At 65.6% G+C, this 57671-nt stretch carries 41 protein-coding genes and 1 pseudogene (2 of these 42 only partly in view); 20 read left to right on the forward strand and 22 right to left on the reverse strand.

Annotation, left to right across the window (positions count from 1 at the left end; translation table 11 throughout):
- The 3 genes from ACJMKX_RS13015 to ACJMKX_RS13025 form a co-directional block, all read right to left on the reverse strand.
- Window positions 1-34, reverse strand: the beginning of a protein-coding gene (locus ACJMKX_RS13015) for a hypothetical protein (protein ID WP_405226054.1). It extends 1736 nt beyond the left edge of the window; 34 of the gene's 1770 nt are visible here — the first part of the coding sequence; it begins with the start codon at window positions 32-34; its stop codon lies beyond the left edge, outside the window.
- Window positions 35-348: 314 nt separating this feature from the next.
- A complete protein-coding gene (gene fdhF, locus ACJMKX_RS13020) occupies window positions 349-3120 on the reverse strand; it encodes a formate dehydrogenase subunit alpha (RefSeq protein ID WP_405226057.1) in 2772 nt (923 codons plus the stop codon).
- Window positions 3117-4820 (reverse strand): NAD(P)H-dependent oxidoreductase subunit E, encoded by a 1704-nt coding sequence (locus ACJMKX_RS13025; RefSeq protein WP_405226060.1) that lies wholly within the window; start codon window positions 4818-4820, stop codon window positions 3117-3119. Before ACJMKX_RS13025 ends, fdhF begins: the two co-directional genes overlap by 4 nt.
- A 198-nt stretch (window positions 4821-5018) precedes the next feature.
- Here ACJMKX_RS13025 and ACJMKX_RS13030 point away from each other — a divergent pair, with 198 nt between their 5' ends.
- Complete coding sequence (locus ACJMKX_RS13030; RefSeq protein WP_405226063.1) at window positions 5019-6044, forward strand: D-alanine--D-alanine ligase family protein; 1026 nt, start codon at window positions 5019-5021, stop codon at window positions 6042-6044.
- A gap of 46 nt (window positions 6045-6090) precedes the next feature.
- Here ACJMKX_RS13030 and ACJMKX_RS13035 read toward each other — a convergent pair whose 3' ends face one another.
- The 3 genes from ACJMKX_RS13035 to pepN form a co-directional block, all read right to left on the reverse strand.
- Window positions 6091-8124: a CocE/NonD family hydrolase gene (locus ACJMKX_RS13035; RefSeq protein ID WP_405226066.1), complete on the reverse strand. Its 2034-nt coding sequence runs from the start codon at window positions 8122-8124 to the stop codon at window positions 6091-6093.
- A gap of 33 nt (window positions 8125-8157) precedes the next feature.
- Window positions 8158-9462 carry an ArgE/DapE family deacylase gene (locus tag ACJMKX_RS13040; RefSeq protein WP_405226069.1) on the reverse strand — a complete coding sequence of 435 codons (1305 nt, stop codon included), beginning with the start codon at window positions 9460-9462 and terminating at the stop codon, window positions 8158-8160.
- Window positions 9463-9551: 89 nt separating this feature from the next.
- Entirely contained in the window at window positions 9552-12161 is a 2610-nt protein-coding gene (gene pepN / locus ACJMKX_RS13045) for an aminopeptidase N (protein ID WP_405226072.1), read from the reverse strand.
- A gap of 46 nt (window positions 12162-12207) precedes the next feature.
- Between pepN and ACJMKX_RS13050 the strand changes: the two genes are divergently transcribed.
- Window positions 12208-12783: a GNAT family N-acetyltransferase gene (locus tag ACJMKX_RS13050; RefSeq protein WP_405226075.1), complete on the forward strand. Its 576-nt coding sequence runs from the start codon at window positions 12208-12210 to the stop codon at window positions 12781-12783.
- A 38-nt stretch (window positions 12784-12821) separates the two neighbouring features.
- Here ACJMKX_RS13050 and ACJMKX_RS13055 read toward each other — a convergent pair whose 3' ends face one another.
- Window positions 12822-14132 (reverse strand): ATP-grasp domain-containing protein, encoded by a 1311-nt coding sequence (locus ACJMKX_RS13055; protein ID WP_405226078.1) that lies wholly within the window; start codon window positions 14130-14132, stop codon window positions 12822-12824.
- A gap of 507 nt (window positions 14133-14639) precedes the next feature.
- On the opposite strand from ACJMKX_RS13055, the gene ACJMKX_RS13060 reads away from it, so the two are divergent.
- The gene (locus ACJMKX_RS13060) at window positions 14640-15605 is read left to right on the forward strand and encodes a universal stress protein (RefSeq protein WP_405226081.1); all 966 of its coding nucleotides are present in this window, start codon (window positions 14640-14642) and stop codon (window positions 15603-15605) included.
- 15 nt (window positions 15606-15620) lie between these two features.
- Here the strand turns inward: ACJMKX_RS13060 and ACJMKX_RS13065 are convergent, their stop codons facing one another.
- Together ACJMKX_RS13065 and ACJMKX_RS13070 are read right to left on the reverse strand one after the other, a co-directional pair.
- The gene (locus ACJMKX_RS13065; RefSeq protein ID WP_405226084.1) at window positions 15621-17339 is read right to left on the reverse strand and encodes a cation:proton antiporter; all 1719 of its coding nucleotides are present in this window, start codon (window positions 17337-17339) and stop codon (window positions 15621-15623) included.
- Window positions 17340-17435: 96 nt separating this feature from the next.
- Window positions 17436-17672 carry a hypothetical protein gene (locus ACJMKX_RS13070; RefSeq protein WP_405226087.1) on the reverse strand — a complete coding sequence of 79 codons (237 nt, stop codon included), beginning with the start codon at window positions 17670-17672 and terminating at the stop codon, window positions 17436-17438.
- Between the two features lie 196 nt (window positions 17673-17868).
- Between ACJMKX_RS13070 and ACJMKX_RS13075 the strand changes: the two genes are divergently transcribed.
- Both ACJMKX_RS13075 and ACJMKX_RS13080 read left to right on the forward strand, forming a co-directional pair.
- The gene (locus ACJMKX_RS13075) at window positions 17869-20649 is read left to right on the forward strand and encodes a TonB-dependent receptor (RefSeq protein ID WP_405226090.1); all 2781 of its coding nucleotides are present in this window, start codon (window positions 17869-17871) and stop codon (window positions 20647-20649) included.
- 11 nt (window positions 20650-20660) lie between these two features.
- Window positions 20661-22538, forward strand: coding sequence for a fibronectin type III domain-containing protein (locus ACJMKX_RS13080; RefSeq protein ID WP_405226093.1), 1878 nt, complete (start codon window positions 20661-20663; stop codon window positions 22536-22538).
- 15 nt (window positions 22539-22553) lie between these two features.
- Here ACJMKX_RS13080 and ACJMKX_RS13085 read toward each other — a convergent pair whose 3' ends face one another.
- Both ACJMKX_RS13085 and ACJMKX_RS13090 read right to left on the reverse strand, forming a co-directional pair.
- Complete coding sequence (locus tag ACJMKX_RS13085; protein WP_405226096.1) at window positions 22554-23798, reverse strand: acetamidase/formamidase family protein; 1245 nt, start codon at window positions 23796-23798, stop codon at window positions 22554-22556.
- Window positions 23799-23838: 40 nt separating this feature from the next.
- Window positions 23839-24546, reverse strand: coding sequence for a crotonase/enoyl-CoA hydratase family protein (locus tag ACJMKX_RS13090; protein WP_405226099.1), 708 nt, complete (start codon window positions 24544-24546; stop codon window positions 23839-23841).
- A 53-nt stretch (window positions 24547-24599) separates the two neighbouring features.
- Between ACJMKX_RS13090 and ACJMKX_RS13095 the strand changes: the two are divergent.
- Window positions 24600-24893, forward strand: a pseudogene (locus tag ACJMKX_RS13095) (amidohydrolase family protein); the annotation flags it as partial.
- A 297-nt stretch (window positions 24894-25190) separates the two neighbouring features.
- Here the strand turns inward: ACJMKX_RS13095 and ACJMKX_RS13100 are convergent.
- The 4 genes from ACJMKX_RS13100 to ACJMKX_RS13115 all read right to left on the reverse strand — a co-directional run bounded on the left by ACJMKX_RS13100 (window position 25191) and on the right by ACJMKX_RS13115 (window position 29714).
- A complete protein-coding gene (locus ACJMKX_RS13100; RefSeq protein ID WP_405226102.1) occupies window positions 25191-26576 on the reverse strand; it encodes a glutamine synthetase family protein in 1386 nt (461 codons plus the stop codon).
- Window position 26577: 1 nt separating this feature from the next.
- Complete coding sequence (locus ACJMKX_RS13105) at window positions 26578-27633, reverse strand: Gfo/Idh/MocA family protein (RefSeq protein ID WP_405226105.1); 1056 nt, start codon at window positions 27631-27633, stop codon at window positions 26578-26580.
- 31 nt (window positions 27634-27664) lie between these two features.
- Window positions 27665-28318 (reverse strand): dioxygenase family protein, encoded by a 654-nt coding sequence (locus tag ACJMKX_RS13110; protein WP_405226108.1) that lies wholly within the window; start codon window positions 28316-28318, stop codon window positions 27665-27667.
- A gap of 76 nt (window positions 28319-28394) precedes the next feature.
- The gene (locus ACJMKX_RS13115) at window positions 28395-29714 is read right to left on the reverse strand and encodes a condensation domain-containing protein (protein WP_405226110.1); all 1320 of its coding nucleotides are present in this window, start codon (window positions 29712-29714) and stop codon (window positions 28395-28397) included.
- A gap of 74 nt (window positions 29715-29788) precedes the next feature.
- Here ACJMKX_RS13115 and ACJMKX_RS13120 point away from each other — a divergent pair, with 74 nt between their 5' ends.
- Entirely contained in the window at window positions 29789-30787 is a 999-nt protein-coding gene (locus ACJMKX_RS13120) for an aldo/keto reductase (RefSeq protein ID WP_405226113.1), read from the forward strand.
- 9 nt (window positions 30788-30796) lie between these two features.
- Here ACJMKX_RS13120 and ACJMKX_RS13125 read toward each other — a convergent pair whose 3' ends face one another.
- The 3 genes from ACJMKX_RS13125 to ACJMKX_RS13135 are packed head-to-tail and all read right to left on the reverse strand — an operon-like array spanning window position 30797 to window position 32944.
- Window positions 30797-31747: an L-threonylcarbamoyladenylate synthase gene (locus ACJMKX_RS13125; RefSeq protein WP_405226116.1), complete on the reverse strand. Its 951-nt coding sequence runs from the start codon at window positions 31745-31747 to the stop codon at window positions 30797-30799.
- A 43-nt stretch (window positions 31748-31790) separates the two neighbouring features.
- Window positions 31791-32402 (reverse strand): YceI family protein, encoded by a 612-nt coding sequence (locus tag ACJMKX_RS13130; protein ID WP_405226654.1) that lies wholly within the window; start codon window positions 32400-32402, stop codon window positions 31791-31793.
- Window positions 32390-32944, reverse strand: a complete 555-nt coding sequence (locus tag ACJMKX_RS13135) for a cytochrome b (RefSeq protein ID WP_405226119.1) — start codon at window positions 32942-32944, stop codon at window positions 32390-32392. The genes ACJMKX_RS13130 and ACJMKX_RS13135 overlap by 13 nt, the downstream gene beginning before the upstream one ends.
- Before the next feature lie 131 nt (window positions 32945-33075).
- Here ACJMKX_RS13135 and yghU point away from each other — a divergent pair, with 131 nt between their 5' ends.
- Complete coding sequence (yghU, locus tag ACJMKX_RS13140) at window positions 33076-33948, forward strand: glutathione-dependent disulfide-bond oxidoreductase (protein WP_405226122.1); 873 nt, start codon at window positions 33076-33078, stop codon at window positions 33946-33948.
- A 74-nt stretch (window positions 33949-34022) separates the two neighbouring features.
- Here yghU and ACJMKX_RS13145 read toward each other — a convergent pair whose 3' ends face one another.
- Window positions 34023-35528, reverse strand: coding sequence for an alanine/glycine:cation symporter family protein (locus tag ACJMKX_RS13145; protein ID WP_405226125.1), 1506 nt, complete (start codon window positions 35526-35528; stop codon window positions 34023-34025).
- Between the two features lie 120 nt (window positions 35529-35648).
- Between ACJMKX_RS13145 and ACJMKX_RS13150 the strand changes: the two genes are divergently transcribed.
- Genes ACJMKX_RS13150 through arsB form a run of 4 tightly spaced genes read left to right on the forward strand, consistent with a single transcriptional unit; the run spans window position 35649 to window position 37957 of the window.
- Window positions 35649-36029 carry an ArsR/SmtB family transcription factor gene (locus ACJMKX_RS13150; RefSeq protein ID WP_405226128.1) on the forward strand — a complete coding sequence of 127 codons (381 nt, stop codon included), beginning with the start codon at window positions 35649-35651 and terminating at the stop codon, window positions 36027-36029.
- Window positions 36010-36432 (forward strand): ArsI/CadI family heavy metal resistance metalloenzyme, encoded by a 423-nt coding sequence (locus tag ACJMKX_RS13155; protein WP_405226131.1) that lies wholly within the window; start codon window positions 36010-36012, stop codon window positions 36430-36432. Before ACJMKX_RS13150 ends, ACJMKX_RS13155 begins: the two co-directional genes overlap by 20 nt.
- Window positions 36433-36440: 8 nt before the next feature.
- Entirely contained in the window at window positions 36441-36869 is a 429-nt protein-coding gene (locus ACJMKX_RS13160) for an arsenate reductase ArsC (RefSeq protein ID WP_405226134.1), read from the forward strand.
- A 38-nt stretch (window positions 36870-36907) separates the two neighbouring features.
- Complete coding sequence (gene arsB / locus ACJMKX_RS13165; protein WP_405226657.1) at window positions 36908-37957, forward strand: ACR3 family arsenite efflux transporter; 1050 nt, start codon at window positions 36908-36910, stop codon at window positions 37955-37957.
- A 29-nt stretch (window positions 37958-37986) separates the two neighbouring features.
- On the opposite strand, the gene ACJMKX_RS13170 is transcribed toward arsB, so the two are convergent.
- Window positions 37987-39450: an MFS transporter gene (locus ACJMKX_RS13170; RefSeq protein WP_405226136.1), complete on the reverse strand. Its 1464-nt coding sequence runs from the start codon at window positions 39448-39450 to the stop codon at window positions 37987-37989.
- A 168-nt stretch (window positions 39451-39618) separates the two neighbouring features.
- On the opposite strand from ACJMKX_RS13170, the gene ACJMKX_RS13175 reads away from it, so the two are divergent.
- The 8 genes from ACJMKX_RS13175 (at window position 39619) to ACJMKX_RS13210 (ending at window position 56465) form a co-directional block, all read left to right on the forward strand.
- Window positions 39619-41865, forward strand: coding sequence for a glycoside hydrolase family 3 N-terminal domain-containing protein (locus ACJMKX_RS13175; RefSeq protein ID WP_405226139.1), 2247 nt, complete (start codon window positions 39619-39621; stop codon window positions 41863-41865).
- 30 nt (window positions 41866-41895) lie between these two features.
- Window positions 41896-42765, forward strand: coding sequence for a LysR substrate-binding domain-containing protein (locus tag ACJMKX_RS13180; RefSeq protein ID WP_405226142.1), 870 nt, complete (start codon window positions 41896-41898; stop codon window positions 42763-42765).
- Between the two features lie 124 nt (window positions 42766-42889).
- A complete protein-coding gene (locus tag ACJMKX_RS13185) occupies window positions 42890-43126 on the forward strand; it encodes a hypothetical protein (protein WP_405226145.1) in 237 nt (78 codons plus the stop codon).
- 434 nt (window positions 43127-43560) lie between these two features.
- A complete protein-coding gene (locus ACJMKX_RS13190) occupies window positions 43561-46158 on the forward strand; it encodes a family 16 glycosylhydrolase (protein ID WP_405226148.1) in 2598 nt (865 codons plus the stop codon).
- A 160-nt stretch (window positions 46159-46318) separates the two neighbouring features.
- Window positions 46319-50665, forward strand: coding sequence for a carbohydrate binding domain-containing protein (locus tag ACJMKX_RS13195; RefSeq protein WP_405226151.1), 4347 nt, complete (start codon window positions 46319-46321; stop codon window positions 50663-50665).
- A gap of 59 nt (window positions 50666-50724) precedes the next feature.
- Complete coding sequence (locus ACJMKX_RS13200) at window positions 50725-53877, forward strand: glycoside hydrolase 5 family protein (protein ID WP_405226154.1); 3153 nt, start codon at window positions 50725-50727, stop codon at window positions 53875-53877.
- A 32-nt stretch (window positions 53878-53909) separates the two neighbouring features.
- Window positions 53910-54665: a hypothetical protein gene (locus ACJMKX_RS13205; RefSeq protein ID WP_405226156.1), complete on the forward strand. Its 756-nt coding sequence runs from the start codon at window positions 53910-53912 to the stop codon at window positions 54663-54665.
- An 81-nt stretch (window positions 54666-54746) separates the two neighbouring features.
- On the forward strand, window positions 54747-56465 hold the full coding sequence (locus tag ACJMKX_RS13210; protein ID WP_405226159.1) for a glycoside hydrolase family 2 TIM barrel-domain containing protein: 1719 nt from the start codon (window positions 54747-54749) through the stop codon (window positions 56463-56465).
- Between the two features lie 36 nt (window positions 56466-56501).
- Here the strand turns inward: ACJMKX_RS13210 and ACJMKX_RS13215 are convergent, their stop codons facing one another.
- Both ACJMKX_RS13215 and ACJMKX_RS13220 read right to left on the reverse strand, forming a co-directional pair.
- Complete coding sequence (locus ACJMKX_RS13215; protein WP_405226162.1) at window positions 56502-57563, reverse strand: LacI family DNA-binding transcriptional regulator; 1062 nt, start codon at window positions 57561-57563, stop codon at window positions 56502-56504.
- A gap of 17 nt (window positions 57564-57580) precedes the next feature.
- Window positions 57581-57671, reverse strand: the end of a protein-coding gene (locus ACJMKX_RS13220) for a glycosyl hydrolase family 17 protein (RefSeq protein ID WP_405226165.1). The gene runs 911 nt beyond the window's last position; 91 of the gene's 1002 nt are visible here — the last part of the coding sequence; its start codon lies beyond the right edge, outside the window; the stop codon is at window positions 57581-57583.

A 57671-nucleotide genomic window follows, 5' to 3' on the forward strand; every position in this document is an offset into this window, starting at 1 on the left:
TGGATGTTTGAATGAGGTTGCTGGCTGATTCCACAGGTTTTCGCTCAATTTTGGTACGTCGCCGGCGCGACAAATAACGCCTTCCGGCTCACCGGTCCGCGCGTGCAGCAGACAAAAGGAGGCCGTCGCCACACACGCATGCGGTGGCGAATTTGGAGGAGTCCAGGGACTATCCGAAGTTACCCGAAATTGCGTCCGGGTCAAAAAGGTTTTCCGAAGCGCCCGGCAACCCTTTGATTCGACGATCGTGCCAGCCGGACCCGGGTCGACCGGCGCAAAACCCGTGCGCACCGGACGGCAAATCCGCGCGCTCCACCCAGGAACGGCCGCCGCCGGCCGCGTCTCCGGTCAGCCGGTGCGTGCCGCCGAGGCCGTCTCCGCGCGCTCCATGCGTGCCGCGCAGAACTTGAACTCCGGTATCTTTCCGAACGGATCGAGGGCCGGGTTGGTGAGGGCATTGGCCGGTGCTTCCGCGTAGCAGAATGGCACGAAGACGATACCGGGCGGCACGGCCGGGTCCGCGCGGACGGTCAGCTCGATATGCCCGCGGCGGGTCTGTATGCGCACCCGGGCGCCCGGCTCCAGACCGTACCGCTGCAGTTCCGACGGCGATACGCTGGCGACGGCTTCCGGTTCGAGGGCATCGAGTATGTGTGAGCGGCGGGTCAGTGCACCCGTGTGCCAGTGCTCGAGCTGCCGACCGGTGGTCAGGATCAGTGGATATTCCTCGTCCGGCAGCTCATCGGGCGGCACCAGGTCGGTCGGCACGAGCCGTGCGCGGCCGCTGTCGGTGGGGAATCCGTCCTCGAACACCACCGCTTTGCCCGCTGCGTCCGGCGCTTCGCAGGGGTAGGTCACTGCGCTCTCCGCGGCGAGGCGTTGCCAGGAGATGTTATCCAGCGATCCCATGACCGACTGCATCTCGGCGTGAACCACGGCCGGCTCGCCGTAATTCCAGTCGAGGCCCAGGCGTCGACCCGTCTGCTCGATGATCCAGAGGTCCTGGCGTGCATCCCCGGGAGGCTCCAGCGCGCGGCGTCCCATCTGTATCTGGCGGTTGGTATTGGTGACCGTGCCGTCTTTTTCCGGCCATGCCGAAGCGGGCAGCACCACGTCGGCGTGGAAGGCGGTCTCGGTCAGGAACAGGTCCTGTACCACCAGGTGATCGAGCTTCGCCAGAGCCGTCCGCGCGTTATCGGTGTCCGGATCGGACATGGCCGGGTTCTCGCCCATGATGTACATGCCCCTGATACGGCCGGCCTTGATGGCGTGCATGATCTCGACCACCGTCAACCCGGCCGCGGCTTCCAGCGGCGTTCCCCAGACGTTCTGGAATCGCCGGCGGACGTCCTCGTCGTCGACCGGCTGGTAGTCCGGGTAGACCATGGGGATCAGGCCCGCGTCCGAGGCGCCCTGCACGTTGTTCTGGCCGCGCAGCGGATGGAGCCCCGTCCCGGGCCGACCGACGTGCCCGGTGATCATCGCGAGTGCGATCAGGCATCGCGCGTTGTCGGTGCCGTGCACATGCTGGGAGATGCCCATGCCCCAGAAGATGATGGCGCGCTCGGCCTGCGCGTAGGTGCGCGCGACGAGCCGGATTGTGTCGGCATCGATGCCGCACACGGAGGCCATCGACTCCGGAGTGAATCCCTCGAGATTGCGCCTTAGGTCTGCGAAGCCCTCTGTGTGTTTCTCGACGTAGGAGCGGTCGTAGAGTCCCTCTGTGACGATGACATTGAGCATGGCGTTCAGCAGTGCTACGTCGGTACCCGGCCGGAACTGCAGCATGTGCGTTGCATGACGCTTCAACGCCTGGCCGCGGGGATCCATGACGATCAGCGTCCGCTCTTTCGCCGCCTGCTTGAAGAAGGTGGCGGCGACCGGGTGGTTCTCGGTGGGGTTGGCGCCTGTCACCAGGATCACGTCGGCGTCGGCGCAGGCGGTGAACGGCGCGGTGACCGCCGCCGAGCCGATGCCCTCCATGAGTGCCGCAACCGACGAGGCATGGCACAGGCGGGTGCAGTGATCGACGTTGTTGGTGCCGAAGCCGGTGCGCACCAGTTTCTGGAACAGGTAGGCCTCCTCGTTAGAGCACTTCGCCGAACCGAAGCCGGCCAGCGCGTCGGCGCCCTCAATATCGCGGATGCGCGCGAAGCCGCCGGCCGCCCGATCGAGTGCTTCCTCCCAGGTGGCCGTGCGGAAATGCGTCCAGGGATCGGCCGGATCGACGTCGCAACCGGATGCCTTCGGTGCGTCGTCACGGCGAATCAACGGCTGGGTCAGCCGGTGCGGATGACTCACGTAATCGAAACCGAAGCGCCCTTTTACGCAGAGCCGGTTGGCGTTGGCCGGGCCGTCGCGTCCGCGCACCGCACGGATCTCGTTGTCCGCCACCCGGTAGGTGATCTGACAGCCGACGCCGCAATAGGGGCAGACGCTGTGTATCTCTCTCATTGGCTCGGCGCGGCCCACGCCGCGCTCGTCGACCAGCGCCGCCTCGACCAGCGCGCCCGTCGGGCACGCCTGCACGCATTCCCCGCAGGCCACGCAGGTGCTGTTGCCCATCGCATCGTCGAAATCGAACACGACCTTCGAGCCGGTACCGCGGTGGGCCATGCCGATGACGTCGTTGACCTGCACCTCCCGGCACGCCCGCACGCAGAGGGTGCAGTGGATGCAGGCATCGAGGCGTACGCGTATGGCGGGATGACTGGTGTCCGGCGCGGGCGTGCTGCGCTGCGGATAACGGCTCGACGTGACGTCCATCGATTCCGCCCAGTGCCAGAGACGCGATTCCGGGTCGGGCCCCACGTCCCGCGGCGGCTGGTCGGCCAGCAACAGCTCCAGCACCCCCGCACGCGCGGCACGGGCGCGGGGGCTGTCGGTCGAGACCTCCATGCCTTCTGTCGGCCGTCTCGCGCAGGAGGCGGCGAGCACTCGCTCCCCCTCGATCTCTACCATGCACAGACGGCAGTTACCGTCGGCCCGGTAGCCCGGCGCATCCGCATGGCACAGGTGAGGGATGACGGTGCCGTGGCGTTTCGCGACCGACCAGATGGTCTCGCTCTCGCGCGCCTCGACCGGCACCCCGTCCAGCGTGAAGCGGACCGGCGCGCTCATTCGAGTTCCTCGGGAAAATACTCGAGCACGCAGCGCAGGGGATTGGGTGCGGCCTGGCCCAGACCGCAGATGGACGCATCCGCCATGGTCTGCGCCAGCGCGCTGAGAAGCGGCTCGTCCCATACCGGCCGGCTCATGAGGGCGACGGCCTTCTCGGTGCCGACGCGGCACGGCGTGCACTGGCCACAGCTCTCGTCTTCGAAGAAGCGCATCAGATTCAGCGCAGCGTCCTTAACGCTGTCCTGGTCGGAGAGAACGATCACGGCATGCGAGCCGATGATCGCGCCGTGTTCCTCCAGGCGGCCGAAATCGAGCGGCAGGTAATCGAGCCGGGCCGGCAGGATGCCGCCCGATGCGCCGCCCGGCAGGTAGGCCTTGAGGGTGTGGCCCTCCTGCATGCCGCCGCAGTACTCGTCGATGAGTTCGCGTACGCTGATTCCTGCCGGCGCCTGCTTGACACCCGGTTCGCGCACCCGCCCCGATACGGAATAGCTGCGCAGCCCGACACCGTCGTTACGTCCGTGGCCTGCGGCCCAGTCGCCGCCTTTCTCGAGGATGTCCCGCACCCAGTAAAGGGTCTCGACGTTCTGCACCAGCGTCGGTCGCCCGAACAGCCCGGTCTCCGCGACGTAGGGCGGGCGGAGTCTCGGCAGTCCGCGCTTGCCCTCGATGGACTCGATCATGGCGGACTCTTCGCCGCAGATATAGGCACCGGCGCCGCGACGCAGGTGCATGCACGTGTGGCGCACGAGTCCGGCGGATTCCAGCTTCGGCAGTTCGGCGAGCAGTATCGACCGTATCGCGGGGTACTCGTCCCGCAGGTAGATGTAGACGGCTTCCGCCTCGATCGCCCAGGCGGCGATCAATACGCCCTCGAGGAATCGCATCGGATCGCGCTCGAGATAGAACCGGTCCTTGAACGTGCCCGGCTCGCCTTCGTCGGCGTTGACGGCCATTAGCCGGGGTGCGGGCCGGGCGCGAACGATATGCCACTTGCGCGCAGTGGGAAAGCCGGCGCCACCGAGGCCGCGCAATTCGCCCCGCTCGAGTTCGGCGAGCACGGCGTCCCGCTCGAACCCGCCGTCCAGGCAGCGCTCAAGCGTCCGGAATCCGCCCGACTGCCGATAGGCCGTCAGGCCGATGTAATCCGGTATATCCGGCTCTGTGCGCCCGTTATGCGCCGCCTCGAGTGCCGTCGCCGCATCGGCGCGGTCGATCTGACGGCGGCCGACCACGGCCACGGGCGCATGATCGCAGCGCCCGACGCAAGGGGCACGAAGGATACGGACACCGGCCCCGGCCTCACGCTGCAGTGCCTCGCGCAGAGCGGATGCCCCCATGATCCGGCAGGTCAGGCTGTCGCAGACCCGGACGGTCACGGGAGGTGGCGGCTCCTCGCCGTCGCGCAGCACGTCGAAATGGGCGTAGAAGGTCGCCACCTCATAGACCTCGGCGAGCGGCAGGTTCATGTGCTCGGCCAGCGCGGCCAGGTGAGCGGGCGACAGGCAGCCGAACCGGTCCTGGATTCGGTGCAGGTACTCGATCAGGAGGTCGCGTCGCAGAGACTGCCCGTCCAGCAGCGCGCGGATTTCGGCCAGGGCATTCGCATCGACCTGACGTCCCCGTGGCGCATGCCGCGCCCGACCTCGCCCGGAACCGGGGTGATGCGGGCGCATGCTCCTCGAGTTGTCTGGGCGCATGAGAACTCTCAGGGACCGGTCGCAATCGGCACGTTCGGCTCCGGAGGACGCCGCGCGCCACTTTCCGGGCCCATCATAGCGCACACGCCCCGACGGCCACTACGTCGACTTGTTGGCTCACCGGGGTGCTGCAATGCCGGCCCGGTTCTGCCAAGCTGGCCAGCCAGTGAGCCAATATCCAGTGCACAGGCAACGACCATGACCCGGCAACCTGACCAGCTTGATATCGTGCTGTTGAGCGGTGATCCCGGCCTCCCCTACCAACACGGGATCGATGGCCGCTTCAGTGCGGACGACAGCGCTGCGGCGGAGCGGGCACTGGCGGCCGTGGACGGCCTCGACGGCTATGCCGCCAGGCATCTCTGCGACCACGAACGGATGATCGATCGCCTGCGGCAGGAGCCGCCGGATCTCGTCCTGAACTTCTGCGATACCGGGTATCGAAACCTCCAGGCCAACGAGCCCAACATCCCGGCCTTGCTGGAGCTGCTGGAGATCCCGTACACGGGCGCGGGAGCGGCAGCCATGCATTTGTGCGGCGACAAGGCGCTGGTACGGCTGGTCGCGGCCAGCAACGGTATCCCCGTGCCAAACGAGACCCTGGTGGACCTGCACGCGGATCCGCTGGTCCGCCCCGACCTGTACCCCGCCATCATCAAGCCCAACGGTGGCTGCGGGAGCATCGGCATAACCCGTGACGCCGTGGTGAACGATGCCATCGAGGCGGAAGCCTATCTGCGCTGGCTGGCCGACGAGACGGACTGGGGCCAGGCCCTGATCCAGGACTTCCTGACCGGTCCGGAGTACACGATCGGGTTGGTGGGCAATCCGGGTCAGGGCTTCACCGTACTGCCGGTACTGGAGATCGACTACAGCCGACTCGACCCATCCCTGCCGCCGATTCTCACCTACGGCTCGAAAGTGGATCCGGACTCGCCCTACTGGCAGACGCTGCAGTTCAAGCCGGCTGAACTCGACGAAGAGACCCATGCACGTCTGGTGGAGTACGGCACCTGGCTGTTCGAGCGGCTGGGTTTTCGCGATTACGCCCGGATCGATTTCCGCGCGGGTGCCGACGGCGTGCCGCGTTTGCTGGATCCCAATTTCAATCCCACCTGGAATGACGACGGCAAGATGGCGCTCATGGCGGGCTGGGCCGGCCATGATTATCCCGATCTGCTGCGTCTGATTCTGGAGGCTGCGAGGAGCCGCTGCGGATTGTAGAACGCGTGCGGGGCTGCGAATTAGTCTCCGTTCGGCCGCGTTCCGTTCATAGCAAACGACGCGGTATGGTCTCGTCCCATTCGCGCAGCGACACCCGCTCGCCGCCCTCGAAAGCCTCCAGGACCGCCTGCACGCGGAAATTCTCCACGTCCGCCGACAGGGCGGTGCGGCATTCGATGCGGATCCGCCAGTCGCCGCGCCGGAAGATCGTCTTCTGCTCCACCTCGGCCCGCGCGGTCAGCGGATCGTATGCGCCAATGCGGAAGGTTTTGCGCGCGGTATAGCCAACGGTCAGGTCGATGTCGTCGATGCGGGCCAGAGCCGCACCGCCGAAGTCGCCGCCGTCGGCGAAGGTCGTGTAGACGGTCTCTTCGTTCGTGAGATCGAGTTCGATCATGCGCTGACCCTCGGCCCACTCGAGTGGAGTGTGATCCGGACCGGGGCCGGCCTCAGGCGGCTCGAATGCCGGTAGCTCCACGTCTTCGGCCCGCGGCGGTCGCACCGGCAGTTCGAGCTCGCTGGAACCGGTGAACACCGTCAGCTCGACCGGTTCCGCAGCCGGCCAGATCATGGGCCAGTAGGTGGTAGAGACGGCCACCCGCAGGGTGTGACCCGGCATGAAGGAGTAGGCGATGTCATTGAGTCTGATCCGTACCCGGTATCGTTCGCCAGGCTCCAGTGGTTCCGGATGCTCGTGACTATTGCGATGCGTCAGGTTGAGGACACCGTAGCTGACGCGGCCGGACGCCCCGTCGGGCGCCACATCGTTCAGCCGTACAATGACGTAGGCGACAGGCCGGTCGACTGACAACTCCAGGGTGACGGCCGGGGAGCCGAATATCTCCAGCGTTTCGGACAGCGGATCGGAATCGAATACCAGGGACTTGCCGTCGTCGGGACGCTGGTCGAGTGGCGCGTCGCCGTCAGCGCCGAAACCGTAGAAGTCGCCGCCGCGCAGGCCGGTGGTCTGAGGCGAGACGAGCCGCATGCGATCCTCCGCATCCGGCTGCTCACCCAGTGAGAGCACGTTCAGATACCACTGACGTGGCGTGATCCGGGGCGAAGGCCAGCTCTCCTCCGCCACCCAGCGGCCGGGACGCAAGTCATGGAACGGCGCGGGCGGAACCCATTCCTCCATCCAGGCGCGTATCGGCGGCTCATCCATGATGCCGCTGTCCTCGCCCTTCAGCCAGCAGTCCCACCATCGCACGGCCTCCTGGAAGAAGCCGATGCGAGGTCCCGGCGTCGCGACGTGGGGAAATGCGTGCGGCCATGGCCCGATCAGGGCTTTCTTCGGCGCCTTCAGGCCGCTCATGAGCCGCGGAATGGCGTTGACGTAGCCGTCCGCCCAGCCGCCCACCGCATAGACGGCGCATTCGATGGCCTCAAAGTCCTCACACACCGACCCTTGCTTCCAGTAGTCGTCGCGGTGGGGGTGCTGCATCCATAGGGCGGGGAAGGGTCGGTTGTTCTCCAGGCGCTCCAGCCATTTGTCGCGCCATTCCTCGCCGCAGACCTCGGGGTCCGGCGGGCAGGCGTTCAGCGAGAAAAAGGCCGAGCCCCAGGTGAGGTTTTCGTTGAGCAGGCAACCGCCCTTGTAGTGGGCGTCGTCCGCGTAACGATCGTCGGTGGAGCACATGGTGATGATGGCCTTCAGCGCCGGCGGGCGTCGGGCCGCCACCTGCAGCGAATTGAAGCCGGACCAGGACAGTCCGATCATGCCGACGTTGCCACTGCACCAGGGCTGCTCCGTGATCCATTCGATGGCGTCGACGGCGTCGTCCTGCTCCTGGGTCAGGTATTCGTCGCGCAGGATGCCGTCGGAGTCTCCGGTGCCGCGCACGTCCAGCCGGATGCCGGCATAGCCGTGGCCGGCGAAGTAGTGATGCAGCGGCTCGTCGCGCAGGCGAGTGAAATCACGCTTGCGGTAGGGCATGTACTCGAGGATCGCCGGGACCGGCGCATCCTCTGCATCACTCGGCATCCAGATGCGTGCCGCCAGCCGCACGCCATCCCGCATGGGAATCCAGACGTTCTCGAAAACCTTGACGCCTTCAGGAAATTCCTCGACCACTTTCACAGTGTGGCGGTGCTCTCTGCTGCCGGCGGCATGTCAGCCTGCGGCCCTGACCTGCTTGTGTGCGCGCAATTCGTCCACGTGCATGTCGAGCAGCCGCTCCGTCGTCTTGACCAGGGTACGCGCCACCTTGCAGGTGGCCTCGAGGGAGACGGACTCGTTGGGCGCATGGGCCTGCTCGATCTCGCCCGGACCGTAGACGACCGTGGGCACATTGGCATGCCGGACCCAGCCCGACATATCGCAGCCATAGGGTGCGGCGGCTATCGGTGTGGTGGTGCGGAACTCCTCCTCGGCGGACTCGGCGAGCGCGGTCACCAGGGGGTGATCCCGTTTCGTTTCGGCGGAGCCGAAGCCCGACGCCAGTCGCCTTATTCTCGGCGGGTTCTGACTGAGCCAGGGATCGTCCTTGATGTGGTTCATGATGGCATCGTGGAAACGCGCCTCGGCCTCGTCGATGGTCTCGCCCAGGGCTACGCCGACGCGGACCTGCGCCTCCAGGGAATCCATGACGCTGGATGACCAGAGACCGCCGTGGATCGTGCCCACGTTGGTGGCGTAAGGCAGGGGATGGACCTTCATCAGCGGGTGTTCCACCGCTTCATTGAGCTTTCTCTCGTCTTCGCGCATGGCCTCGTAGATGGTCATGAAATGATCCAGGGCGCTCTCGCCCTGCAGTCGTTTGCTGGCGTGCGCTGACTTGCCGGGCACGTTGATCTTCAGTGACATGGCACCAGCGTGGGCGATGACCAGTTCCGGCACGCCATTGGCGCCGAGGGTCGGCTCCGGGATGATGCAGGCGTCGGCGTCCCAGCCGCCCCGTATGGCCGCGAGGGTGCCGAGGCCGCTGTCCTCCTCGGCCGGCACGGCGGCGAATATGATCCGGCCTGGGAAATTGCGGCCGCTCTCCGCGAAGGCCTCGAACACGGCCATGGCGGCGACCAGGCCCGCCTTCATGTCCGAAGCGCCGCAACCGTGGATGCGGTCGCCGCGGGCCACGCCGGAGAAGGGCTCGTCGTTCCAGTTTGCGTAGTCGCCGGGCGGTACCACGTCCACGTGTCCGGTCAGAAGCACCGAAGGACCCGGCTGCTCGCCGCGCAGTACGCCGACCACGACCGGCGCCCAGGCGCGCTCGACCTCGTGGCCAGGGTAGCGCGGGTCACGCTGCAGCGCAGCAATGCCGTCATTCCAATAGTCGATCTCGGCGTCGAACTGCTGCAGCCAGTTGGCGATGTGCGAGACCGCCGCGTCCTCCTCGCCTGTGACGGAGGGGATGCGGATGAGGGAAACCAGGTTGTCCCGGATACGGTCCTCGTCGACGAACGATGTGCGTCTGGCCATGTCGGCATTCTCCCGTTTGGCGGGTCTCGGGACCCAGGATCGCCATGTCAGTATCGGCCGGGGCGGTGAGCGGCTGCAAGCCGGCCATGTCAGCCGGTCAGCCCGGCAGCGGCGATCTCCGCGCTCATTTCGGACAGCTCCGGAGCCTCCGCAACCCGCGTCAGTTCGGCTCGCATGCGCTCGGCACGCTCTGGCGTCTGTCGTCGCCAGTCGACCAGATTACGAAGGAGTCCAGCGGCCAGCGCCGGGTTGTCCCGGTCGATGGCGAGCACGCAGTCGGCCAGCAGCCGGTAACCGGCGCCGTCCTGGCGATGGAAATGGCGCAGATTCTCCGTGCAGAAGGTCTCCACCAGCGCGCGTACCCGGTTCGGCTGCTTCAGCGAGAAAACCGGGTCCTGCATCAGGCGCCGGACCCGCGTCAGCGCGTCCCCGTGCGTGGCACGGGCCTGCAGGGCAAGCCATTGATCCATGACCAGGGGCTCGTGTGCCCACTGCTCCCGGAACTCGGCAAGCCGGTCTTCGGCATCCGGGTCGTCGCTGTCGGCCAGCAGCGCCAGGGCCGCGAGGCGCTCGCTCATGCTTGCAGCCTCCCGCCATTGCCGTCGGCAGTGGGCGCGCGATTCGGCGTCACCGGTCGCGAACCAGTATGCCAGGCTGACGTCGCTGAGCCTGCGCGAGCCGGCCTGGCGGACGGTCGGTGGCCCGGCCTGGCTGCTGCCCGGCGGCTGGATTATTGTCCGCCAGGTCCCGATCAGCCGCTCGCCCAGCTTGTATTGCAGGGCTTGGCGGGCGCGGTGGATGACTTCGTAATCGGGTTGTCGTTCCAGCAGCGTCAACGCCCTCTCGCCCGGCAGCGTCAACAGACTGGCCGCCAGACCGGGATCGTCACCGGCCTGCGCCAGAATGGTGGAAAAGACCTCGAGCAGCGGCTCGGGCGCGTCCGGCTCGCCCGAGACGGCGGCCCGGATGTGTCTCCCGGTCAGCCGCAGGATCGCATCCCGGCGCACACAGGCGTCGTCGTCGAGGCCCGCCACCGTTGCGAGTTCGGCTTCCGTGTAGTCGTAAACGATGTGCACGGGGGCGGAAAAGCCGCGCAGCAGCGAGGGAACGGGGGGCTCTGCGATGTCCTGAAAGCGGAAGGTCTCCGTGCTGTTGCGCAACTCCAGCACCCGGGCATCGGCAGCTGGTGCGGCCTCGTCTTCCAGCCGCAGCGGCAGCCGTCGACCCTCGCAGCCCAGCAAGGCGAGGGCCAGGGGTATGTGCAACGGATCATCGGCGTGCGAAGATCCGGACTGACGCACGGTCAGCGTCGCGCAGGCCGATTCCGGATCATGCTCGAGAGTGATCTCGAGGCTCGGCGTGCCGGCCCGATCGTACCAGCGCGCGAACTGGTTCAGGTCCCGGCCCGACACCGCCTCCATGCAGGCCAGGAAGTCCTCGACCACGGCTGCGCTGCCGTCGTGGCGCTCGAAGAACCGGTCCGTGCCCCGCCGGAATGTCTCTTCACCGATCAGCAGGGCCAACATACGGATGACTTCGGCGCCCTTGCTGTAGACGGTATCGGTGTAGAAGTTGTCGATGCGTCGGTAGGCCGCAGGCCGCACCGGGTGAGCCAGCGGGCTGGCGTCCTCGGCGAACTGCCGCGTGCGCATTATTGCCACGTCCTCCAGCCGGCGCACCTCGCCCCAACCCTGGTCGGCGACGAACTGCTGCTCGCGGAAGACCGTAAAACCCTCTTTCAGCGCGAGCTGGAACCAGTCGCGGCAGGTCACCCGGTTGCCGCTCCAGTTGTGCAGGTATTCATGGGCGACCAGCGCCTCGATGTCGCGGTAGTCGCGGTCGGTGGCGGTCTCGGGGTCGGCCAGCACGTAGCGGTCGTTGAAGATATTCAGTCCTTTGTTCTCCATTGCGCCCATGGTGTAGGTGCTGACCGCCACCGCATTGAAGATGTCCAGGTCGTACTCGCGCCCGTAACGCGTCTCGTCCCAGACCATGGCGCGCCCGATCGTCTGCAGCGCATGGGCACAGCGGTCCCGATTGCCGGGCTCGACATAGATGTTGACGGTCACGCCGCGTGCCGACGCGGTCTCGAAGCGGTCGTTGCGGCTTTCCAGGTGGCCTGCCACCAGCGCGAACAGGTAGCTCGGCATGGGGTGCGGGTTGTGCCAGACCGCGCGGTGGCGGCCGTCCGGGAGGTCCTCGTGCTCCACCGGGTTACCATTGGCCAGCAGGACCGGATAGCGCTGTGTGTCGGCGAGCAGGGTGGTCGTGAACACGGCCAGCACGTCGGGTCGATCCGGGAAAAACGTGATGCGTCGGAATGCCTCGGGCTCGCATTGCGTGCACAGCATGCCGCCGGCGCAATACAGGCCCATCAGCTTCGTATTGCGGTCCGGGTGTATCACGACCGTCGTGGACAGTTCGAAACAATCGGGCACATCGGTGATCACCAGGCCGGCCGTGCTCTGTCTGAATGCGTCTGCCGTCAGAGGCTCTCCAGCCAGTGCGACGGATTCCAGGGTCAGATCCTCGCCATCGAGCCGCAGCGGTGCCGCGCGATCAGCGATATCCGGATTGCGCCGCAGGGACAGCGTGGCCGTGACCCGGGTCGCTGCAGCATCCAGCTCCAGTATCAGGTCGGCGCTATCCACGAGGAAGGCCGGTGGCGTGTAGTCATCTCGTCGGACGGGGCCGGTCATGGGAGCAGGATAACGGGCCGGCGCCGTGGAGGTATCATCCCCGGTCATGAGCCGATGTGACGACGATACGATCCACCCGCCGCAACCCGTCCTGCAGCGAGGCCGGGTCAGCTTGCGGCCGAGCACGCGGGCCGACTGCGACTTCGTTGTCTCCGTGGAGTCGCACCCGGAAAACGCCCGCTTCGTCGGCCAGTGGCCGCCCGAGTGCCATCTGGAATGCATGACCAGCGCCGACAGTCTTCACTGGATCGTGGCGTCCGGGAGCCACCCCATCGGTTACGCCGTGCTGGAGGATGCCGACGACCCGAATCGGAGCCTGTTGCTGCGGCGTATCGCCATCGCCGGCAAGGGGCGCGGACACGGCAGCGCGGCGCTGAGGCTGCTGGCGCGGTACTGCTTCGAGGTGCTGGGTTTTCACCGGCTCTGGCTCTATGTCGCCGTGGACAACAAACGGGCTTATCGCTGGTACCTGAAGCACGGCTTCGTCGAGGAGGGTATCGCAAGGGACTGCGAGCGGCGGGGCGAGCAGTACGTGTCGATGCACGTGCTTTCCATACTCGAGAGCGAGTACCGCAACACCCTGGGCCGGCCCCGCAGCCGGGCGCGCCCCGCTCGGCCCTGATCCCGGCGCATCTACAGGTTCAATGCCACGGTCCCGGCTCACACCAGGATGTTACCCCAGCTATTCGGCAGCACGTCCTCGAAGCGCAGATCCAGCACATCCATGACATTGCGGAACTTCACGTGCAACTCCTGCTGGTCCGCGGCGCCGATGAAAATGTCGCCGATCTCGAAGCTGTAGCTGTCCTGGCCACGCAGTTCGGAAAGCCGCATGCCTTCCTCCACGCCGATGTGAATCAACAGCTCGGGATAGATACGCTGCAGCGCGGCGATCTGTTCCCGGGACGGGGTATGGGTCACCACCGTATCCCCGAATACCCGTGGCATGAATTTGCCCGCCATCGGGAAGCGACCCTCGGGACGCGGGAAATCGGGCTTGCGGCCCAGCGCGACGTCAATCGCTACCTCGTGGTGTGACGACCCCGTCGCGATCTGGAATATCGGACAATGCGACTTGGAGATGCGTGGATTGATTTCCAGCAGCCAAATCCTGTCCTCGAACTCGTCCCAGAAGAACTCCATGTTGAAGGGCGTATGGTCCAGGCCGATGCGTTGGAGGATCGTGGCGGCATGCTGCTTCATGCGTTCCTGCACACCCTCCGGCAATTGCGATGGATACTGGTAGCTGAAGAAGCTGACCTGATTGGAAGTCCTGAGCGAATCGAGAATCGCGTAGACGGTGGTCTCGCCGTTGTAGACGTATCCTTCCAGCGTGCAGAGCCTGCCGCTGATGATGGCCTCGGCGATGCAGGTTGCACCATCGCCGCGATCCGGCAGCGCGTCCCGGTCGTGGCTGTATTGAAGTAGGTTGTTGAAGGGTTCCGAGAAGATCGAGATATTGTCCCGGATCGTCTGCATGGCTTCACGGTACTGATCTTCGTTCTCGATCCGGAAGCCCAGGTAGGAGGAGAACGAGACGCTCGGCTTCAGCCAGAACGGGTACTCCATGTCCAGGTCGGCCACGGGGTCGTCGCTGAATGGGTCGAGGCCCTGGTAGTCCGGTGTGCACTCGGGCAGTGCCTCTTCACCGGCGCGCCGGTTCCAGTACTTGTGCTCGCAATACAGCACGCTCTCCAGCGTGGGTGTCGGCAGGTCATGCTCGCGCCGGAGTATCGGCAACATTGAGGTCGTCGGAAAGTCCCAGTGCCCGATGATGCCGTCTACGGCCGGCGCTTCCTCCAGCGTCTTGCGCGCCTCCGCCATGATCTCGTCCATGGGGTAGGCAGGCGGCAGCACCATCGTGTCGTAGTCGACGAGTCCGTGGAACTCGTATTCGCTGGCGTTGCGGACCGTCTGCAATTCCTTCAGATTGAAGTCGTCAAGCCCGATCACGAAGATGTGCCTGGTCATGCTGCGCCTCCGGAATTCTGCCATTCGAGTCGTCTACTTTCTCTGTCAGCATATCAAGCGAGCTCTTTCCGGGTATTTCTGTCGCTGAATTCCATCCCCGAGACTTCAATCGCGGCGGGCCGCCTGATCCACAAAAAAAGGGTCAAAAGGCATTTCCGAAGCCTCCGGTAACCCCCCGCGCTGCATCGCGCTCGCAGGCCGCATCGGCGAATCCGTCCGGTGCACCATTCACGCGCAGCGCGCGTCACCCTGCAGGGAGTCCAGGCGTCATGGACTGACGGACAGCACAACGCGCGCTGTGACCGGTCCCGTGCCGTTCACGGGCTGCCGCCGCTGCCCCCGCCCGACTATTCCCTGTGGTCACCATCGCCCGAGACGGGCGGACCTGGCCGCTACACTGAGGCCGTCGTTTCGCCGTAATCGGGGCTGGTGACGGCCTCATATTGTCGCGATAATGACCCCCGTTGTGCGCCTCGGGCGCCATAATCGCAAGGCGGAAACCCTCTCATGCAACGCTTCCGGAACATCCTCTGTGTGGTGCAGGAGCCGTCGGATGCCGCGGCTCTCGAACGCGCCGTATCCCTTGCGGAGAACAACCAGTCCGCGCTGACCATTGCCCGGGTGATCCCCCGCCTCGCAACGGACCTGCGCCTGCCGGAGGGTGGCCCCACGTCAGAGGCACTGCGCGAGTGGACGAGAGCCGAACATCTGGAGTCGCTGGAGGCGATGGCTCGTCCTTACGGCGACAGGGTCGATCTTGCCCTGCGGCTGCTGGAGGGTACCGAGTTCCTGCAGATCATCCGCGCCGTGCTCGCTGACGGCTACGACCTGGTCATCAAGGCGGCGGCGGACCCGCCCTATCTGCGACGACTCTTCGGCGCCGACGACATGCATCTTCTGCGCAAGTGTCCGTGCCCGCTGTGGCTGACCCGGCCCGCAGAGAAGGCCGACTACGGCCGGATTCTCGCTGCGGTGGATTTCGACCCGGCGGAACCGCGGGAAGCTGCCACCGCAATCAACCGCACGATACTGGAACTGGCTGCGGCGCTGTCGGTCTCGGATTTTGCCGAGTTACATGTGGTCCATGCGTGGGACGCGCCGGCAGAGGATGTGATCCGGCGCTGGGCGGCCGTGCCTGACAGCGCGGCTACGGACTACGCGGAGGCGGAGAGGTCGGCCCACGCGAGCGGACTGGAGCACATCGGAGCTCAATTGAAGGAATGGCTGGGGGACGAGAGCTATGAGTACATCGCCCCTCGATACCATCTCGCGCGCGGCGCGGCGGTGACCGTGGTGCCGCAACTCGCCACGGAACTGGAAGCCGATCTGGTGGTGATGGGGACGGTGGCGCGTACCGGAATCTCGGGGCTCATCATCGGCAATACCGCCGAGTCGATCCTGGAGCAATTGCCCTGTGCCGTACTGGCCGTGAAAGGGCCGGGCTTCGTCTCGCCGGTGCGCCTGCCCGACTGATGACCGCCTGCGGCCTCACGGCAGGTTCTTGTCGCCGAGCTCGCCCTCGGGGATGGCCGTGCGCTCCCTCTGCTCGCTCCCCGTCAGCAGATCCACCGCCCGGTCGGCCGCATCCTGGAAAGGCTCCAGTACCAGATCGGCGCCGGCTTCTCTGAGCTCCTCGGAGTCCATCTGCTTGTGTGACGTAACGGCGATACGGCCCCTGAAGCCCGCGCTCCGGCTCACCTGCAGCAGTGTCTCCTGGACGTCCTCGTAACTGAGGCCCGTGGGTTGCACGGGCATCGTCGAGACCAGCCAGCCGGAGCGCTCGAGAGGCAGTGTGGCAAGAAACTCCGGATCGCTCGCATCGCCGTATTCCGCCTCGAGGCCCAGGGAGTGCCAGCGCCGCACGGCTACCGGGTTGAAGTCGACCCCCAGAACCGGGATACCCATGTTGTAGAGACGCATGCCGATTGCGGTGCCGAAACGGCCGAGACCGAAGATGATCACTTCGTACCGGCCCGTGCCATGTCCCTGACCCTCCGCGGGTTCGGCGGGGGTGTTCCTGCGCTCGAACATGCCGAGTGCCGGTTCGAATACGGCGTACAAATGGTGCGAGTAAGTGATCATGTAGGTGGATACGGCGATGGTCACCAGCCCCACGAGGGTGACCAGGCCGAGTGCATCGGATGCCACGTGGCCCAGCGAGACTCCCATGGCGATGAATATCAGCGAGAACTCGCTGATCTGCGCGACGGTGAGACCTGCGAGAAAACCGGTGCGTTTGCGATAGCCCATTCCGCCCATGATGGCCAGTACGATCAGTGGGTTGCCGACCAGCACGAAGAGCGAGAATATGACCGCCGCGAAGATATTCGAACCCAGCACCGACAGGTCGAGCGCAGAACCGAGGGCAATGAAGAAGAAGAGCAGCAGAAAGTCACGCAGCGGCGCGAGCCTGGCCGCAATGGTCTCGCGGTAGGGCGTGGAGGCGAGGGAGATACCCGCCAGCAGGCCGCCCACTTCCTTGCCGAGGCCGGCAAGGTCGCCGGCCGCGGCGAAAAGCGCCGCCTGCGCGATGGCGAATACGAGGAGCAGTTCCGGGGCCTGCGCCAGCTTCTCGATGAGCGGGTCGGCGATGTAGCGGACGAAGATCACGACCACCGCAACGAGCGCCAGGCTGGAGACGAGCACCCGTAGCACGGATGATCCGCCGTGTTCGCCGCCGCCCATCCCGATGGCCGACAGCGCGATCATTGCGAACACCACCACCAGATCCTGAACGATCAGGAAGCCGAGTGCGATCTGGCCGTGCAGCGAATCGATCTCGCGCTTGTCCGAGAGCAGCTTGACGATAATGATCGTGCTCGAGAACGTGAGCGCGACGGCGACATACAGGCTGGTGACCGCATCGAGGCCGAGCGCGAGCCCGATGAGGAAGCCGAACAGAGACGTGAACAGGACCTGGCCGAGGCCGGTCATCAGCGAGACCGTGCCGAGGGTCCTGATCAGTTTGATATCGAGCTTAATTCCGACCAGGAACAGCAGGACGGCGATGCCGAGCTGCGAGAGCAGTGTGATCTGGGGCTCCGAGCGGACGAGGTCCAGCACGGAAGGGCCCGCCAGCAGCCCGACGGCGATGAAGCTGACGATGAGCGGCTGGCGCAGCAGCAGGCCGATCGATCCGACCACCGCCGCGAGTACCAGCAAGGCGGCGATTTCCGTGAATGGCGACTGGTGGATGAGTTCGTACACTGGCACCCGCTCGTGTCAGGAATCCGCGCCAACCGATGATAGATGAGCGCCGGTCCCGGCGCGACGGCCTCGTGACCGGCTCAGGGGACGCCCGAGTCAGGCGTCCTTCTGCCGCTCGATCTCCGCCGCCAGGTCGATGCGCTCCAGCTCTTCGTCGATCGCGCCGATCCGCTGCTCGAGCGCAGCCTGCTCCGGCTGGCCCTCTGAGCCCTGTCCAGCCTCCGCGGAAGCGGCTCTGAGCGCAGCGAGTTCGCCCCGCAGCCGGCTGCGCTCCTCTGCGAGCTGATGCCGGCGGCCGGTCTGCGCCGGCGCTGTGTCGTCGTCGTCCTTCATAGGGCCCGTCGTCGGCATTCCCCTGACTGATGAACTGTCCTTGTCATACGAGCATACCGCAGCGAGATACGAACATCTCGCAGCGTCCCGAAACCTTCCCCTCACAGAACCGTCAAGAGCGCGCAATCTCCGGGTGCTCGAATAGCGCCGGTCAGACGCCCAGCCACTGCCGGGCCTCGAACAGGGACGCATAACAATGAACCATCGCCTCATCCGGAGCGTCGCAGTCGCCGCGCTCCTCGTACCGTTTGCGACGTCGGCCGGCGACCTCTCCGGCCGTGTTACCGACGAGAATACGGGCCGCTGGCTCGCCGGCGCCGCCGTCACCATCAATCCCGGCAACGAGCGCATCGTTGCCGATGGCAGCGGCCGCTTCCAGATCCGCGACCTGCCTGCCGGCGAGTACCGGGTGGAGATCCTCCAGACGGGTTACGATCCGGTCGCATTCACGGTCGGCGTGCCTGCCCAGGGCACCGTCACCCGCGACGTCGCAATGTCTTCCAGCATGGAAACGATCGTGGTCACGGGTTATCGTGCGGCCCTGAACGACGCCATCCAGGACAAGCGTTTCGCAGACGTTATCAAGGACTCGGTGACCTCCGACGACGTCGGCAAGCTCCCCGACCGAAACGCTGCGGAGGCCCTGCAGCGCATCCCCGGCGTCTCGATCACCATCGATCAGGGCGAGGGCCGTTACGTCACGCTACGTGGCATAGACCCTGGCCTCAACCTTGTGACCATCGACGGCGCCACCATCGGCGCGCCGGAGAGCGACCGGCGGATCGCCCTGGATACCATTCCCTCGAATGTGCTGTCGAAGCTGGAGGTGATAAAGACGGTCACACCGGACATGGACGGTAACGCCGTGGGCGGCTCGGTGAACCTGGTGACACCCAGCGCATTCGATCTGGCGCCCGGCGAGCGCATCAGCGTGTCCGCGGACTACGGCTATTACGATATGAGCGGCGAGAGCCCGTACGGCGCCAGTGCCAGCTGGGGTACGGTGTTCGGCGACGACGACCAGTTCGGGCTGCTCCTGAGTGCGAGCCACCTCTCCCGTGATTACGAGTCAGAGAACATCCAGGGCGGCAACATCTGGGAAGAAGAGGGCGACTTCTTCGTGCCCGAGGAACTGGTGTTGCGCGACTATACCCTGGAGCGTCTGCGCACCAGCGTCGTCGCCAACCTCGAGTGGCGCCCCAATGGCGATTCCCGGTTTTATTTCCGCAACATCTGGAATGAGTTCCAGGACACCGAGCAGCGCCTCGAGACGCTGTACGACTACCGCAACGGCGACCTGGTGGATCAGACGCCCAGCTCCGGCACCTTCACCGAGGGCGAAGGCGAGCGGGCCTCCAAGGACCGCCGCGAGAAGCAGTCCATCCTGAACAGCACCCTGGGCGGTGAGGTTTTCCTCGGTGCCTGGACAGTGGAAGGGTCCTACACCTTCGGCAAGGCCGAGCAGGACACGCCCTACGACGAAGAGTACGTCTTCGTGCTGGCCGATCCCCTGCCGATGACCTACGACACCTCCAGCTTTTTCTTCGACGTCGACGGCGGCGCCGCCTTCGACGATCCGGCCAACTCCGAATTCGACGAGGTGGAGTTCGCCAGCCAGATCGTGGAGGAAGACCTCAATGTCGTCCGGCTGGACCTGACCCGGGACCTGCAGTTCGCCGGCAATCCGGGATACATCAAGTTCGGCGCCAAGTTCACCGGGAGGGAGAAGACCAGTGATGAGAACGCACTGGTCTACGATGGTTTCGACGGCGATTTCCTGCTGTCAGACATCTTTCGTCCCGGCAAGTCCGGCTTCTATTGCGACGAGCGGTGTTACGACTTCGGCCCGGTGATCGACCACGGATCCGCGAACGCGTTTTTCAATGCCAACCGGGACCTGTTCGAACTCAGCGATGACGACAGCCGCGAGGCCAGCGCGGATGCCGACTTCACCGTGGAGGAGGACATCTCCGCCGCCTACGTAATGGCCTCGGCGGATATCGGCGGGCTCGCGCTGACCGGCGGCGTCCGCGTCGAGCGCACCGAGACCGAGTCCCGTGCCTTCGACATCCGTTTCGAGGACGGCGATCTCGCACCGGAACTGCCCCGGCGTACCGGCAGCAAGGACTACACCAACTGGCTGCCGGGCGTGCAGGCGCGCTGGGCCGTCAACGACGGTGTCGTGCTCCGCGCCGCGTGGACCAACACCATCGGCCGGGCCCCTTACGAGCAGCTGGCCCCTTTCCGCATCTTCGAGGCCGACCCGGACGGGCCCGATGCCTTCGAGGGCGAGGTGGAGGAAGGCAATCCGAACCTCGAGCCGCTGGAATCGATGAATCTCGATGCCTCCGCGGAATGGTATCTGGATTCCGGCGGTCTGCTGGCGGTGGGACTGTTCTACAAGGACATCGACAACCCGATCTTTACGCAGGTCACGACCCTGGAGGACCAGGAATTCGAAGGCCGGTTCTTCACCGAACTCGAGCGGAGCCGGCCGGAGAATGCCGACAGTGGCGAGATCCTCGGCGTCGAGCTGAACCTGCAGCAGCAGTTCACCGGCCTGCCGGCCCCGTTCGACGGCTTCGGCGTGTCGCTGAATTACACCTACACCGACAGCGAGGCGACCGTTTTCGGCCGGGACGACAAGGTGCCGTTCTTCCTGCAGTCCGAGAACGTGGGTAACGCCGCCGTCTTCTGGCAGAATGGCGGACTCGAGCTGCGTGCCGCGATCGCCTATCGCAGCCAGTACCTGGACGAGGTGGGCGAGGACGCCGACAGTGATCTGTACATCGACGACCGCACCCAGGTCGATCTCAAGGGCAGCTACGCTTTCGACAACGGCCTGAAGGTGTACCTGGAGTTGCTGAACGTCACCGACGAGCCGCTGCGCTTCCTGAGCGGCGGGCGCTCCGACCGGCTCGCCGAGAACGAGATCTACGGCTGGAACGCGATCGCCGGCATGCAGTACCGCTTCTGATTCTGCGGCCGATGGTCAGGGTCCTCCACGGGCTGCTCGCCGGCGTCCTGCTGGCCGCCACGGCGGTCCCGGCGCTCGCCGACCAGAGCCCCCTTCCGGCGGCGGAGCCGCGTTCCGCCGCGCGTCAGTCGCCCCATCATGATCTGGCGGGGACGGTGACGTCGATACGCGAGCGTATGGCGGCGGAGCTCGGCCCCGACGAGCGGGTGGACATTACCCCCGAGGCCGCAGCCGCCTTCCTGCAACCCGCGGAGCGGCGCGCGTTAGCCACCGGCTTCGTCCGCTTCGGCGTGGATCGGCCGGCGCGCATCTACGTGGCGTTCGAGGGCGAGCAGGGCGAGACGCCGTTCTGGCTGCCGGACCTGCGCTTCGGGCGGCGGGCGGACCTGGACTTCATCGTCGATGCCGAGGATGCCTACCACGTTTGGGACAAGACGGTACCCGCGGGCGAGGTCCGGCTCGGCATCCCGAGCCTCTCCGGCGAGATGAAGCCCTACCTGGTGTTCGCGGCGCCCGCGGACGACGGCCGGGCGGTGACCTTGACGCCCCTCGTGCCGGGAACCGACGTCATCTCCGCCCGGGCCGGTGCCCGGCCGTTCCTGGATGACGACGACTACCTCAATGCGTTGCCGCAGGTGCTCGACGGGCTGCCCGTACTGAGGAGCTACGAGAGCTGGGAGCTGATCTCGCGCCTGGTCGGCTGGTTCCGCCGGACGGAGTATCCCTCCTCGGCATCGCCGGACCAGTTGCTGCTCACCTGGCAGGGCGATCCCCGGCATTCGGCCACCATCCAGTGGCGTACCGACGTCAGCATCCAAAACAGTCTGTTGTGGGTCGCGGCGAAGGAGGACTTCTTCCAGGCGGGTTCCGCGGCGGGACGCCGGATCGATGCCTCGTTCCGCGAACTGGAGAGCTCCCGCATCGTCAACGACCCGGTCGTCCGGCTGCACCGCGTGCGACTGGACGACCTCGAACCCGGGACGGATTATCTCTATGCCGTCAGCGCGGACGGCGGCGAGACCTGGACCGACGTCCGGGAATTCCGTACGGCGGCCGAGTCCGAGCCTTACTCTTTCGTCTACATCGGCGATCCCCAGAACGGCCTCGACCAGTGGGGACAGCTGCTGCGCCAGGCAGAGTTTCGCTACCCCGAGGCGCGCTTCTACATGATCGCCGGCGACCTGGTGGACAAGGGAGCGGAGCGCGACAACTGGGACGAGTTCTTCCATGAGGGCTCGCCCGTATTCGACGAATCCGCCGTGGTGCCTGCCATTGGCAATCACGATAGTCACGGCGGCCACCCGACGCTGTATCTGCAGCAGTTCGCCCTGCCGGACAACGGCACGGAGAGGCTCGATCCGGGGCGCACCTATTATGTGGAATACCAGGACCTGCTGGTGGTGGTGATGGACTCCAATTACCAGCTGATCGAGCCGGAGCTGCAGGCCGACTGGCTCGACCGCGTGCTGGGCGGAAGCGACGCGCGCTGGAAAGTGGTGATCTATCACCACCCTTTCTATGCTTCACGCCCGGACCGCGATAACTACCCCCTGCGCGAGACCTGGGGGCCTATCTTCGACCGCCACCGGGTGGATATCGCTTTCCAGGGCCACGACCATGCCTACATGCGCACGGTGCCGATGCGCGGCCACCGGCCGGCCGCGGAAGGCGAGCACGGCACCATCTACCTGGTGGCCGTCTCCGGCACGAAGATGTACGAACAGGAACTGCCGGCGTTCGCCGCTTTCGGCGCCACCGATACGCGGACCTTCCAGTACATCGAGGTCGACCCCGCGGACGGCACGCTCGACTATCGGGCCATCGATACCGGCGGTCGGGTCATCGACACGTTTCGGCTGGAGAAGCCCCCGGCGGCCGCAGCGGACTGAGGCGAGCGCGAAGCGTCAGTCTCGTTCCACGAATATGTCCAGCGGCAATACCGCGGTCACACCGACGTTCGGCACGTCCACCAGCTGGCCGATACGCATGTCCACCGCGACGCTGGCGATCATGTACGCCTCTGCCCGATCATAGCCGTACTCCGCGACGATGTAGTCGATCATGGCGGCAAGCGCGTTTCGCGTCGCCAGATTGATATCGGCCGACAGATTGCTCAGGTCGGCGATCTTCGGCGACTGCAGATACGCGAGGTCCGCGGGCACGCTGCCTTTCTCTTTCAACGGGAAGCCGGTCACCGCGTAGAACCGCTCCGAGGGTATCCCGAGCACTCCTGCCGGCCCCTCGTAGTGCGGGCCGTGGGACAGGTCCGGCGGGTCGTCGACGATACGGGTGGTGACCGTCAGCCTGCCGCCCATCTCGATGGCCGTGCCCGACACTTCGCCGTCGCCCTGCGCGTAGTGGAAGTCGCCGACCGCAAGCCCGCAGCCGTCGACGAGGCACGGCAGATAGACGGTGGTGCCGGTCGTGATGTAGCGGATGTCCATGTTGCCGCCGTGTTCCCGCGGCGGGATGGTGCGCAGGCACTCCGACGGCTTCGCGCCGTCCGGCCCGCACACCGACGCAGGCGCGGCCTCGTCCGGGTCGGGGCCCATCACGGCGCCGCCGGACTCCAGCAGCTGGCTCTCCCGGGCCAGTGCATCGGCCAGCAGGGCCTCTCCGGGCAGCGTCGTCACGACGCCGGGAAAACTCGCGTTCGGGATACGCACGCCCGGCAGGGCGTCGCTGACCGCATAGTCCTCATTGATGCGCCAGACGATGAAGCGCTCGTCCGTCCCGAACTGGTCGCCTGCGAAGCCGAACGGTCCGGCCGTGGTCCAGCCGACGTCGTCGGGCTCGAGTGCCTCGATGGTCACCGCCAGCACGTCGCCGGCTTTGGCGCCTTCGATGAATACGGGTCCGGTCAGCGCATGGACGATGCCGACTCCTTCCCGCGGCATGCTCTTCGCACTAGAGGACTGATCCGGGTCCAGGGTGAGGTCGAAAGCATCGCGGCCATTGAACACGATACGCTCACCGGGCTCCGCGCTGGCAACCATCGGAATATCCGGATGCAGGCGGTTCATACACGCCGGATCGTCGGCGCAGGCCACGCTGCGATCGCCGACGACCACTTCGGCGGCGGCGTCCGTAACTGCCGCCAGGCTCGACAGCAGCACTATGGCAAGACAACTGAGAAGACCCGGTTTCATACGCATATTCCTTTGAAGTTGTTGTATCTGCGCTGCGGATTCAGGACGATGCCACCTGCACGCCGCCGGCTGCGAAATCCCGCTGCAATGCCAGTTCCAGGCGCTCCGCGAGCGGCTCGCGTACCCGCTGTTTGGTATTGCGATGCGCTTCCATGTTGAGGGTGGCGAGTGTTGCGGCCATGTCGGCGGCCCGGGGCGCGAGGTCGCCCGCCGGCACTGCCTCGTCCAGGAACCCGGCCTCCACGGCCCCCGCGGAGTCGTAGACCCTGGCCAGCCCCACAGCCTGGTCGAGGTGTACCTGCGCCAGTCTCGCGCGGGCGAGTTCCACGCCGAACCAGGGCAGCGTCATCCCGATGGCCACCTCGTTCAGACCGAGTTTGTAATCGCCTTCCGTGCCGATGCGGTAGTCGGCCGACAGGCAGAGCAGCGCGCCCATGGCGAGCGCATGTCCGCTGACAGCCAGAACGACCGGTGTCTCGAAGGTCAGCAGCCGGTTGGCGATCTCCGCGCCCTGGCGCAGCAGTCTCGCGGCATCCTCGCCGCCCTGACCCATCACCGAGAGATCGAAGCCCGCGCAGAACTTGCCCGGTCGGCCGGCGATGATCACGACCTTGCCGGCGGCCGCCGCCCGGTCGAGACCGGCGTTCAGGCTGTCGAGCATGTCGAAGGACAGGGCGTTGGCCTTGCCGTCGTCCATGGTCAGCAGGCAGTGGGTTTCGTGTTCGGTGACTTCGAGCAGTGCGGTCATGACTCTCTCCCGGTCGGTCCGGCGGCCAGTCTAGCCTTACCGCGCGCCAATGGGGAGATCGCGGCAAGGAATCGCTGCAGGAGGCCGTCCGGCGGCTGACCAGCCTGCCGGCGGAGAACCTGAAGCTCGCCGGGCGCGGCGCGCTGAAGGAACAGTACTACGCCGACGTCGTGGTCTTCGATCCGGCGACCATCCAGGATCACGCGATCTTCGCCGAACCCCACCAGTACTCCATCGGCGTCGATCACGTGATCGTCAACGGGGTGCCCGTGCTGCTGGACGGAGAGCATACGGGAGCCACCCCCGGCCGCTTCGTGAAGGGACCGGGCTACGTGGCTCCCGACTGACGGCGGACTCGGGGCGGCCTGTGCGGCCTCAGTGATGATGCTGGCGATGAGCCAGATAGCAGGTCACGGCGATAGCCGCGCAGAGAATCGCGAGTGAGGCCGCGTTGAGAGCGAAATAGACGTCCACATAGTTCATGGCTTACCTCCCGCACCACCTGAGTGCCTGCAGGGCCGGCGCCGTCTTCAGGAGAATCGGGCTTACCGGCGTACAAAGATATTGGACCGCGAAAGGCATGTCGGATTCCGTGAGTTTCATCACAGGGCGGCGGTGGTGAGACCGGTTTTTCGTCGCGGCGCTCACACGTTCAGCAGCAGATGCTCCCGCTCCCACGGGCTGATCTCGCGGTGGAACTGCCGCATTTCGGCGCGTTTGACCGCTTCGAAGACCATGCAGAACTGCTCGCCCAGCACTTCGTGTATCTCGGTGGCCGCTGCGAAGCGGGACAGTGCCTCGTCGAGGGTGGTGGGGATCGGCCAGGCGTCCTCGTCCGGCTCCCCGGGCTCGGGCGGGCCGGGTTCGGCGGAGTGCAGCATGCCCAGATAGCCGCAGGCGAGCCCGACGGCGATCGCCAGGTACGGGTTCGCGTCGACGCCGACCACGCGATTCTCCATGCGGCGATTGTCGGGGCTCGAGTTCGGCACGCGCAGGCCGGTGGCCCGGTTGTCGAAGCCCCAGGCGAAATTGGTGGGTGCGCTGGATTCCTCGTCGTGGAAGCGCCGGTAGCTGTTCACGTACGGTGCCATCAGCGGCATGGCCTGCGGCAGGTAGTGCTGGCTGCCGCCGATGAAGTGCCGAAACAGCTCGCTTTCGCTGCCGTCGGGCCGACTGAACAGGTTGTGGGCTTCTCCGTGCCCTCCGGCGGTATCCAGGACGCTCTGGTGCACGTGCATCGCAGAGCCCGGCTCGTCGCGCATGGGTTTGGCCATGAAGGTGGCGAACATGTCGTGATTGAGGGCGGCCTCGCGGATGATGCGTTTGAAGTAGAACACCTGGTCGGCGAGTAGCAGCGGCTCGCCATGGGTGAGGTTGATCTCCACCTGGCCGGCGCCGTCCTCCTGGATCACGGTGTCGATGGCGAGCCCCGCGTCCTCGGCGAAGCGGTAGATGGTGTCGATGACCGGACCGTAGTCGTCCACCGCCGACATGGAATAGGACTGCCGGCTGGTGCGCCGTCGGCCGGTGCGGCCGAGCGGCGCCTCGATGGGTTCGTTCGGGTCCGTGTTTGGCTTGATCAGGTAGAACTCGAGCTCCGGCGCCACCACCGGCGCCCAGCCCCGGTCGGCATAGTGCTGCACTACATTCTTCAGCACCTGCCGCGGCGCAATACCGGCCGGCACGCCGTCGCGGGTGTACAGATCGTGGATGATCTGCAGCGTCGGCTCCTTCGCCCACGGTACGGCCCTTGCCGTCGACATGTCCGGTCGCAGCATCAGGTCCCCTTCCGCCCACTGGTTGTCGATGTCCATCTCGACGTCCAGCCCCGAGATCGTCTGGTAGAAAATGGAGACCGGCAGGTAGGTCACGTACTCGGGACTGAACTTCTTGGCGGGCATGGCCTTGCCGCGCGACATGCCGGCGAGGTCCGGCACGATGCACTCCACCTCGTCGATGTCGCGGCCGCTGCGGTAGTCCTTGAACGCCTCGGGGAGCGCATCCCGCCAGTCAGCCTCTCGATCGCTCATCTCATGGTTCCTGTTGTGAGCCTTTGACAGGGTCGAAGCCTACACGAACCGCGTCGAGCAATGCCTGCGTCCGTTCGGCGGCGTGCATGCGCTGCTCCCGCAGCGTCGGGTCGCGGGCGTCGGCGGCGAAGTTCCGGAACATGAGCGCAGAGCCGGATTGCGGCGAGTCCACGCGGACCGCGGTCCCGGCGTCTTCGCGGGCGCGATTGCCATTGGCCCAATAGCGATAACTCGCCGTGCCGCCTTCCTCCTCGCCGACGAAGTTCTCCATGTGGATCCGTCCACGGCTGCCCGACAGTGTCAGGTCGATCGAGACCGTATCGGCGTCGAAGCCGCAGCGCCACGTGGAGACCGTGTCGTTGTCGAAGGCGATCGAGCCTTCGCCGGCGACGATGACGCCGGTCGGCTCGTCGTGCCGGAGCCGGGTGCTGACGGAGCGCACGGCGCTGTCCGGGGCCAGGTATTCCAGCGCAGCGCGCATGTTGTACCAGCCGAGATCGCCGAGCGCCCCCAGGGGCTCCAGGGCCGGGTCGTAGCGGATGTCATCGCGGTCCGTCAGGCCGATCAGGAAAGACGAGTCCAGCAATCGTGGCCAATCCTTCATCCCCTCCAGGTGCGCCTGAATATGCGCCGTCCGCGGATGATGGACGAAGTGAGTCGCATCCATGAAGGCCACGCCGTTTCCGCGGCACGCGGCCGTGATCCGCTGCAGCGAGGGCAGGCTCGCGAACGGCTTCTCGCCGAGTACGTGCTTGCCCGCTGCGCCGGCGGCCACGCAGATCTCCTCGCGCAGGGCTGTGGGTGTGGCGACGTAGACGGCGTCGACGCCGTCCCAGGCGAGCATCCGTTGCCAGGAATCGAATGCCTCGTCGGCGCCGTGTGCCCTGGCGAACGCCGAGGCAGTCTCCATGCGTCGGCTGGCGACGGCGGCGAGCTCTGCCGACGGCGACCTATTGACCACGTCGGCCATCCAGCCGGCGATATTGCCGGTGCCGACAAAACCCCAGCGCAGCGGCGGCGGATTCGCGGGCGGCTTGCGAGACGGTATCCGTGTCATTCCGGTACCGGCCGCAGCGAACGTCGTGCCTTCAAACGACCCGTGCCAGCACTACGGGGAAGTGGCCGCTGGGAATGTCCGTCGACTCGTCGAACTCCACCACGAGCAGATCCCGGTCCCCGGCCGGCACGCTCTGCAGCAGCCGGTCCTTCTCGTTGAGCGCCTCGCCGGCGAAGTACATCTGCGTGGTGAGTTCGTGATAGCCGCGCCGCGAGACCCGGAAGTGAATGTGCGGTGGCCGGGTCCAGTTGCCGCCCACCTTGTAGGCGCCGGGCTTTATGGTTCTGAACGCGTAGCGGCCCTCGGCGTCCGACCTGATCATCGCCCAGCCCTGGAAGCCGGGGTCCACCGGAGCGGTGGCCGGGTCGGCCTCGTGGTGATAGCGGCCCCAGGTATTGGCCTGCCAGACGTCCACGAGTGCGCCCGCAATCGGCTGACCGTCCTCGTCCAGCACCTGCCCGGTCACCCGGATCACCTGTCCCTCCGCCATCCGATCCCGGCCCTCGATCAGAGTCAGGTCCGCGTCCTTGTCCGCCTGCTGGTGCGTCGGGTAGAAGGGACCCTCGGGGTTGGCGGGCGTCACGGCCCGCATACCTGCCCCGATGGTGGGGCCGGCGGCACCGGCGGCCAGGCCGACCCCGGCGGTCAGCAGCGCGCGGCGGCTCAGTTTCTTTCTCTCGCTCATTCGGCACTCCCCAGTCGCGATGAATCGCGCAGGTATTCGTAATTCTCCACCGGCCGGCTGGCGTTAGCCAGCGTCTCTAGTGTCGGGCATCGAGCAGGATCGCGCGATAGCGTCCGGCGAATTCGCCCGCTGCCGCCGCATCGAACACCGCTTTGCGGTAGCGCAGCGTCAGGGTCATGCGGTCCTCCAGCGAAACGGCGCCCACCGAAACGCCCATCGGCATGTGGGCCGGCGGCGAGAAGTAGATGGCGTGGACGCGGCCGGCATCTCCCATCACCGGCGCCGCCGCCAGGCGACCCAGGTTCGACAGCCAGCTCGTCTGCACGTGTCTCCTGCCGACGGTCGGCGCGATCTCCCGCAGGCGGGCCTTCAAGACGGCCGGCAGGAATCGCGGGATGGACAGGACGTCTATCAGGGTGCCGGCCGCTCCCGCCTCCTTGAGCCGCAACGTCTGCCGGCAGACGGCGCCCACCGCCGAATCGAAGTCCCTCTGGTCAGTCTCGTCGAGGATGACGTTTACGTACGAGGAGAAGTTGGAGACCACCTCGTACCACCATTCCCGCGGCCGCAGGTTCACAGGCATCATCACCGAGATCTTGCCGGTCCGGCCGCCGGTCTCCCGATTCCAGGCCCGGATCGTGAGGGCGAGCCCGGCCAGCAGCATGTCGTTGACCGTCGCCGGTTGCCGGCGGCCAGCGAGGAAGCGCGCCGTCTCTTCCGCGGTGAACGGCAGCAGATGTACGCCGTAGCCGGGCGCATCGTCCGGATCGCCCGGCGGCGCGCCATGGCCGTTGATGCGCACGGGCGCCGTCGTCGAGCGCAGCAGGTACTCGGCGAACAGCCCGAGCCGTTCCAGGCGCTGGCGCAGGCTGTGCGTCGCCGCCAGCGATCCGAGGTCGCGTACGGCGAGAGGGTCGATGTCGGGTACCGGATCTTCCTCCCCGGCGTAATGGCGCACGATGGACGTCATGATCCGGAATGCGGAGAGGCCGTCCGCCACGGCGTGATTCAGGTTGATTATCAGGCGGTCGCCGTCCGGCGCGCGGGCCAGCAGCAGACGGAAGCCGGGCGAGACGTCGAGCGGCACGCTGGTGCTCAGCAATTCCGCTCGCAGCTCGGCGAGATCCTGCTCGGTGTCGGCCTGCCGGACGCGCAGCGGCTCGATGTCCGACTGCTCGCCGATCTCCCAGCTGTAGCTCACCGACCCGGCGTGATAGGGCCGCAGGCGGGCCCGAGCGAGCGGATGGCGCCGCTGTGCATGCCCGATCGCCGCCAACAGGCACTCCTCGTCGATACGGCTCTTCAGCTGCAGCTCGAGGTGGATGCTCCAGGGGTCCTGAGGGCGCTCGATATTCAGGAACGCGGCATCAAGGAGATTCAGTTCGGTTGTTATCATCCACGGCGTACCATCATGTAGCGGGATCATAACCGCTGCACCCCGCAATCGCTTCCGCAACAGAAGGTCTGAGCATGTCGATAACGAACAGGCGACTCGGAAAGCACGGCGTCCTGGTCAGCAACCTCTGCCTGGGCACGATGAATTTCGGCTGGCACACCACGGAGGAGGACAGCTTCCGCATCATGGACCGGGCGCTGGAGCTCGGCATCAACTTCTTCGATACGGCGGACGTCTACGGCTGGGCGGTGGAGAACGGCCACACCGAGGAGATCATCGGCCGCTGGCTCGCGCAGGGCGGCGGACGTCGGGATGCGATCGTGCTGGCCACCAAGGTCTACAACCCGGTGGACCGGAAGGCGAACTTGCCGGAAGTGAACAGCGACGGCTCGAGCCTCAGCGCCTACAAGATCCGCAAGCACTGCGAGGGCAGCCTCAGGCGCCTGCAGACCGAGCACATCGACCTCTATCAGATGCACCACATCGACCGCGACTGCCCCTGGGACGAGATCTGGCAGAGCTTCGACGCGCTGGTGGGACAGGGCAAGGTGGTCTATGTCGGTTCCAGCAACTTCGCGGGCTGGGACATCGCAACAGCCTGTCAGGAGGCCTCGCGGCGCGGCTTCATGGGCCTGGTGAGCGAGCAGAGCACCTATCATCTGGACAACCGCATGGTGGAGCTGGAAGTCATTCCCGCCTGCCGCCACTACGGCCTCGGGCTGATACCGTGGAGCCCCCTCGGTGGCGGACTGCTCGGCGGCGCGCTGGAAAAGCACGACGCCGGCCGGCGCACCGACGAGAACTTCGCGAAGTACATCGAGAAGAAGCGCGGTCAGCTCGAGCAGTACGAGGGGCTCTGCCGCGACATCGGCCACCCGCCCGGCGAGGTGGCTATCGCGTGGCTGCTGCACAACCCGGTGGTGAGCGCGCCCATCATCGGGCCGAGGACCATGGAGCAGCTGGAGAGCGCCGTGCGCGCAGCCTCCATCGAACTGGACCGGGAGACACTGGACAGGCTGGACGAGATTTTCCCCGGACCCGGAGGCGAGGCACCGGCGGCCTACGCCTGGTGAGCGCCGTGCTCAGCGCCGTGGCGCGGCCGCCCTTCCCAGCCGGTCGTTGATGGCCTCGCCGAGGCCCTCGGCGGGTATCGGCATCACGGCGATGGTGTTCGCGCCCTCGGCATCCAGTTCCCGCAGCATGCGGTAGAGGTTGGCCGCCGCCTCCACGGTATCTCCGGCCGGCGAGAGATTGAGGGCCTCCGGCGGAGCGTTCGGCCCGAAGCCCAGCAGCACCTCGCCGTCCCGCGCCTCGGCCGCCTCGCGCCGGATGGCGGCCTTCGGGGCATAGTGGGAGGCCAGCTGGCCGGGCGCGGTGACCGACTCCCCGGCAGGTTCCGCCACGGGCCCTGCGATCGATTCGATGCGCTCGCGCTCGATGGCGCCCGGACGCAGCAGCCGCGGCGGCTCGCCGGGCAGCAGCGAGACGATGGTGGATTCGATACCGGCGCTGCAGGGTCCGCCGTCCAGCACCAGTGCCACGCCGTCGCCGAGTTCGCGGGCGACGTCCTCCGGCCGGGTGGGACTCAGCCGGCCGGACGGATTCGCCGAAGGCGCCGAGACCGGTCCGCCGAACGCCTCCAGCAGCGCCTGCGCCAGCGGATGGCCCGGCACCCGCAGGGCGATGGTGCCGAGCCCGGCGCGGGCAAGGTCGCAGGTGCGCCCGGTCGCGGCCGCCGGCACCACCAGTGTCAGCGGGCCCGGCCAGAACGCCTCCGCCAGCGCGAGCGCACGCTCGTCCAGCTCGCCTTCCCGGGCGGCGAGTTCGGCGGAGGCGACATGAGAGATGAGCGGGTTGAAGCGGGGCCGGCCCTTGGCGGCGAAAATCCGGGCTACGGCCGCGGGATTGGCCGCATCGCCGGCCAGCCCGTACACCGTCTCGGTGGGCATGCCGACCAGGCCGCCGTCACGAAGCGCCTGAGCCGCCCGCTCCACGGCTGCTGGGCCTCGGACGATGGGGGCTGACTGGCTCATCGGCGGGAAACTCGGCGCTTGCGCACGGTGCGTTGGCGGAATTCTAGCCTGCCGGTGGTTCCTGCTGCGCGCTCAGCGTGACCTCGAACTCCACGACGACCTCGCTGCGCACGAATTCGGGGTCCGCGAACTCGCCGGTGCCCACGTCGAAACGCTGCCGGTCGATACGGGTGCCGCCGGCCATCGTGAAGCGGCCCCGGGCGATGATCGCCTCGCCGTCGGGGGTGAGTTCGTAGCGTATCGACTGTGGCGCGGTGATGCCTTTCAAGGAGAGTTCGCCGTCGGCGACATATTCCCGGCCGTCACGGCGCACCGCGGTACTCTCCCAGGCCGCCGTCGGGTGCCGCTCCACGGCGAAGAAATCAGGGCCTTTCAATGTCTCGTCCCGGTCCCGGTTGTCGCTGTCGGCAGATGCGAGAGCGACCGTCACACGGATCTCGTGGTCTTCCGGTGCCTCCCCGGCCTGGCAGTAGCGCACCGAGAACTCGCCGAATCGGCCTGTAAATCCCGTGTCTTCGACGGCGCCCGAGAAAGTGAGCTCGCCGGAAGACGCGTCGCCGGTGTAGCAGCGAGCGTCACCTCCGGCTGCTTCTGATACCGGTATGGCCAGGGCAACCAGGAAGACGAGTGCTGCGCGGAGCGCTAGTTTCGGAATGGCAGCATCCTCCTCAACACGTCGTCGCGCAGCAGGAAGTGGTGACGCAGGGCGGCACCGGCGTGCACGGCGGTCACCGCCAGGAGTGCCTGGCCGAGGAACTCGTGGGCGTCCTCGAACACGTCCTCCAGATCCTCGTCGCTCGGAGCGAGGTCCGGGATATCGATCAGCCCGAAAAACTCCGCGCCGTAACCCGCCGCCGAGGTATAGGCCCAGCCGGTGAGAGGTATCGCCAGGATGAGCGCATACAGCGTCCAGTGGGAGGCGCTGACCGCGATCCGCTCCCAGCGCGCCATCGTCGGCGGATCGTCCGGCGTCCTGCTGAGCAGCCGCCAGACGAGCCGCAGGACGGCGAGCGCCAGTATGGTCATGCCGATCGACTTGTGCTGGTTTACCAGCGCGAATTCCAGGCGGACGGAATCCGCCTCGTCGATGCGCCAGGCCCAGACGAATTGCGCCAGGACGCCCGCGACGACCAGCCAGTGCAGGAGCTGGGCGACGAGGCCCCACGCCGTCGCGGTGTTGCGCAGTGGAACTCGCATGGCAGGCACTCTACCGCAGGGCGGCTCGGCACGGTACACCGCGCCGGACGCGTCCGGCGCGCGCCGCCGGCTTCCGGCCGGCAGCGCGGATTGCTACTCTGACGCGTCTTCCCAGGCAGTATCGAGGCACCATGTCGGACTCAGAGACCTACACGCCACCCCGCGTCTGGACGTGGGACCAGGAAAACGGCGGCCGATTCGCCAAGATCAACCGGCCCGTCGCCGGCCCCACCCACGACAAGGCGCTGCCGGTCGGCGAGCACCCGCTGCAGCTCTACTCGCTGGCGACGCCGAACGGCGTAAAAGTCACGGTCATGCTGGAGGAACTGCTGGCGGCCGGCCACAGCGGCGCCGAGTACGACGCCTGGCTGATCCGCATCGACGAGGGGCAGCAGTTCGGCAGCGGCTTCGTCGCCGTGAACCCCAACTCGAAGATCCCGGCCATGATGGATCACGGCACGTCGCCGCCGACCCGGGTCTTCGAGTCCGCCGCGATTCTGCTCTACCTGGCGGAGAAGTTCGGCGCTTTCGTGCCGTCGGATCACCACCGGCGGGCGGAGTGTCTGAACTGGCTGTTCTGGCAGGCGGGCAGCGCGCCGTTCCTGGGCGGCGGATTCGGCCACTTCTATGCCTATGCCCCCGAGAAGTACGAATACCCCATTAACCGCTACACGATGGAGGTGAAGCGCCAGCTGGACGTGCTCAACCGCCGACTCGCGGACAACCGCTATCTCGCCGGCGAGGAATACAGTATCGCCGACATGGCGGTCTGGCCGTGGTACGGCGCGCTGGCGGCGGGCAAGCTCTACGAGGCGGGCGAGTTCCTGGACGTGCAGTCGTACGAGCACGTGCAGCGCTGGACCACGGAGATCTACGAGCGCGAGCCGGTGAAGCGCGGACGCATCGTGAATCGGGCGTGGGGCGACCCGGCGTCCCAGCTGCACGAGCGCCACAGTGCGGAAGACTTCGAGACCCGCACCCAGGACAAGATCGGCGATTCCTGAATACGTCAGGGCCGAGACCGTGAACCCGGCCGCCGAGCCGGATATTCGCGTCATCCCGGTGACGCCGCTGCAGCTTACCGGCCGGCGTTCCCGGCCTTGCGCAGCCGTTCCCGCCAGAACTCCGCATTACGGATGCCGAGCTTTTCCGGGTCGAAGGTGTAGCGCTCGACCCCGGCCCGGCGTTGGCGTTCGTAGTCCCACAGGGCGGTCATGGCCGGATGTGCCCGGAAGAACAGGATCAGGATGGCGACGATGTTCAGCCACGCCATCAGCCCCACGCCGATCTCGCCGAGCCCCCAGGCCAGGCTGGCCGTGCGCACGGCGCCGTAGAAGACCGAGGCCATCAGGATCAGTTTGAGGATGGTGAGCTCGTAGGGGATGCGGAAAAAACGGCGCAGATAGGCCACGTTGGTCTCCGCGATGTAGTAGTAGGCCAGTAGCGTCGTGAAGGCGAAGAAGAACAGCGCGATCGCCACGAAGGGCTTGCCGAATCCCGGCAGCGCACTCTCCACCGCCAGCTGGGTGAACGTGGGGGTATTCGGGTCGATGCCGGCGTCCACGAAGTGGAAGCCGGCCAGCGGCGTGCCGTTGCCGTCGACGACGTTGTAGGAGTTGGTGATCAGGATCATGAACGCGGTGGCCGTGCAGACGAACAGGGTGTCCACATACACGGAGAATGCCTGCACGAGGCCCTGCTGGGCCGGGTGGTCCACCTCGGAAGCGGCGGCCGCATGGGGACCCGTGCCCTGGCCCGCCTCGTTGGAAAAGATGCCGCGCTTGACGCCCCAGAAGACCGCGCCGCCGGTGACGGCCTCGATGGTAAAGGCATGCTCGACGATGAGGCCGACGATGCCCGGCAGAGCCGACGCGTTCATGATCACGATTCCCACCGCGGTCACGATGTAACCCAGGGCCATGAACGGCACGACCACCTGGGTAAAGTGGGCGATGCGCTTGACGCCGCCGAAGATGATGAAGCCGAGCACGGAGACCACGGCGACGGCAGCGCCGAGCTTCGCGTAACTGACGGTGCCGAGGCCGGTCGTGAGTTCGGCGCCATTGCCGAAGGCCAGTTCCACGGCGTTGCCGATGGCGTTCGACTGGACGCCGGGCAGCAGCATGCCGGTGGCGATGATGGTGGTGACCGCGAACACCCAGGCATAGGACTTGAGCCCCATCGCCTTCTCGATATAGAAGGCCGGCCCGCCGCGGTACTCGCCCTCTTCCTCTTCCTTGTAGATCTGGCCGAGCGCGGACTCGATGTAGGCCGTGGCCGCACCGAGGAAGGCGACGATCCACATCCAGAGCACCGCCCCGGGTCCGCCGAAGCCGATGGCCGCGGCTACACCGGCGATGTTGCCCGTGCCAACGCGGCCCGACAGGGAGACGGTGAGCGCCTGGAAGGAGGAGATGCCCCGTTTCGACTCACTACCGGCGAACAGCAGCCGGATCATCTCGCCGAACAGACGCACCTGGACGAAACGGGTGAGCACCGAGAACAGCAGGCCTGCGCCCAGGCACAGGTAGACGAGTGGCGCACTCCAGACGAATCCGTTGATCGCATCGACGATCTGCTGCATGCCGGGCTCCGGGGTCCTGCGGGCGAAGGCGGGATTCTATCCTGCCCGGCCACGGGCTTGCCCGGCCGGCAGGCCGTATCGGCATTGACAATCCTCTTATATGTCGATTATTCTCGACATATGGAAATAACAGCCGCTACGCGCTCGCTCGCCGCTCTCGCCCAGGACAGCCGGCTGTCCACCTTTCGCCTGCTGGTGCGGGCGGGTGGTGAGGGGATGCCGGCCGGGGCCATTGCTCAGGCGCTCGACATCCCCCACAACACGCTGTCCACCCACCTCGCCACCCTGACGAACGCCGGTCTGATCCGCCCGCGGCGGGAAGGACGCAGCATCATTTACAGCGTCAATTTCGACGGTACCCGGGCGCTGCTCGGCTTCCTGCTCGAGGACTGCTGCCAGGGCGCGCCGGAGGTCTGCACCCCGGTCCTGGACAGCGTGCTGGCAGATTGCTGCAGCCCTCTGCCTGAAGGAGAAACCACTCATGAAACGCCTGCACGTTAACCTCAGCGTCGAGGATCTCGATGCCTCCGTCCGCTTCTACTCGCTCCTGTTCGCCGCCGAGCCGAGTGTGCTGAAGGCCGACTATGCCCGCTGGATGCTGGAAGACCCGCGGGTGAACTTCGCCATCAGCACCCGCCAGCCCGGTCGGGGTGTGAACCATCTGGGCATCCAGGCCGAGGACGACGGTGAACTCGAGGAAGTGTTCGGACGCCTGCAGGAGGCGGGCGGGCCCGTGCTGGATGAAGGCGATACCACCTGCTGCTACGCCCGCTCCACCAAGCAATGGATTACCGACCCGCAGGGCGTGGCCTGGGAGACGTTCCTGACCCGGGGCGAGTCCGCGGTCTACGGTCATGACCATCCGGTGCGTGCGGAGGAATCCGCATCGCGCCCCTGTTGCTGAGGCCCGCCATGTCCGGTTCCGACGCAGCGAAACGGGTGCTCGTCCTCTGCACCGGCAACTCCTGCCGTTCGATCATGGCGGAGGCGCTCGTGAATTCTCTCGGCCAGGGCCGCTATGCGGCCTCCAGCGCCGGCAGTCAGCCGGCCGGCTACGTGCATCCGGAGGCGCTGGAGACGCTGCGCCGCCACGGCATCGACCCGGGCGAGCCGCGCAGCGAATCCTGGGATGCCTATGCCGACCAGCCATTCGACTACGTGATCACGGTTTGCGACTCGGCTGCGGCCGAGTCCTGCCCCGCTTTCCCGGGCGGGTACACGAAGCTGCACTGGAGCACGCCGGATCCGGCGAAGGCGGAAGGCACCGACGCCGAGATCGAGGCCGCCTTCGAACAGGCCTACACGATGCTGAAACACCGCATCGAGCAGGAGCTGCCATGAGCGCCGACACGCCGAAGGCATCGTCCGGTACTCCGCCCATGGGCCTCTTCGAGCGCTGGCTGTCCGTCTGGGTGGGCCTCGGTATCGTCGCCGGCGTGATGCTGGGTGCCGTCTTCCCGGGGCTGTTCCGCGCCGTCGCGGCGCTCGAGTATGCCAGCGTGAACCTGGTCGTCGCCGTCTTCATCTGGCTGATGATCTATCCGATGATGGTGAACGTCGACTTCGCCTCCCTGAAGGATGTCGGCCGGCGACCGAAGGGGCTCTGCGTCACCCTGGTCGTCAACTGGCTGGTGAAGCCGTTCACCATGGCGGCGCTGGGCGTACTGTTCTTCGAGTATCTCTTCGCCGGCCTGGTGGAGCCGGAGACGGCGCGGGAGTACATCGCCGGCATGATCCTGCTGGGGGTCGCCCCGTGCACGGCGATGGTGTTCGTCTGGAGTCAGCTCGTCCGGGGGGATGCCAACTACACCCTGGTGCAGGTGTCCATCAACGACATCATCATGGTGTTCGCCTTCGCGCCGCTCGCCGCGTTCCTGCTCGGCATCACCGACGTGGTGGTTCCGTGGGAGACGCTGCTGCTCTCGGTGGTGCTCTACGTGGTGACGCCGCTTGCGGCCGGCTACCTGACGCGCCGCGCCCTGGACGGCCACGACGACCCGGAGCGGGTCGCCGCCTTCACCGCGAAGGTGAAGCCGTTCTCCATCATGGGGCTTGTCGCCACCGTTGTGCTGCTGTTCGGTTTCCAGGCGGAGACCCTGCTCGCCCGGCCGGACGTGATCGTCCTCATCGCCATCCCGCTGCTGGTGCAGAGCTACGGGATATTCGCCATTGCCTACGGCTGGGCCTGGGCCTGGCGCATCCCCTTCGAGACCGCCGCGCCGGCCGCGCTCATCGGCACGTCGAACTTCTTCGAACTCGCGGTGGCCGTCGCCATCAGTCTGTTCGGCCTCCAGTCCGGGGCGGCGCTGGCCACTGTAGTCGGTGTCCTGGTGGAAGTGCCCGTGATGCTGTCGCTGGTCGCCATCGCCAATCGTACGCGGCACCATTTCGCGAGCGCAGCGGAGGCGGCTGGTCCCGTGTCCGGCTGAGCCCTCGGTCGCCGCTCAACGCCAGTCGATCAGACGGCCCCTCGCCGTGCCTCGAGCTGCATGCGCACCTCGTGCGCCTTCTCCTCGGTGATGGAGTAGCTCGCGATCATCCAGATCGCTATCGCCGACGTGGCCGCCGGGATGAACGCGTCGCAGAGCCGCATGAGATAGATGGCGCGATCGGTCTGGTTACCCCCCAGCTCGACGTCGAATCCCGTGGCATTCAGCAGGAAGCCGCTCGCGGCGAGTGCTGCCGCCATGCCCAGCTTGACGACCCACCAGAAGATGGAGCCGTACATACCCTCACGCCGCTGGTGCGTATTGATCTCGTCCGCATCGACCACATCGCAGATCATGGCCGGCATCAGGGTGAATAATCCGCCGAGACCGAACGCCATCAACGGCGCGGGCAACAGCACCAGCCAGGGTACCTCCGGGTTGTAGCAGACCCACTTCAGCGCATAGCCCACCATCGATATGCCGATGGCCACGAAGAACGCCCGCCGTTTGCCGACCTGCGTGCCCAGCCAGGTAACGAATATGATCACCACGAAGGTCGAGACTGCGCCGAGGGAGCCGGCGTAACCGGCGTATTTCGATCCGAGTTCCGTGTCGCCGCCGAACACGTAGTAGATGATGACGTAGAACTGGAAGGACGCGATCAGCATGAAGCCGTTGAACACAAGGAAGGTGGCGATACACAGCTTCACGAACGGCTTGAATTTCAGCGCCAGCCCGAAGCCGCGGAAGAAGTCGAGCATGCTGTATACGAACCCGCTCGCCACCTCCTTCACTTCACCGGCGAGCACGCCACTGTCATCGTCGGCCGGGACGGCTTCCTTGAAGCGCTCTCGCAGGAAGATGGCCGGCAGGATGCCGATGCAGGCGACGAAGATCGCGATGACGATCGCCAGCCCGGCCGCGCCCTGCGCCATGTCGTCGAACCACGCCTCGTTCTGCATGATCCAGAGGAACCAGGGCGCGACGACATAGGCAAGCTGGCCGATGAAGTTCTGCACGCCCATCAGCCTGGTGCGCTCGTGGTAGTCGGGCGTGAGTTCGTAACCGAGCGCCACCCACGGCGTGGCGAATATCGTGTAGGCGAGGTAGAAGATCAGCGAGCCGCTGAGGAAGTACCAGAAATAGAAGGCATCGCTCTTGCCCTCCGGCAGCTGCCAGAGGATCGCGTAGATGATCGCGACGGCTATCGCGCCCACGAAGATATACGGACGGCGGCGTCCCCATTTCGACCTCGTGTGGTCCGAGATGTAGCCCATCAGCGGGTCGGTGATCGCGTCCGTCAGCCGGGGCAGGGCACCGAGCAGCCCCACGAGGGCCGGATTCATGCCGAGGCCGAGGTTGAGTACGATGATCATGCCGCCGATGGCGCCGGCCAGCAGGTTATTGACGAATGCGCCGAGCCCGTAGACGAGCTTCAGCGGGAACGGGATGCGATCCCGCGGTGCAGTCTCGTAATGTGCGGCTTCGTTCATTATTCTTCGTGTGCCCCCCCGACAGCACAAAGCCAGGCTGAATATGCTGCGTCAAATTGACAGCGCTGTCAAACAACATCGATAATTGCTCGATGCTTGTTCGATAATCGGCCCGGGGCATGGGCCCGCAAATCGTGTCCGTTCAGCAGGCTCCTGCGAGGTTTTCCGATGACGAGCTTCAAGGCCAGCCCGGTCCAGGCTGCCGACCCGATCGGCCGGCGCGTCGGCGCCCTGCTGGCGGAAATGACGCTGGACGAGAAGATCGGCCAGATGAGTCAGATCAACGGCGGCGAGAGCTACATCCACGATTACCTCGCCGACGGCCTGCGCGCAGGGCGCGTCGGCTCCGTGCTGAACGAGGTGGACGTCGACACGGTGAACGAGCTGCAGCGGATCGCCGTCGAGGAGAGCCGACTCGGCATCCCGCTGCTGATCGGAAGGGACGTGATCCACGGCTTCCGCACCATCTTCCCGATCCCGCTGGGCCAGGCGGCGAGCTGGAACCCCGAGCTCGCGGCCGAGTGCGCGGCCATCGCGGCCCGGGAGGCTGCCGCCGCCGGGATCAACTGGACGTTCGCCCCGATGATCGACATCGCACGGGACGCGCGCTGGGGCCGTATCGCGGAGAGCCTCGGTGAGGATCCGCTGCTCGCGAGCACGCTCGGTGCTGCCATGGTCCGTGGCTACCAGGGTGATGAAGAGGGCACCGGACAGGCAGCCGGGTTGTCGGACGCGGGGACGATCGCCGCCTGCGCGAAACACTTCGCCGGCTATGGCGCCGCCGAGAGCGGCCGCGACTACGCCACCGCCAACGTCCCCGAGAACGAGTTGCGCAACGTCCACCTGCGCCCGTTCCACGCTGCGGTGGACGCCGGCGTGGCCACCCTGATGACGTCGTTCAGCGAGATCGACGGCGTGCCGGCCACCGCCAGCGAGTTCCTGCTGGAGACCGTGCTGCGCGGCGAGTGGGGCTTCGAGGGCCTGGTGGTCAGCGACTGGGACTCTGTCCGGCAGCTCAGCATCCACGGCCTGACCGCGGACGACCGGGGCTCCGCCTTCGAGGCGGCCCGGGCCGGGGTCGACATGGAGATGCATGGCGATGCCTACCTCTGCCATCTGACGCAGCTGGTCGAGGAGGGCGAGATCGCCCTGGCAAGGATCGATGCGGCGGTCGCGCGGATACTGACGCTCAAGTTCCGGCTCGGCCTGTTCGAGAACCCGTACACCGATCCCGGTGCATTCCCGCCGGCAGCGGACGAGGAGGCGCTGGCCACCGCCAGGCGGGCGGCCTTGCAGAGCGCGGTCCTGTTGCAGAACGACCGCCAGGCACTGCCACTGTCGATGGAGACCGCACGCACGCTCGCGGTGATCGGCCCCCTCGCCGATGCGCCCCGGGACCAGATGGGGACCTGGGTATTCGACGGTGACCCGGGCCTCAGCGTCACGCCGCTGCAGGCCATCCGCGAACACGCGGGCGAGGAGATAGACGTCCGTTATCTGCCGGCGATGGACACCTCGCGCAGCCGCGACACGGCCGCCTTCGACGAGGCCGCGGCGCTGGCCGCCGACGCCGATGCCGTGCTGCTGTTCCTGGGCGAGGAGGCCATTCTGTCGGGCGAGGCGCATTCCCGGGCGGACATCGGCCTGCCCGGGGCCCAGGCGGAGCTGGTAGCCCGGGTGCGCGAGGCAGGCACACCGGTGATCGCGGTGATTCTCGCCGGCCGGCCGCTGACGCTGTCCGATGTGGTGGACCGGGTCGACGCGATCCTGTACGCGTGGCACCCTGGCACGATGGCCGGCCCGGCCCTGACGGATCTCCTGTTCGGCGTCGAATCGCCGTGCGGCAAGCTGCCGGCCACCTTTCCGCGCATGGTCGGGCAGGTGCCGATCTACTACAACCACAAGAACACCGGCAAGCCACCCTCGCCCGACACCGTCGTCCACATCGACGACATCGACCCGAGCGCGCCCCAGCTCTCGCTCGGCATGACCGCCTTCCACCTGGACGCCGGCTACACGCCGCTGTTCCCGTTCGGGCACGGGCTGTCCTATACGACCTTCGACTACGAGAACATCCGTACCGACGTCGCCGAATTCGCCCCGGGCGGTTCGGTCACCGTCAGCGCCGACGTCACCAACACGGGTGACCGGCCGGCCGTGGAGGTGGCCCAGCTCTACGTCCGCGACCTCGTCGGCAACGTCACCCGGCCGGTCCGGGAGCTGAAGGGGTTCCGCCGCCTGCGGCTGGAACCCGGAGAGCGGACGAGCGTCTCCTTCGTCCTCGGGGCGGAGGATCTCGCCTTCTACGGCCGGGACATGCGGCTCAGGACCGAGCCGGGCGAATTCCATGCCTGGATCGGCGGCAGCTCGGCCACCGAATTGCAGACCGTCTTCCGCCTCGTCGGAAGCGTCTGACGACCTGTGGCCAGTCGCTCCAGTATCTCGTTGCGCGGTTTGCGGACCTTCTGTGTCGCGGCCAGGCACGAGAGCTTCCGCAATGCCGCCGACGAGCTCTCCATCACGGCGTCGGCCGTCAGCCACCAGATAAAGAGCCTGGAACAGGAACTGGGTGAGCAGCTCTTCGAGCGTAGCGCCCGCGAACTGCGCCTGACGAAGACCGGCCGCTCGCTGTACGAGGAGACCTGGCCGCTGATCGAGCAGCTGGACGCAGTGGTCGCGGCCTACAGGAAAGACACGCGGCGCCCCTCGATCCGCATGTCGGTGCAGCCGTTCTTCGCCAGCGAGTATTTCGTGCCCCGGCTGAGCGAGTTCACCGCAGAGCACCCGGATATCGACATCGAGGTGGGTACCAGCGACGAGACGGCCGAGACCCATCCCACGGACGCCGACTTGTCGATCCGCCTGTTCCGCTCGCCGCCTGCGAGCGTCAGATCCGACCTGTTGATGCCACTGCGTCTGGTCGTGGCAGGCTCGCCGGAATTCCGCAACAAGCTGGTGATGGATGGCAAGCGCGTCACCAGCGACTTTCCCCTGATCGTGCACGAGACCCACCCTACCGCCTGGGAGCGCTGGTCGCGGGCCAGCGGCATATCGCTGCCGAAGGGCAGCAAGGTCACGCGGCTGGATTCGATGATCGCCGTCGTGCGCGCCTGCGAGCGCGGCATCGGTGCGGCGCTGGTGCCGGTGCCGATCGCCGATCTCTGGTTCAAGTACGGCAGCATCGTTCGGCTGTTCGAGCCGGAACTCGTCGAGGAGGTCAGCTACTACCTCATCAGCCGATACGAGGACGCCGACGATCCGGCGATCGGCCTCCTAAGGCACTGGATTCTCGAGAATTTCACTGAGGTTAGCTGATTTTTTCTCAACCCTGGCGTGAGTTTTCTTCGTTTGTGAACGCACCTCCACGGCCCTATCTTGTGTGCGTCGGCCGAGCAAGCCGGCAGATCGCAAGAAGCACATTCGCTATGGAGAGTAAGACATGCGTTTCAATGCCAACCGAACCCGTGACCCGTTCCGGTTCAGCCTGAGAGGCAGGGCGGCGATCAACCCGTACGTCATCGTGCCCACCGTGCCCGACCACAAGATCAACGAGGCCTGGGACGCCCGACTGCAGCGGACCGCGCCTTTGGCAGTCCCGGACGAGCAGACGGGTTCGACGCGCGGGCTTGAAGACCTCCTCGCCCGCTACTTCGCGCCCGGGCGCCAGGCCGCCTAGCACCGGAGTTCCCCTCTGCGCCGCAGCCGGCGAGGCCTACCTCGCCGGCTGACCTTGCCCCGCGACGCCGGATAGCCGGCGACGGCAAACTCTTATGTCGGCCCGTCCGGCAGAGACGTGTGCGCCCGCCAAATTGACAACGCTGTCAATCTTTGATAATCCTGTCACCCGAAAATGACGATATGACGACATCCCCGTTCTGCGGGGACGATTTTCGGGGGAGCTATGAGATCTGGTAACGACGTGCTGCCGCACGTTGCGCTGTCGCCGGCAGCGCTTTCGTCTCTGTACGCATCGATTGGCAATGGGCGCGCCGCGCTCTCGCGCCAGGTCGCACCGCGGATCTGTCCGGTCCCGAATCCCGAGACGCGGGTCAGCGTCACCCAACACATCAGCCTCAAGCCTTCGGGCTTTCCGACTTTGAGGGAGAACCTATGATGCCCGGCCCGCGAGGATTGCCACGCTTTGTCGCCGCTCTGGCCACCCTGGTGGCGCTGTCTGCCTGTACCCAGGAAGACCGCGATCAACCGCTGCAGCAGGTCGAGCCGATCGACATCCCGGCGGCCGACACGACCACCGAGACCAACTTCAACATCGACAACCCGACGTTGGAGACCCCGGAGACCTTCCCCGTAAACGACGGCGATCTCCTGACGCTTGTCTGGAGCGACGAGTTCAACGGCACCCAGCTCGATCCGGAGACCTGGTTCTTCGAGTCCGGAGATGGGTCGGATTTCGTCGGTGACGGCGGCATCACCGGTCTGCCGTCGGGCTGGGGCAACAACGAGTTGCAGTGGTACCTGCCGGACAATGCACAGCTCGAGAACGGTGTCCTGAAAATTACCGCGCGGCGCGAGACCGTGGGAGATTTCGGTTACACATCCGCGCGGATCACCACCCGCGACCGCTTCGCATTCAAATACGGCCGCATCGAGGCGAGCATAAAGTTCCCGTCGGGCCAGGGTCTGTGGCCCGCGTTCTGGATGCTGTCCCAGGACAGCCCGTACGGCAGCTGGGCAGCCACTGGCGAGATCGACATCGTCGAAGCTGCCAACCTGGACGGCCAGCCCGGCCCCGGCGGCGTCGGCGGCGGCAACAACATCTTCGGTACCATCCATTATGGCGGCGAGTTCCCGGCCAACGAGTTCTCGAGCGTCGATTACACGCCGTCGGAAGACGTGACCGGCCGCTTCAACACCTATGCCCTCGAGTGGGACGAGTTCGAGATTCGCTGGTATTTCAATGGCGTGCTGTACGCCGTGCAGAATTCCTGGTTCTCGACGGCAGCGCCCTATCCGGCCCCCTTCGATCAGCCGTTCCATATCCTCCTGAACCTGGCTGTTGGCGGCGACCTCCCCGGTCCGCCGAATGGCTCGACGCCCTTCCCGGCCACGATGGAGGTCGACTGGGTCCGCGTGTATTCGGGTGAGGAGGTCGAGGTGGAACCGGCGGATCCGGGGATCATCCCGGAGGTCGTGATCAGCGCGGCCGACGGGGCGGCACCGGACCTGACACCGACATTCGAAACCTTCGGTTCGGGGAGCACTTTCACCGAGAACTTTGCCGGGGATAATTCCTACGCCAACGTGGTACAGGTCACGGTTGGAGCCGGCTACGGAGCCGGTACGCTCGCCCAGCTCGGCCTGACCGGTTTGACGCCCGGTTTCGCGACCGGGTACGGCGAGTTCGTGTTCAAGGTCAAGGGTCTCGACGAGGACAACACCGTCGTCGCGAAGCTGGAAGAGCCTTTCCCCGGGACGTCGGTTCCCATCCAGATCGACCTGACTGCTCCTCCCGCCGATGTCACGGTGACCGATCTCGGCGATGGGTGGTCGCAGGTGGTGATTCAGGTGGCTGCCTTCGGCGATGTCTCCACCTTCGAGCAGATTGTCTTCGAGACGCTGGTAGGGGCGTATGCCGAAGGTCACCGGTTCTACCTGGCGGACATCGGCTTCAACGTTGACGGCGGCGGTGGCGGCGGCGGTGGCGGCGGCACAGGTCTGGGCATCTTCTCCGAGACGAATACCGCAACGACAGTCACCATTACCAATATCGTGTCTGCAGGTAACTCGGTAGATATCGATACCGCCAGCACAGCGGTAACACCTTTCGATGGATCTGTGTCGCTGGCGCTGACCTATTCGGACAACAGCCAGAACAACGGTTTCGGTGGTGCGGTCTTCGAGTTCGAGGATATCGATGTCTCGGCTTACGACACACTGAAGTTCAGCATCGATACGTCGGCTTTCGCGGGGTTCGCGAATCTGACGGTCCAGTTCGAGCCGCCTGGCGGCGGTACACCCGGCGGCAATGTGACGCTGGCGAGCTATACGCCGGTGGCGTCTTCGGGCAACTGGGAGGTCTACGAGATTCCGTTGGCCGACTTCACAGCGGTCGATCCGACGCTGGTGAACAAGCTGGGCTTCTTCAACGCCCGTGATGGCTCCGACGTATTGCTGGCCGGGACGTTGTATCTGGACGATGTCCATTTGACGACGACTGGCGGCGGCAGCGGTGGCGGCGGTGGCGGTCCTGGTGCCGGCGACCTTGCCGTAAACGGCGGCTTTGAAGCCGGTGACCTGTCGGGCTGGGCTCTGTTCCCGGTCAGTTCAGATCCGAACGAGCAGACGATCGTGACGACGAATCCGAAGTCGGGGACTTTCGCGGGGCGACTCAACAATACGACTCCGGGAACGGCCTCGATCATCAAGCAGGCGAATCTGGCGCCGGTTGCTATCGGGCAGACCGCCACCGTCAGCTTCTCCGCACGCGGCAGTCTCGCAGCCGGTGGCGTTGCTTTCGCCGAGTTCTTTACCGAACTGGATGGTGAAGGTACGTCGAGCGCCCAGATTCTCGGCGGAGGCCCGCTGGCCCTGAACGCCGATCCGAACGTATGGACCGATTTCGAGTTCGTGGTGCCGATATCCGCAGATGTCTCTGGCGGCATAACCCTGCAGTTGACGGCCACTACGGGCGGCGCAGGCAGTTCTGCAGATGTCTACTACGACGACGTCTCCATCGTGATCAATTAAACCCGGGAATCGAGTTCCTACCAGATTCTTTGCAGAGAGTTCCCTCATGCACGTATCAGCAAGCACACGTTCATTCCGCAAACTGGCGCTAATTGCCTCGGCCCTCCTGCTGGCGGCTTGCGGCCAGGGTGACGGACCCGACTCGATCGGCAACGAGCCGGTGACACCGCTGCCGCCCAGCAGCGGCGACCCCTTCGATTCCGGTCTGCTGACCAACGGGGATTTCGAGGCGGGTGTCGATCCGTGGATCGGGAACGCGGCGAACGTAGTCGATGATGGCGGAAATCTCGTCAACTTCGCCGATATAACGGCGGCAGGCCAGCCCTTCGACGTCAACCTGAGCCAGGTCGTGGCGATCACCGAGGGTGAAACCTACACATTGACGTTCAAGGCCCGGTCCGATCGTGCGCGTACGATCCTGGCGGGTATCGGCCTGAATGTGGAGCCGTTCACGAACATTACAGAAACCGTAAACCTGACTACGGACTGGCAGACGTTTCAATTCCAGTTTACGGCCACAGGCTTCGGTGGTGCGGACAGTCGAGTGCTGTTCGACATGGGAGCCGATATCGGCCAGGTACTCATCGACGACGTCTCGCTGACCGTTGCGGGCCCCGGTGGTGGCGATCCTTCCATCGATCCGGATGCCGCACTGTTCACGAGCGCCGGCGCCCCGGACCTCGTTATTCCCGACGACTATCTCGAGCGGACGGCTTTCGGCTCGGGTTCGGTCATCGATCCGACCTATGCGGACGACGAGACCTACAGTCCGGTGCTGTCCGTCTTCAGCGGTACCGGCTACGGCGCCAACATCGCCCAGGTCGGTTTCATCGGCTTCCCGGAGGGCTTCCTGACCCAATACGAGACCGTCGATTTCAAGGTCAAGGGTATGCCCGGCTTCGTGATCTTCGTGAAGCTGTTCGACGGCGTCGACGCGCTGCGTCTCAATCTCACCAGCAGTGACTATTCGGCGCAGCTGGAGAACGGCTGGTTCCAGGTCTCGATACCGGTGGCCGATTTCAGCGGCGCCGCAGAGGCGACCGGCATCGTGTTCGAGAGCGACGACTCTTCAGCGACCGAATTCAGGATGCTGCTTAATGATATCGGTTTCAGCGGCACCGGCACCTACGTGCCCGCCGACCCGGGCACCATCCCGGAGGTGACGCTCTACGACCGTGACGGTGCGCCGGACCTCGAGCTCGGGGTGGACTACACCGAGATCTCGACATTCGGTTCCGGGGCTGATCTGGACGACGATTTCCGCGGCGATCTGGACTTCCGCCCGGTATGGTCGGTGACGACCGGCTTCGGCTACGACATCTGGAATGCGCAGCTGGCCTACCTGGGCTTCGATCCCGGTTTCGCGGCGCCGTATGCCACGCTCGACTTCAAGGTGAAGGGCCTGAGCGGCGACGTGATCCGCGTGAAATTCCTCGACGACCCCGATCCGCCGTACGTCGATATCGATGTGACAGCCTCGGCATATTCGACCGCGCTGGGCAACGGCTGGTATCAGGTGTCCGCGCCCCTCACGGAATTCCAGGGAGTCGAGACGGCGACGGGTCTTTTGTTCGAGACGATCGCTCCGGCGCCGACCGAGTCCTTCACCTACCTGCTGACGGATATCGGCTTCAGCGGCGACGCCCCGGTAGACACCACCACTTCGCTCGACTTCGAGGCGGATCCCGCGAGCTACAGCTTCGACAACTTCGGCGGTGGTGAGTCGACGGTGATCGGCAACCCGGATCAGAGTGGCATTAACACCAGCGGCCAGGTCGTGCAGATGACCAGGACGTCGGAGTCCGACTTCGGCGGCAGCACACTCGCGCTGCCGGAAGGTGTGGATTGGAGCCAGGGCGAGATCTTCAGGATGAAGGTGTGGTCGCAGCGGGCCGTGCCGGTGCTGTTCAAGATCGAAGGTACCCCGCCCGCGGAGCGGGGCGCCGGCCACGACGGCGGCGGCATCTGGCAGGAGCTGTGTTTCGACTTCACCGGCGAAAACGCTGGCGCACCCGTCACCGGTATCTCGTTCTTCTTCGATCTCGGAGCGGTCGGCGACGTGGCAAACAACCCGGACGACTGGACGTTCTACTACGACGACATCCAGCAGACGAGCGAGCCCTGCCCGGGTCCGACCGCCGTGGACTTCGAGGGAGATCCCGCGAGCTACAGCTTCGACAACTTCGGCGGCGGCGAATCGACCGTGATCGCCAACCCCGATCCGAGCGGGATCAACACCACCAGCCAGGTGGTGCAGATGACCCGGACTTCCGAGTCCGACTTCGGCGGCAGCACGCTGGCGTTGCCTGAGGGTGTCGACTGGGGCCTCGGCGAGATCTTCACGATGAAGGTCTGGTCGCAGCGGGAGGTGCCGGTGTTGTTCAAAGTGGAGGGTACGCCGCCCGCGGAGCAGAGCGACACCCACGATGGCGGCAGCGCCTGGCAGGAGCTGTGTTTCGACTTCACCGACAATAATGCGGGTCCGCCGGTCACCGGCATCTCTATCTTCTTCGACCTGGGGGCGGTCGGTGACGTCGCCAACAATCCGGGTGACTGGACGTTCTACTACGACGACATTCAGCAGACGAGTGAGCCCTGCCCGGTGGCGCCGCCGCCCGCGCCGGAGTTCACTACCATCACGTTCGACGACCCGGAGATGACGTACACGCTGACCGACTTCGGTGGCACGGCTTCGACGGTGACCAACGACCCGACCGGCGGCGCGAATCAGGTCGTGCTGACGGTGAAGTCGGATACGGCCCAGGTGTGGGCTGGCACAACGGTGTCGACACTGCCGGGCGAGGCGGTGCCGGTAATCCCGCTGGATGCGGACAACACGCAGATGTCGGTGCGGGTGTACTCGCCGGATGCGGGCATCCCGGTGCGCGTGAAGATCGAGGATGCGTCGGATCCGGCGATCTCGGTGGAGACCGAGGCGTCTACGACGGTGGCGAACGACTGGGAGACGCTGGTCTTCGACTTCGCGAACCAGGTCACCGGTACGGCGGCGTTCGACCCGGCAGCTACCTATAACAAGATCTCGATCTTCTTCAACTTCGGTACCGACGGAGCGACAGCGGGCGAGAAGACCTACTACTTCGACGACATTGATGTCGGTTCGGGTGGCGGCGCGCCGGGCGGCGAATTGCTGACCAACGGTGACTTCGAGGCGAGCGATACGGACAAGGCTCCCTGGATTAACGCTGGCACTGTGGCGACCAACACGTTCTACACCGTCGATGCTGTCGACGGGGGCAACGTGTTCGACACCAATTTGAGTCAGGTGCTGGATATCACCCAGGATGCCGAGTACATCCTGACATTCCGCGCTCGCGCGACCGTCGCCCGCGATATCGTGGCAGGGATCGGGCTGAATGTGGCTCCGTTCACAGCGGTCACGGTCAATGTCCCGCTCACGACGGAATGGCAGACATTCAGTTACAACCTGACCGCAAGCGGCTTTGGTGGTGCAGACAGCCGTGTCCTGTTCGACATGGGCACGGTGGCTAGCACCGTCAATATTGACGACGTCACCCTGGCACTGGCAAGCGCGCCTGGAGCGAACCTCCTGACGAACGGTGATTTCGAGGCCAGCGATGCGGACAAGGCCCCCTGGATCAACGCGGGCGTGGTCGCCGTGAATAACTACTACACGGTGGATGCGGTCGACGGCGGCAACGTATTCGACACCAACCTGAGCCAGGTGCTGGACATCACGCAGGATACGGACTATGTGCTGACCTTCAGGGCGCGCGCGACTGTTGCGCGCGACATCGTGGCCGGCATCGGACTGAATGTGGCTCCGTTTACCGCCGTAACCGCCACGGTCCCGCTCACCACCGAGTGGCAGACCTTCAGCTATGACCTCACGGCAACAGGCTTCGGCGGTCCGGACAGCCGCGTGCTGTTCGACATGGGCACGGTGGCCAGCACCGTCAATATCGATGACGTAAGCCTGACCGTGGCCGACGGCGGCGGCGGTGGCGGCGCCGTAGACATCGCAGTGAATGGCGGATTCGAGACCGGTGACTTCACCGGATGGACCCAGTTCGAGGCGACGCCCGGTGACCAGACTATCAACCCGAGTACAGCCGGAGATACGTCGTCAGAAGGTGTATTCCATCTTGAGATAACCAACACGGCAAGTGGCACAAACTCATTGATCAAGCAGGAGCGAGTCGGCCTTGGCACCGTTACGCCGGGCATCGCCTGGACGGTGACCTTTGATGCTCGTGGCAATTTGGATCCTGGCGCCGTTGCCTTCGCCCAGGTCTTCTCTGAGACCACCGGAGGCAGCGAGAACTGCGCTGGTTGCGGCATCCTCGGCAGTGCACCACTGGGTCTGAATCCTGATTCAACGGTCTGGACGTCGTTCACGTTTTCCGGCACTGCAGGACCTAACACCGAGAGCCTGACTCTACAGCTCGAGGCAGTAACCGGTAGCAGTAGTCTCGCGAACGTCTTCTACGACAATATTTCCATCGTTGTCGGCGACGGGGGCGGGTAGTGGCGATGAAATTTCTCGACGTTCCTCAACATCCGAAATTCCAACAAAGAGTGTTCGCTATGGCGAAATCAAGCTTCTCCACACGTGTAGCCGCTATCGGCAGCCTGCTGGCCACGATGCTGATCCTGGCTATGCCTGCTGTGAGCCATGCGCAGGCTAACAACGTCGAGACCTACAAGGACGAGAAGGGCTGGAAGCTCAAGGTCGACGGCGAGGACTTCTACGTCAAGGGCGTCGTCTGGGGCTACTCGCCGCGCGGCCAGAACTACAGCTACGGCCTGTTCAACGAATCCGACGACTTCATCCGCAAGGTGCTCGATTATGAGTTCGGCCTGATGAAGAAGATGGGCGTGAACACGATCCGCAGCTTCACGACGATCCCGCCGGAGTGGGTGGAATACATCTATCGTGAACACGGCATCATGAGCGTCGTGAATCCCCTGATGGGCCGCTATGGCTATACAGTCGCTGGGCAATGGGTGCCATTCACCGACTATTCCGACCCGCTGACGCGAGAGACCCTGAAGCGGGACATGCAGGAGTTCGTGCGCCGCTACAAGGACACCCCCGGCGTCCTGATGTTCGCATTCGGCAACGAGAGCAACTACGGCCTGTCGTGGTCGAGTTTCGAAATCGAGAACCTGCCGGAGGGCGAGCAGAACACGGCCAAGGCCCGTTACCTCTACAGCCTGTACGAAGAGGTGATCTCCGCGGGCAAGTCCATCGCTCCGAATCACCCGTTCAGCATCGTCAACGGCGACATCCAGTACATCGACCTCATCGCCGAGCTGGTGCCGTCCCTCGACATCCTGGGCAGCAACGTCTACCGCGGTACGAGTTTCACGGATCTGTGGCAGAGAGTCGACGACAAGCTCGACCTGCCGGTGGTCTTCTTCGAGTTCGGCAGCGACGCCTTCAACGCGCGCACGTTCGAGGAGGATCAGTTCGCCCAGGCCATGATCCTGAAGGAGCAGTGGCAGGAGATGTATCAGCAGGCCTATGGTAACGGCGGACTGGGTAACTCGATCGGCGGTTACATCTTCGAGTGGCGCGACGAGTGGTGGAAGTACCTCCAGACCGAGAATCTGGACATCCAGGATACGAATGCTTCGTGGTCGAACCAGGCTTACCTGTTCGACTGGACGCCTGACGGCAACAACATGAACGAGGAATGGTTCGGCATCACGGCGCTCGGCACCCCCAATGCGGAAGGCGTCTACAAGGCGATTCCCCGCATGGCCTACGACGTCATGCAGGAAGTGTTCTCGATGGACCCGTACGAAGCGTCCAGGAGCGAGATCAACAGCATGTTCGCCACCATGGACGTCGACTACTACGAGGTGCGAGGTGACATGCGTCGGACCATGGCGGCGGTCAATGAGTCCGAGCGCCGGCTCCGGTTCACCGGCGGCCGCTTTCAGGCCGAGTTCGTCACCCGGGGCGAGGAACAACCCATCACGGAAGAAGGGGAGAACGCCCTCGAGTTCAGCGACGGCCAGATGGTATTCCTCGACTTCGCTTTCAATCCGAACTCCAGGCTGGACGGCCAGTTCACCCTGAACGTGCTCGGCGATGTCGCGGACAAGCGACCGCTGGAATTCTCCTACGGCGACCGCGGTCTGGAACGGGAGATCGATGTGGCTACCGAGGAGATCGAGGGTATCCCGGTGAGCCCCGTCCGCATAGACGACGGTCGGCGCATCGAGATCTACGACTTCAACGCCCAGTATCGCGGTGATAACTTCGATCTGGAGGCCTTCTATCACACGCCCCGATTCCACTGGGGCTACGATGGCGATTTCTTCGGTCTCGTCGCGGAAGCCACCGACATCGCAGGTATCGACGTCTGGGACGCCAGCGCACCCTCGGGCGTGGAGATCCAGGGCAAGGGCTCCTGGGAGGGTCTCACGCTCCTCGCCGGTCCGGAGGTCTACTGGGGCGCCAACCCGAAGGCCATACTGAAGTACGACTGGAATCTCGCGGACATGGACTGGACCTTCATCCACTCCGAAGATATCGCACGCCGCGGCGAGTCCGTGGGCGGAGCCGGGCAGACCGAACGCCAGTCCCGGCAGACGACGATCTACACCAAGAAGGAGTTCGCGAACGGCTGGGAGCTGGAGCTCGGCGGTATCATGTCTGCGACCGAGAAGGTGGGCGAGGCGTTCGATCGCTATGCGGCCGGCAACGTGTTTCTGGATGAGGTCGACTGGGAGGATACCCTCGGCTTCAAGGCCAAGCTGACCTTCCCGCTGCTCGGTACCCGCACCTTCGTCTCGGCGGAGCATGCCGGGATCGTGGCCGATGCCGGCCAGTATCATACGGTCTACGGCGTTTCCGACCCGAGCAACCTGCCCTATTCCGGCCTGGGTAACAAACAGGAATACATCGCGGGCATGCAGATGTTCTTCGGCAACTGGATGGTGTTCCCGCGGGTGCTGTATCGCGATAACCTGGTACACGCGAATCCCCTCGTAGAGCCCGAAATCGCCGACGGCATCCTGCAGCCGGGAACCAACCCGCGTAACCGGGATGCGGATCCGTTTGCGGTGCTGGGCAACCGGGAGGCCCGCTCCGGCGAGATCTATTTCACCTGGGATCCCACCGGCGCGACGCCGTACTACGACTGGGACAACGAGTGGCGGGAGGACGCGCGGTTCGCCTTCGACTTCGGCGGCACGTACACCGAGTTCCCGACCTTCACCGATTCCTACCGGTTCTTCTTCGCGCCCACCGAGTCCAACGCCGCGTTCGGCGAGGGCCTGCCGGCCGAGGATGTCTGGACGCTCTCGAGCCGCATGACGATCAACACGCCCAACCGAAATCGTTACATCATCAGGGGTATCCGGGGCTTCCAGCAGTCGACGGGCAGCCCGACCGGCGGCACCCGGGACTTCTGGGAAGTGCACGGCAAGGCCGTCATTGGAGGACGCCACGTCCTGTCCGGCTACTTCATGAAGGACCGCTGGGGCCCGTACGACTTCTACCGGCAGTTCAACATCACGTTCCCGGAGCAGTTCGAGCTCGACTACTCGTACCTGCTCGGCACCGGTTTCGGTGCGATATCGGACCGGCAGTCCGAAGACCAGGCGACCAAGATCGGCGTCCGTGCCCTGTACCGCGCCTTCGACGAGAACTCGGAGGCCGAGGAAGAGTACCCGGGCAGCGACTACATCTTCAGCGTCAACGTCTACTTCATCTATCAGTTCTAGCGAAGTGCATGCACAGCCGAGGTAATATTGGAATGAGTGAGCTGAATCGACAAAATGCCAGGCCGGCTCGCGGCAAGCACCTGCTCCTTGCGCTGCTCGGTATGGCCGCGCTGGTCTCGGCCGGCTGCAACAGCGAGCGTGACGACGGCGATGGCGAGCTGATCAATACCATTGTCTTGCCGACGGATGTGGTCCTGGACCTCTATTGCGAGGACGTCGGCGTGCATCCGGAGACCTGTGTCCTGAATGACCCGGCGAATCCGTTCGCGACGACGACCATCATCGAGTTCGACGTCAACAATCCCGACGCGGCCAACAAGTTCGAGCTGTTCAATTCCCTGCCGCCGGGCCCGGACGGCGCGAAAGCCCGCTTCTACTTCTGGGCCACCGCGCTGGCGCAGCGCCCGTCCGGTGAGAATCAGTTCTACACGGCGCTCGCTCTGCACGAGTTGTTCGATGCGAACAGCAACTCGCTCTCACAGGACGAACTGGTTCGCGATCAGGCGCTGAAGGCCTATCGCTCCCTGCTGGACAATTTCTTCGGCTCGGTCACGGTGTTCGAGTGCTGTCCGGGGGCCAGTCCGGATGGCGAGCCCGTGCCATTCTCGATACCGCTCAACGAACTCGCGGCGGACGCCCTGTACCGGACGGACGCCACCGGGTTCCGGCGTCTCGTGCCGGGTGATCCGATCCTCGTGCTCGAGCTGCTGCTGGACTGGGGTTATTCGTATCAGCCCGCAACGCCACCGAATTTCGACAATGGAGTGGTGTCAGTCAACGAGGGCTGACCGGGGCGCGACGTGCGCGTAGCCATCCTCAAAAAAATGGCCCTGCTGATCGCGGGGCCGTTCCTTTTCTGGAAGCCGGTCATGGCGGAAGCCGTACCTGTCGAGCTGCGACAGACCGAGCAGGGCTGGGAGCTGCTGCGCGGCGGCGAGCCGTATTTCATCCGCGGCGCCGGCGGGAATCACTCGCTGGAGCTGCTGGCGGCGGCCGGCGCCAACTCGGTGCGCACCTGGGGCGCGGACAACCTCGAGTCCCTGCTCGATGAGGCGCATGCGCTGGGCCTCACGGTGACCGTCGGCATCTGGCTGGGCCACGAGCGTCACGGGTTCGATTACGATGACCCGGAGCAGGTGGCCGAGCAGCGCGAGCGCGTGCGCCGGGCCGTACTCCGCTACAAGGATCATCCCGCCGTCCTGCTCTGGGGGATCGGCAACGAGATGGAGGGCTTCGACGAGGGCGACAATCCGGCCATCTGGAAGGCCGTGAACGACGTCGCCGCCATGGTCAAGCAGCTGGACCCTCACCATCCGACGATGACGGTCACCACGTTTGTCCACGGTGAGCGTATCGAATGGGTACACAAGCGCAGTCCTGCCATCGACATCCATGGCATCAACGCCTACGGCGGCGCGCCGCTGGTCCCCGGGCTGCTGCGCGAGGGCGGCGCGACGAAGCCTTTCGTCCTGACCGAGTTCGGCCCCGCAGGACCCTGGGAGATGCCCAAAACCGGATGGGGTGCTCCGCTGGAACAGACCAGTACGGAGAAGGCGGTGTCCTACCACGATACCTGGGAGCAGGGCATAGCGGCCGCGCCCGGCCTGGCGCTGGGTGGCTATGCCTTCCTGTGGGGCCACAAGATGGAGGCCACCGGCACCTGGTTCGGCATGTTCCTCGAGGACGGCGCCAAGACGGCGGCCGTCGACGCCATGACCGGCATCTGGTCGGGGGAGCCCCCTGACGATCTGGCACCACGGGCGGCGCCGCTGGAGGTCGCGGGCTCGACGCGGGTCGAACCGGGTGCCACGGTGGAGGTCCGCGCGTCCGTCGAGGACCCCGAAGGCGGAGACATCCGTGCGCGCTGGGAGCTGCGGCCCGAGTCGTCCGACTATCTGACCGGGGGCGATTTCCGGCCCGATCTGCCTGCGCTCGAAGGCGCCGTCGAGGCAGGGGACGCCGATGGCGCGAGAGTGCGCATGCCCGAACAGCCCGGACCCTATCGCCTGTTCCTGTATGCCTACGACGAGGCCGGGCATGCGGCCACAGCCAACGTGCCGTTGCTCGTTGAGGGGGAGGTGCGCACGCCCCTGCCTTTCCCTGTCTACGAGGACGGTCTCGAAGGAATGCCCTGGGTGCCGTCGGGCTGGATGGGCGACATCGATCACCTGACACTGGACGGCGAGTACGGGGACGAGGTTCGCGAGGGCAGGCACAGCATCCGCCTGCGCTTCGAGAAGCCGTTCGGCTGGGTGGCCGTCGCCTGGCAGGATCCGCCGAACAACTGGGGCGAGCAGGAAGGCGGTTACGATCTCCGCGGCGCCCGGCAGCTGGAGCTCTGGGCCCGGGGCGAATACGGCGGCGAGAAAGTGAGCTTCGCCGTCGGTCTGCTCGAGGAGGACAAGGCTCACCCTGACTCGACCATTCGCAAGGTGGACGACATCGTGCTGACCCCTGAGTGGCGTCGCTACACGGTGCCGCTGAAGGGAGCGGATCTCTCGAGCCTGAAGACGGGATTCGTCGTCACGCTGGTCGGGCGGGCCACGCCCGTGACGGTCTACCTCGACGGCATCCGCTACGTCCGCTGACGTCGCCCGGAAAGCCGTCCGGGAGGCCGCTCGACACTACCCTTTGACCGACCCTCGTGACCTTGGGGACGGCGCAGGGCCGGTCGATTCGCGGATCTGCAGCGTCGACGGAATGACCACTGTCGCAGGTTCCGGTTCCGGCTTGCCGAAACCGTTGATCAACTCGAGTGCGGCCTGCTCCGCCATCTTCGACAATGGCTGGCGTATCGTCGTCAGCGCCGGATAGACCAGCCGGGCGAGCGCGCTGTCGTCGAAGCCTGCCACCGACAGCTGCCCGGGAACGTCGAGCCCCAGCCGGTAGGCCACGCGGATCACACCGGCCGCCATGTCGTCGTTGGCCGCGAAGATCGCCGTGGGGGGATCGGCCAGTGCCAGGAGCCGTTCCGCCGCAGTCTCTCCCGACTCGATCGAGTTGTCGCCGTGGCTGACCAGTTCCTCCGAACACTCGAGACCGCTCCCGGCGAGGCCATCCCGGTAGCCCGGTAGCCTCCTTGCCACCGCCTTGTGGTGGCGGTCTCCGGCGATGAAGGCGATTCTGCGGTGCCCGAGGGAGGCAAGATAGCGGGTCATTTCCGCACTGATCTCCCGGTCGTCGGTGGCGATGCAGAGTTCCTTGTGGCTGCGGCTGCCCGGTGAGAGACGCACGAAGCGGCTGCCCGTGGCGGCGATCGCAGCGACGATGCGGGGCATGTTGGACAATGGCGCCGCCAGTACGACGCCGTCCGGCTGAGTCTGCTCGATGAGCGAGCCCAGTTCTCTCCTGACGTCCTGGCGACGCAGGTCGCAGGGGTGGATAAGCAGTTCGTAGTGGGCGGTCCGACAGGCGCGCAACGCACCCTCCTGCAGCCGGATGACGTAGCCGGCACTGGGAGCCTCGTAAGCCGCGGGATCATCGTAGACCAGCACGATCAGACCGGAACGCTGGCTGGCGAGGCTGCGGGCCGAGAGGTTGGGGCGGTAGTTGAGCTGCTCGATCGCCAGGTCGACCTTGTCGCGGGTCGACTGTCGGACGTTGGGTTCGCGGTTGACGACTCGCGATACCGTCTTGATGGAGACGCCAGCCAGTTCGGCGACGTCGTCGATGGTGGCTCTCGGCATCAGGTTTTCGCGGCTCCTCAGCGGCTGACCGCCCTGTCGGCCTCACCCCCGGCGTCGGGGACCAGGTCGGCGAACTGCGTGCGCATGACGAGCTTCGGGGTCCGCTCG

Origin of the sequence: Lentisalinibacter sediminis, assembly GCF_040706615.1 — a bacterium.
Lineage (GTDB): Bacteria > Pseudomonadota > Gammaproteobacteria > Steroidobacterales > Woeseiaceae > Lentisalinibacter > Lentisalinibacter sediminis.

What these genes read in the sequence shown, in the direction of transcription:
- fdhF (WP_405226057.1), bottom strand. Translation starts at nt 3,120, where the DNA reads ATGAGCGCGCCGGTCCGCTTCACGCTGGACGGGGTGCCGGTCGAGGCG.
- ACJMKX_RS13025 (WP_405226060.1), bottom strand. Translation starts at nt 4,820, where the DNA reads ATGCGCCCAGACAACTCGAGGAGCATGCGCCCGCATCACCCCGGTTCC.
- ACJMKX_RS13030 (WP_405226063.1), top strand. Translation starts at nt 5,019, where the DNA reads ATGACCCGGCAACCTGACCAGCTTGATATCGTGCTGTTGAGCGGTGAT.
- ACJMKX_RS13040 (WP_405226069.1), bottom strand. Translation starts at nt 9,462, where the DNA reads ATGGCCAGACGCACATCGTTCGTCGACGAGGACCGTATCCGGGACAAC.
- pepN (WP_405226072.1), bottom strand. Translation starts at nt 12,161, where the DNA reads ATGACCGGCCCCGTCCGACGAGATGACTACACGCCACCGGCCTTCCTC.
- ACJMKX_RS13050 (WP_405226075.1), top strand. Translation starts at nt 12,208, where the DNA reads ATGAGCCGATGTGACGACGATACGATCCACCCGCCGCAACCCGTCCTG.
- ACJMKX_RS13055 (WP_405226078.1), bottom strand. Translation starts at nt 14,132, where the DNA reads ATGACCAGGCACATCTTCGTGATCGGGCTTGACGACTTCAATCTGAAG.
- ACJMKX_RS13060 (WP_405226081.1), top strand. Translation starts at nt 14,640, where the DNA reads ATGCAACGCTTCCGGAACATCCTCTGTGTGGTGCAGGAGCCGTCGGAT.
- ACJMKX_RS13070 (WP_405226087.1), bottom strand. Translation starts at nt 17,672, where the DNA reads ATGAAGGACGACGACGACACAGCGCCGGCGCAGACCGGCCGCCGGCAT.
- ACJMKX_RS13075 (WP_405226090.1), top strand. Translation starts at nt 17,869, where the DNA reads ATGAACCATCGCCTCATCCGGAGCGTCGCAGTCGCCGCGCTCCTCGTA.
- ACJMKX_RS13080 (WP_405226093.1), top strand. Translation starts at nt 20,661, where the DNA reads ATGGTCAGGGTCCTCCACGGGCTGCTCGCCGGCGTCCTGCTGGCCGCC.
- ACJMKX_RS13085 (WP_405226096.1), bottom strand. Translation starts at nt 23,798, where the DNA reads ATGAAACCGGGTCTTCTCAGTTGTCTTGCCATAGTGCTGCTGTCGAGC.
- ACJMKX_RS13090 (WP_405226099.1), bottom strand. Translation starts at nt 24,546, where the DNA reads ATGACCGCACTGCTCGAAGTCACCGAACACGAAACCCACTGCCTGCTG.
- ACJMKX_RS13100 (WP_405226102.1), bottom strand. Translation starts at nt 26,576, where the DNA reads ATGAGCGATCGAGAGGCTGACTGGCGGGATGCGCTCCCCGAGGCGTTC.
- ACJMKX_RS13105 (WP_405226105.1), bottom strand. Translation starts at nt 27,633, where the DNA reads ATGACACGGATACCGTCTCGCAAGCCGCCCGCGAATCCGCCGCCGCTG.
- ACJMKX_RS13110 (WP_405226108.1), bottom strand. Translation starts at nt 28,318, where the DNA reads ATGAGCGAGAGAAAGAAACTGAGCCGCCGCGCGCTGCTGACCGCCGGG.
- ACJMKX_RS13115 (WP_405226110.1), bottom strand. Translation starts at nt 29,714, where the DNA reads ATGATAACAACCGAACTGAATCTCCTTGATGCCGCGTTCCTGAATATC.
- ACJMKX_RS13120 (WP_405226113.1), top strand. Translation starts at nt 29,789, where the DNA reads ATGTCGATAACGAACAGGCGACTCGGAAAGCACGGCGTCCTGGTCAGC.
- ACJMKX_RS13125 (WP_405226116.1), bottom strand. Translation starts at nt 31,747, where the DNA reads ATGAGCCAGTCAGCCCCCATCGTCCGAGGCCCAGCAGCCGTGGAGCGG.
- ACJMKX_RS13135 (WP_405226119.1), bottom strand. Translation starts at nt 32,944, where the DNA reads ATGCGAGTTCCACTGCGCAACACCGCGACGGCGTGGGGCCTCGTCGCC.
- yghU (WP_405226122.1), top strand. Translation starts at nt 33,076, where the DNA reads ATGTCGGACTCAGAGACCTACACGCCACCCCGCGTCTGGACGTGGGAC.
- ACJMKX_RS13145 (WP_405226125.1), bottom strand. Translation starts at nt 35,528, where the DNA reads ATGCAGCAGATCGTCGATGCGATCAACGGATTCGTCTGGAGTGCGCCA.
- ACJMKX_RS13150 (WP_405226128.1), top strand. Translation starts at nt 35,649, where the DNA reads ATGGAAATAACAGCCGCTACGCGCTCGCTCGCCGCTCTCGCCCAGGAC.
- ACJMKX_RS13155 (WP_405226131.1), top strand. Translation starts at nt 36,010, where the DNA reads ATGAAACGCCTGCACGTTAACCTCAGCGTCGAGGATCTCGATGCCTCC.
- ACJMKX_RS13160 (WP_405226134.1), top strand. Translation starts at nt 36,441, where the DNA reads ATGTCCGGTTCCGACGCAGCGAAACGGGTGCTCGTCCTCTGCACCGGC.
- arsB (WP_405226657.1), top strand. Translation starts at nt 36,908, where the DNA reads ATGGGCCTCTTCGAGCGCTGGCTGTCCGTCTGGGTGGGCCTCGGTATC.
- ACJMKX_RS13170 (WP_405226136.1), bottom strand. Translation starts at nt 39,450, where the DNA reads ATGAACGAAGCCGCACATTACGAGACTGCACCGCGGGATCGCATCCCG.
- ACJMKX_RS13175 (WP_405226139.1), top strand. Translation starts at nt 39,619, where the DNA reads ATGACGAGCTTCAAGGCCAGCCCGGTCCAGGCTGCCGACCCGATCGGC.
- ACJMKX_RS13185 (WP_405226145.1), top strand. Translation starts at nt 42,890, where the DNA reads ATGCGTTTCAATGCCAACCGAACCCGTGACCCGTTCCGGTTCAGCCTG.
- ACJMKX_RS13190 (WP_405226148.1), top strand. Translation starts at nt 43,561, where the DNA reads ATGATGCCCGGCCCGCGAGGATTGCCACGCTTTGTCGCCGCTCTGGCC.
- ACJMKX_RS13200 (WP_405226154.1), top strand. Translation starts at nt 50,725, where the DNA reads ATGGCGAAATCAAGCTTCTCCACACGTGTAGCCGCTATCGGCAGCCTG.
- ACJMKX_RS13205 (WP_405226156.1), top strand. Translation starts at nt 53,910, where the DNA reads ATGAGTGAGCTGAATCGACAAAATGCCAGGCCGGCTCGCGGCAAGCAC.
- ACJMKX_RS13210 (WP_405226159.1), top strand. Translation starts at nt 54,747, where the DNA reads ATGGCGGAAGCCGTACCTGTCGAGCTGCGACAGACCGAGCAGGGCTGG.
- ACJMKX_RS13215 (WP_405226162.1), bottom strand. Translation starts at nt 57,563, where the DNA reads ATGCCGAGAGCCACCATCGACGACGTCGCCGAACTGGCTGGCGTCTCC.